The organism is Actinokineospora enzanensis DSM 44649, assembly GCF_000374445.1.
Lineage (GTDB): Bacteria > Actinomycetota > Actinomycetes > Mycobacteriales > Pseudonocardiaceae > Actinokineospora > Actinokineospora enzanensis.
Window position 1 is genome coordinate 82,903 of record NZ_KB894403.1, and the last position, 57,671, is coordinate 140,573.

Sequence of the window (57,671 nt, forward strand, 5' to 3'; positions counted from 1 at the left end):
GGTCACGGCATTGTCCACTCTGGACGGTGTGCGCGAGTCGGGGATGTGCTACTTCTCGATCATGTCGCCGGGCGCGCACGTGGCCCCGCACTGCGGGTTCGTCAACACCCGGTTGCGCTGCCACCTGGGGCTGGTGGTCCCCGAGGACGGTTGCCGGATGCGGGTCGCCGACGAGACCAGGACGTGGGCGGACGGGCGGGCGTTCGTGTTCGACGACTCGTTCGAGCACGAGGTGTGGAACGACAGCGGCGCCGGCCGGGCCGTGCTGCTGTTCGACGTCTGGCACCCGGAGCTGACCGAGATCGAGAAACGCGCCCTCGCGCACATGATGACCGTGTGGAAGACCTTCCTGTACCGGGACAACTGACCGTGACCACCGAACCGTGGCAGTGCGCGGGCTGGGCCATGGTGAAGTCCACCGGCTTCGGCTTCGAGCTGCTCGACGACCTGCGGGTGCGCACCGGGACCGACGAGGAGCGGATCGCCGAGTGCGTCCGCAGGCTGGCGCGCACCTGCGCCGACCCGCGCTTCCTGGAGGCGGTGCTGCTCTCCAGCCGCACCGCCCACGACCAGCTGCGCGGCGGCCTGGGTGCGGGGTGGCGCTCGAAGGACCGGCGCAAGGTGCTGGTCGCCGCGATGTACCTGCAACGGTTCTGCGCCAAGAACGAGAGCACCAGCTTCTTCGGCCCCGTCTACTGGGCCCCGGTGGGCGGGACCGAGGACGTCCGATTCGACCCGGGCGCGGGCGGCCCGCCGACCCTGGAGACCCAGTGGACGCACTGGGCGGCCCAGGCGGTGGCCGACGCGATGAGCGCCGACCCGGAGGTCCTGCCCCATATCAGGCCACGGATTCCGGCCAACCTCGTGCGGCGCGGTGACCGGCACCTGTCCGTCCGCTACGGGGACTGGCCCATCGAGGTGGTCGAGCTCGAAGGCCCGTGCACCGACCTGGGACGAAGGATCCTGGCGCACTGCGACGGGGTCGCCACCCCGGCCGGGATCGCGGAGTCGGTCGGCGCCGAACTGTCCACAGTGGTCGAATCACTCGCCGAGCTGGCCCGTCGCGGCCTGGTGACCTGTCACGTCCAGGTGCCGTACGGCCTGCTCGACCCGCTGCGTCCGCTGATCGACTTCGCGGCGGAACTCCCCGACGACACCTGGTCCACCGTCCTGACCGACCTGGACGCACACCGCCACGCCGTGCATGCCGCACATGCCACCCCCGACCGACCGGCCGTACTCGACGCCGCGGACGCCGCCTTCACCGCCCTGACGGGGAGCCCGGCACAGCGCAACGCGGGCCGCCACTACGCGGATCGCACCATCCTCATCGAGGACGGGCACTTCGCCTGGACCGACCTGACACTCGGGGGACCGGTGCACGGATATCTCCGAGACGAGGCTCCGATCGTCCTGGACCTGCTGTTCGAGCTGTCCCTGGAACGCCGCCGCCGCAGGGTGCGCGCCGTCACGGCCTGGTTCACCGACACCTTCGGCACCGCCGTGGTCCCGCTCGACCAGGTGATAGCCGCCGCCGACCTCCGCGAACAGCTGCGCGCCCTGGACGACACCTGCCGCGCCGACGGCCCCTCCGCGATCACCGATCTGCTCCTCGCCGACACCGACCGCGCGCGGGTCGAGGTGGACCTGGACCGGGCCAGGCACCACGCGGCCCGGATCGACTTCGACACCTGGTCCGTCGCGGGTGCCGACCTCTTCATCGACGCCCGTGGCGTGGCCGACCTCGACGCCGACGACTTCCGGGTGGTCGTCGGCGAGGTCCACGGTCTGCACGACCAACTGCTCCAGGGCCTCTGGCCCGCCCTGCACCCCTGCCGCGCCGACTTCGAGGCCGAGATCGGCAAGCTCGTCGCGGGCCTCGCCGACGGCCGGATCTGCGACCCGGTGCTCGCCCACGGCCGCAAGACTCTCGCCCGTGCCGAGGTGCTCCCCGAGGTCGAGTTCCTCGGCCGCAGCCCGCGTGGCCCCGGCGAGGTCTGCCGGGCCGCCGACCTCGTCGTCCGGCTCGACGGCGGCCTGCTCGTCCTGGAGAGCCCAACCCTGGGCCGGGTCCACCTGACCAGGCCCCCGACCTACTCCTGGGACGCCGAGGTCGAGTCGGTCTTCAGCCCGTTCTGCGGTGCCCGGCTGATCGGCGCCGAGGACATGTTCCGCACCCTCGACGGCCACGCGCACCTGCCGCGCCTCACGATCGGCCGCACGGTCGTGCACCGGGAGACCTGGCGCGTGCCACCGGAACCGCGGCCATGGACCAGCCTGTCGCCACGCAACCAGGCCGAGGTCCGTGCCCTGCGCGAGCGCCTCGGCCTGCCCGACCAGGTCTACGCCAGGTTCCAGGGCGAGCCGAAGCCGGTCTTCGTCGACTTCGACATCCCGGTCCTGGTCGACCTGTTCGCCCGGCACCATGCGCGCGCGACCGGCCCGACGGTGATCACCGAGATGCTGCCCGGCCCGACCGGTCTCTGGCTGCGCGACCACGACGGCAGGCACACCGGCGAGCTGCGGTTCGGCTACTACCGGCGACAGGGGCGCAGGTGAGCGCGGCGCACCGGCGACTGGCCGACGACCCGCCGGTCACCCGGACGCCGGTCGCGCGGTTCGACCTGCCGCTGCCGGACCGGACCTGCCGCCTCGTGCTGAAGCTGGAGGGTGCCAACGAGTTCGGCTCGATCAAGGCCCGCACCGCGTACGGGCTGGTGGCGGCGTTGGAGCGGCAGGGCGTGCTGCGTCCCGGCGGCGCCGTGGTGGAGTCGTCGTCCGGGAACCTCGGGGTGGCGTTGGCGGGCATCTGCCGCCGTCGCGGGTACCGGTGCACGATCGTCGCGGACACCGACACCCCCGAGGTCGTGCGGGACCTGATCGTGGGCGAGGGCGCGGAGCTGGTGGTCGTGCCGCGCAGGCCGGAGGGCAACGCAGTCGCCGACCGGCTGGCCACCGTGCGGCGGATCCTGGACGAACAGCCAGACACCGTGTGGACCAACCAGTACGGCAGCCTCGCCAACCCCGAGGTGCACCGCGACTCGACCGCGCCCGAACTGGCCGACGACTGCGCCGGGGACGGGCTGCGCGCGGTGGTGGCCGCCGTGTCCACCGGCGGGACCGCCGCCGGGCTGTCCGCCTACCTGCGCCGCCACCTGCCCGAGCTGACCATGATCGTGGTCGACGCCGTCGGCTCGGCGGCCACCGGAGGGGCGGCCGGGCCGCGCCCGCGCAAGATCCCCGGCTTCGGCTCAGGTCGCCGCTCGGACTTCCTCACCGACGTCGACTGGGACCTGCGGATCCTCGTCGCGGACGACCACGCCGCCCAGGCCTGCGCGGTCTTCCGCGACGCCACCGGCCTGGCGCTCGGTGGCTCGGCGGGCGGCGCGGTGCTCGGCGCGACCATCGCGGCCCTGCGCGACCCCGGCCTCACCGGCATCGGCGTCGTCTGTGCCGACCTCGGCCGGGCCTATCGGAACACGATCTACGCCGACGACCGCCGGTACCCCGACCCGCCCGACCCCGAGGTGCTCGCCGCGCTCCGGGTACTGGGCGACGCCAGGAGCGGCCGGTGACCACCCGACGGGAACAGGAGGTCAGGATGGACACCCCCACCTTCACGACGGTGAGCGGACGACAGGTGGCCGAGATCCTGCGCGGCAGGCACGCCGAGGTCGTCGGGCTCGTCCGCGACAGCTACCTCGCGCACGGCGAGGGCCGCACGGTCAACCCGCCCAGCGCCTTCCTTCGCTTCCCGGACCGGCCGCGCGACCGGGTGATCGCCCTGCCCGCCGCGCTGGAGACCGTCAACGGGGTCAAGTGGATCTCCAGCAGGCCCGGCAACCTCGACCTCGGCCTGCCCCGCGCCGCCGCCGTGCTGGTCCTCAACGACCCGGTCACCGGCTTCCCCTACGCCTGCCTGGAGGGCGCGGTGATCAGCGCGTCGAGGACCGCCGCCTCCGCCGCGCTGGCCGCCCGGGTGCTCACCGAGCAACGCGGGACACGTCCCACCCGGCTCGGGATCATCGGCGCCGGGTTGATCGCGCGGTACATCCACGAGTACCTGGACGCCACCGGCTGGCGGTTCGACCGGATCGCCGTGCACGACCTGCACGAGCAGTACGCGCACCGGTTCGCGGAGTATCTCGACGCCGACGTCTCGGTGCACACCGACCCCGGTGCGCTGATCGAGTCCTCGGACCTCGTGGTGTTCGCGACCACCGCCACCACCCCGCACATCGGTGAGCAGGCCTGGTTCCGGCACCACCCGCTGGTCCTGCACGTGTCCCTGCGCGACCTCACCCCGGAGCTGATCCTGGACTGTCACAACGTGCTCGACGACATCGACCACTGCCTGGCGGCAGACACCTCGGTGCATCTGGCGGAGCAACACTGCGGCGATCGGCGGTTCGTGCACGGCTCGATGTACGACGCGCTCACCACCGGGCTCGCCGTGCCCCGGGACCGGACCGTCGTGTTCTCCCCGTTCGGCATGGGTGTCCTCGACCTGGCCGTCGGTCGCTTCGTGCACCGGGAGGGGACCAGGCTCGGCCTGCTCGACCCGGTGCCCGACTTCTTCAGCACGCCCGCGATGTCCTGGACGGGGGCCCGGCCATGACCCCGACCCTGGTGTGCGTGCCATTCGCGGGCGCGGGCGCGTCGTTCTTCCGACCGTGGCGGGCTCTCGCACCCGACCTGGAGATCCTCGCCGCGCAGTTGCCCGGCCGGGAACGGCGGATCGACGACCCGCCGTACCGGGACGTGGCGGCCGCCGCCGACGGCCTGTACGCCGATCTGTTCGGTGGACTGGGCGGCGGGCAGCCGGTGGTGTTGTTCGGGCACAGCCTCGGTGCCGTGATCGCCTACGAGCTCGCGCACCGGCTGGCGGCCAAGGCCGAGGTCACCGTGGCCGGACTGCTGGTCAGCGGCTCGCCGGGCCCGTGGACGCAACGCGAGCGGCGCGCGACCGGCCTGCCGGACGACGAGTTCCTCGTCCGCGTCGCGCAGTTCGCCGGGTACACCCACGAGGCACTGGCCTACCCCGAGATGCGGGAGCTGATCCTGCCGGTGCTCCGCGCGGACGTGGAGATGCACGAGGCATACCGGTCGGAGAACCTCACCGCGCTGACCGTGCCGATCCACTCGATCCGGGGCGAGCGGGACGGCCTGGTCACCGCGGCGGAGGCAGGCGAATGGTCCGAGGCCACCACCGGCCCGTTCGACTACGTCGAGGTCGACGGCGGCCACATGTACCTGACCGAGAACGCGCGGCCGATCCTCCGCCTGGCCGCGACGTTGGCCGGGAAGGGGTGAACCGTGCGTCTGGCAGGCAAGACCGCGGTGGTCACCGGGGCGGCCCGGGGGATCGGCCGGGCCTGTGCGGCGGCGTTCGCCGAGGAGGGCGCGGACCTCGTGCTGGTGGACATCGCGGCCGATCTGCTCGGTGTGCCCTACCCGCTGGGCTCGGCGAGCCAGCTCGCGCACACCGCCGACCTGTGCCGTGCGCACGGGGTCGCCGTGCACACCGAGGTGGTCGACATCCGGGACATGGCCGCCGTGCGGGCCGTGGCCGACGCGGCGGAGGAGCGGTTCGGTCGGATCGACGTGCTGCTGAACAACGCGGGCATCGCCGCCCCGGCGGGCAGGCCGGTGCACGAGACGAGTGAGGCGGACTGGGCGCTGATGCTCGACGTGAACCTCTCCGGCGCCTGGCGGATGACCAACGCGGTCGCCGGGCGGATGAGCGCGCGCCGCGCGGGCAGCGTGATCAACGTGTCGTCCACGGCGGGGCTCGTGGGATACCGGCACTTCGCGGGCTACGTCGCGGCCAAGCACGGCCTGATCGGCCTGACCAAGGCGGCGGCCCTGGACTACGGGCCGTCCCGGGTCCGGGTCAACGCCATCTGCCCCGGTTCGGTGCGGGACACGCCGTGGGTGGAGGGTCGGATGCTGGCCGAGATCGCGCGGGCGCTGGACGTGCCGGTCGCCGAGCACGAGTCGACCTTCGTGCTGGCCCAGCCGATGAACGCCCTGGTCGAACCGGAGGACGTCGCCGCAGCCGCGCTCTGGCTCGCCGCCGACGAGTCCGCGCGGGTGACCGGGTCCGTGGTCACCGTCGACGGCGGGTTCACGGTCCGATGAACATCGCCGGGAGGACGACCGTGGATCACTGCCACGCAGTGCGCGTCCGGCTCACCGAGCCGGTCGATCTCGCCGGGATCACGAGAGTGTGGCGGGAACCGGTCCCGGCCGCCGCCGACGAGCCACTCGCGATCCGGCGCAGGCAGGCCGAGTTGCACCGGCCGGTGACGGCGGATCCCGGTGTGCGGGCCGTGCTGCTCACCTACTCCGATCACCGCGCCGATCTCATTCTGGTGGCGCACCGGGCCGCTTTCGATCAGGCGTCCCTGTTCAAGCTGGTGCACCGGGAGCCGCCCTGCTCCGACATAGCCGAATGGGATTCGGATCACGGGGCGGAGCGTCCCGACTGGGGCCTCGGTGATCCGGCGCGCGGTGACGAGATCGGAACACATGAACTGCCGATCGACACCGGCGACGAATCCCTGTGGTCCACCGCGCTGGATTCGGTGCTGGCCCGGTATGGGGAAGGCGACGCCGTCGGTCTCCTGACCCGACCCGAGGCCACGGAACAGTTCGAATACCTTCCTTGGCGCACGCCTCCGTTCCCGCTGACCCTCTCGCTTTCCCCGTCGACCCTGCGTTGCACCTACCGACTCGACACATTCGCCCCGACCATCGCGGAGCAGTTCTGCCGCCATTTGGTCAGGGTCCACCGACTGATCCGTGGCGCGCAGCCGACGACCGACTTGCTGGATCCCGGCGAACGGGCTCGCGTGATCGCCGACGGCGACGGCGGCGCCCTGCCCGAACCCGCCCACACCTCACTGTCGTCCGCCTTCACCGCGCAGGCCACCGCTCACCCCGACTCGATCGCGGTGTCCGACGGGGAACACCGCCTCACCTACGGAGAACTCGACCGGCGGTGCACCCGCCTGGCCCAAGGTCTGCGTGCGCTGGGCGTACGGACCGGTGATCGCGTCGGCGTCTGCCTGCCCCGCTCGGTCGACCTCGTGGCCCTGCTGGTCGCCGTGGTCCGCGCGGGCGCCGTCTCCGTGCCCTTGGACCCGCGACACCCCGCCGACCGACTGGCCTACCTCGCCGAGGACGCCGCCGTCACGATCATCGTGACGCCCCTCGAAGACCCACCGGTCAGCGGAGTCCCGGCGGTACACCCGGACGAACTCGACAAGCTCGGCACGGACACCCCGATGGATCCCCCGGCCGCTGGCGCAGGCTACGTCATCTACACGTCCGGATCCACCGGTCGCCCCAAGGGAGTCCTTGTCCCACAACACAATGTGCTGAGCCTCGTGGACGCCACCCGCGCTGACTACGACCTCGGCCCACGGGATGTCTGGACTCTGTTCCACTCCTGCTCGTTCGACTTCTCGGTGTGGGAGTTGTGGGGCTGCCTGCTCACCGGTGGACATCTGGTGATCGTCCCGCACTGGGTCGCCCGCGCCCCGGAGCGATTCCACCGGTTGCTTCGGGAACACCACGTGACGGTATTGAGCCAGACCCCTTCCGCTTTCCGCCAACTGTGCGACATAGACCGAGACCACCGCCCGGAACTCGCCGTGCGGCTGGTCGTGTTCGGCGGCGAGCCATTGGATCCGAGCGACCTGCTGCCCTGGTTCGACCGCTATCCGGAATCCCGCTGCCGCATGGTGAACATGTTCGGTATCACCGAGACCACCGTCCATGTCACTGCGCTGACAGTCGACCGCGGTGACGCGCTCCGACGATCCCGATCGGTCGGCCGGGCCCTTCCCGGTTGGCAGGTGTACGTACTGGACGCCGATGGCGACCTCGCCCCGACCGGCGTCCCCGGCGAAATACACGTCGCGGGTGTGGGCGTGGCACTCGGATACCTCAACCGACCCGGCCTGACCGCCGACCGATTCCGCCCCGACCCTTTCCGCGGCGGTCGGATGTACCGCTCGGGGGACAAGGGCCGAATGCTGCCCGACGGCACCCTGGAACACCTGGGCAGGCTCGACTCCCAGGTCAAGATCCGCGGCTTCCGCATCGAACCCGACGAGATCCGCGAGGTGCTCCGGGAGGAACCCGGGGTCCGCGCGGCCGCCGTGGTGGTGCGCAGGGCGGACCCGGACGACGCGGCCACCGCCCGCATCGACGCCTACGTCGTCCTCGACACGGCCACCGTCGCCGACGTCCGCCACCGCGCCACCCGCGTCCTGCCCGAGTACATGCGCCCGGCCACCATCACCGCCGTGGCTGCCTTTCCGTTGACCCTCAACGGAAAACTCGACGTCGACCGGCTTGCGGCCCCGGCGGTCGAGCCGGTGCGCCAGGACGGCGCGTGCGGCCTGCTGGACATCTGGCGCGACGTGTTGGGCGTGCCCGTCGCGGAGGACGACGACTTCTTCGAGCTGGGCGGCAACTCGCTGCTGGCGGTGCGGCTCGCCGCGCGGATGCGGGAACGCGGCTGGCCGCGGTTCGACCTGCGTGAGCTGTACCGCCGACCGACCGCGCGCCTGCTCGGCGAGGCGCTGGGCAGTCAGGGCGAGCCGTCGGAGGTGGACGGCTGACCGGCCGCGGTTCGAAGTCGGGTCGGGGGTAGGGCTGTGCGGTATTGATCAACAGGGCATGCTGCTGGGATGGAGTCAGAGGACGGGAGTGCCGCGCCGGGGCCGCTGCCCGCCGTGCGCGAGGTGTTGGCCGGGCGCTACCAGCTGGAGGACGTGATCGGGCTGGGTGGCATGGCCCAGGTGTACCGGGCCTGGGACCTGCGGCTGGACCGGTACGTCGCGATCAAGGTGCTGCGCTCGGACCCGGATCCGGAGGTCGGCGGCGAGTGGCGGTTCGCGGCCGAGGCGCGGATCCTGACCAGCCTGTCGCACCCCGGGCTGGTCACCATCCACGACGTCGGCAGCCATGGGCCGCACCCGTTCCTGGTGCTGCGCCTGATCGACGGGCCCACCCTGCGCCGGGAGATCGGCGACAGCGGGCCGATGCCGCTGGAGCGGGTCCGGCGGCTGGGGGCGCGGCTGGCCGAGGCGCTGGCCTACGTGCACGACAACGGTGTGGTGCACCGGGACGTGAAGCCGTCCAACATCCTGCTCGACCACGGTGACGGGGCCGTGCTGGCCGACTTCGGCCTGGCCCGGATCATGGACGGGCCGCGGCGGACCAGCAGCGGCCGGATGACCGGCACCGCCGCCTACCTGGCCCCCGAGCAGGTGACCGGCGCCGAGGTCGGCTACCCGGCCGATGTCTACGCGCTCGGTCTGGTGCTGCTGGAATGCGTCACCGGCAAGCAGGAGTACGAGGGCGGCGAGGTGGAGACCGCGGTGGCCCGGCTGCGCCGCCCGCCCGTCGTGCCCCGGCACTTACCCGACGAGGTCGTCCGGCTGCTGCTGTTGATGACCTCCCTGTCACCCCGCCGCCGTCCGACGGCGGAGCGCTGTGCCGACCTGCTGGGCGCGCCGCTGAAGCGGCCGGACGTCGTGTCGGTGGACGTGCCGCGTCGGTCCCGCAGGCGCGCGGTGATCCTCGCGGGCTCGGCGGCCGCGCTGGTCAGCGCGGGCACGTTGTGGTGGGCGCTGTCCGGGCCCGACAAGTCCACGCCATCGCCCGCGTTGCCGCCCGCACCCACCGGGACGACGACACCCGCGGCGCCCACTTCCTCGACCATCGACAGTCCGACCATCGTGACAGACACCACCGGCGCGCCGCCGGTCCGCACGTTGTCGAACACCGCCGTACCCGTCGCTCGGGTGCCGGATACGACGGTGGGCACCACGACAGCCGGGACGATCACCACGACGTCCGATCCGGAGACCATGTCGACCTCGACGACGACGGTCCGGCTGCCGCCCGGCCAGTCCCGGAAGAAGGACAAGACCACGACCGTCCACCCGACCGACTGACTCCACAATGGACGGACGGTCGTCGCAGGTGGCGGGCTAGCGCCCCAGGTGCACCGAGGCGTGCTGGTAGACCCTGGACCGGGTCGGGTCGGCCTCCGGCATGTTGACCTTGTAGCACAGGCCCGCGATGGTCTGCGGCTCCTCGCCCGAATGCCGGAACGGCAGCGGCTCGTGCCAGCGCCGCGGGTCGACCGCGGCTGTCGCTGTGATCAACGCCTCGCGCACGGTGCGGAAGCGCTCCTCGACCAGGTGCGCGGGCAGCAGCCTGCCCGCGCCGACCCCGCCGATGTTCAGCGCCCGGCCGCATTCCCTTGTCTCCCAACGGGAGTCCACGTACCAGTGGGCGCGGCCCGCGAGCGCCTCGGTGAGCACGCCCAGCACGATCTCGTCCCACATCGACACGTGGATCACCAGGTCGGTGACGCACATCGGGTCGTCGCCGAGCGGGTTGTGGTGGATGGCCGGGGGAGTGTCGGCGGTGATCGCGGCCAGCAGGTGGTCGCGGTCGGTCGCCAGCGCCCGGCAGGCGGTGTCCCGGTCCAGGTAGTCGGCCATCTCGTCAGCTCCCCGCCTGGGCCTCGGCCTCGCGCCGCAGCTCGCCGGAGAAGTCGAGCACGCCGCCCGGGTGCGCGAACGAGCGCGCCCGGCCCGCGCTGGTGCGGCGGACCACCGTCAGGCTGTTCTGCGTGATCTTGTGCGGCTCCAGCAGGTTGACCAGCTCCAGCTCGCCGGGGCGCTTGCGCTGGATCTTGCCGAGGTAGTCCAGGATGGCCTCGCCCTCGGGGTAGGTCATCAGGTAATGCATGATCAACAGGCCGCCGTCCGGGTTGATCAGGTCCCAGAAGTGGTCGAAGAAGTACAGGCATTCCCAGGCGTCGACCCAGGCCAGGTCGATCGGCGCGAAGTCGGCGGGCAGCAGCTCGCGGCAGTCCCGGATGTTGGCGTTGATCACCTGCACCCGGTCGGCCAGGCCGAGCTCGCCCAATACCTCAAGCACCCGCCCGGCGGACGAGTCGGGGATCGACAGGTCGTCCACCGCGATGAACCGCGGCCGGTACGGCTCCAGGTAGAAACCCGGTGCGCGCAGGGCAGGATCGCCGTACAGCCAGGACTCGTCCAGCTCGCGTCCGTTGCCCAGATGATCGGACGTCTTCGCGGCCAGCGCGGCCGACTCCGCCTCGACCTCGGCCGCCACGTCGGCCAGCGCCGCCGCGAGGTACGGAGTGGTATATCCCATACCGACCTCCAGCACCCGCCGCGGCCGGATCATCCGGACCACGGAGGACAGCAGCGGGGCCACCACATCGGTGCCCGCCGCGGGCACCCGCAGCTTGTCGACGGCCGTGTGGAACGCCGCGTCGAACATCGTTTCCCCCTTCTCGGGAAGGTCAGGCCGCGCGGACGACAGGCGTCCACGCCGGACGGAGCCGCGCGGGCGGACGTTCGTCGACATGGGACGGCGCCAAGCCGTCCCGGTCGGACCGGTGCGTCTCCGCCCGGTGCCGAATGATGATCATCGGAGGGCGGTCCCGCCTGCCATCAATCGAGGTCGCGGTCCCGCCGGGACGGTCGGGCCTGCCGCACACCGGGACGTGACCACACGTCCCCGGCCGACAAACGCGATCGCCATGGCCCGAACTGTACACATGGGCCGGTGTGGAAAGTGTGTCATTCGCAAGTTGAACCGTCGACTATCGGTTTGAGCCGAACGGAGTATTGAGACCGCTTGGCGCCGCCGCTACCTTGGGCACCGACACGGGGTGGTTTTCGGAATTCCGTCGGGGTCTCGAATTTCGTATGGCGGCGAATCCTTGCTATTCGTGGGCCGATGCCCGGCCGGTTCCCGGGCGCGGCGGCCTTGGCTATTCGTAAAGCATCCGGCGAGGTTCGGGCTCATTTGATTAATGCTTGGGACAAAAGGGGGAGATCGGTGCGTTCCGAGGAACACACTGTGCTGTCGCTCGTCCGGGACCAGGTGGCGCTGCGGCCCGGCGCGGTCGCCGCTGGCGACGCGACCGGCCGCGTGCTGACCTACCGGGAACTGTGGGACCTCGCCGGGACGCTGGCCGCCGGGCTGGCCGCGCACGGCGTCCGCCGCGGCGACCTGGTGGCGGTCGGCATGGACCCGTCCATCGACCTGGTCGTCGCCTTCCTCGGCATCCTCCGCGCGGGCGCCGCCTACCTGCCGCTGGACAACCGCGCCCCGGACGACCGGCTCGCCGCGGTGCTCGACGAGGCCGCTCCCGGCGTCGCCGTGTGCTCGGCCCAGGACGCCACCGAACCCCGCTGGGCCGCCCGCCTGCCCGCGGACCTTCCCCTGCTCACCGTGCCTACCGAGGTCGGCACCGCTACCGCCCCCGAGGTGGGGATCACCCCGGAGGACCCGGCCTACGTCGCCTACACCTCGGGTTCCACCGGCCGCGCGAAGGGCGTCATCGTCCCGCACCGCGCGGTCGTGCGGCTGGTCACCGGCGCGGACTACTGCCCGGTCGGCCCGGACGACCGGGTCGCGGGCCTGTCGAACCCGGCGTTCGACGCGACCACCTTCGAGGTGTGGGCGCCGCTGGCCGTGGGCGGCGCCGTCGTCGCGGTGCCCTCGCCGGTCCGGCTGCCCATCGACGAGTGGGTGGCCGCGCTCGCCGCGCTGTCGATCACCACCCTGTTCCTCACCACCTCGCTGTTCCACTCCATCGCCCGGGAGCGTCCCGCCGCGTTCCGGAACCTGCGCTTCCTGGTCGTCGGCGGCGAGCAGCTGGACGCCGAGATGGTGCGCCGGGTCCTGGACGCCGACCCGCCCGGTCGCATCGTCAACGGCTACGGCCCCACCGAGACCACCACGTTCGCCGCCGCGTTGGCGTGCTCGGCCGAGGTCATGCGGGACGTGCGGCGCACGCCGATCGGCTTCCCCCTGCAGAACACCACGCTGCACGTGCTCGACGACGAGCTGCGCCCGGTGCTCGACGGCGAGACCGGCGAGCTGTGCGTCGGCGGCCCCGCCGTCGCGCTGGGCTACCTGGCCAGGCCGGAGCTGACCGCCGAGCGGTTCGTCGACCTCCCGGACGGCGGCGAGCGCGTCTACCGGACCGGTGACCTGGCCAGACGGCTGCCGACCGGGGCCTACGAGGTGCTCGGCCGCAACGACCGGCAGGTCAAGCTGCGCGGGTTCCGCATCGAGCCGGCGGGCGTCGAGCAGGTGGTCGCCGGGACCGGCCTGGTGGACGCGGTGTTCGTCGAGAAGGTCGGCGATGGCGCGCTGGCGACCCTGGTCGGATTCGTCCTCCCGACCGCGGACACCGCCGGCGACACCGCCGATGACCTGCCCATTCGGCTGCGCGCGCGGCTCGCCGACGAGCTGCCCGACTACATGATTCCGGGCCGTTGGGTCGTCTTGTCCGAGGTGCCGCTCGGGCCGACCGGGAAAGCCGACCGAAACCGCCTGATAGCACAGTTGGCGACCGGAAATCCTCCGGTCGAGGATAGTGCCGTCGACGACCTTTGCCGTATTTGGCAGGAAGTTCTGCGGATACCAAGGGTTGACCCGCAGGACAACTTTCTCGATTTGGGCGGAAATTCGCTACTCGCCGTTCAAGTGGTGTCCAGGCTCAATCCGATGCTGGTGGACGGCGTGGAACCGTGGGAAATCCTGGTCGCCGAGTCGGCCGCCGAGCTCGGCGCGCGGCTGCGCTACTCGGGGGCCGAGCGATGACCGACCAACCCGCGCTACGCGCCCGCGGTGCCCGCGTCGCGCCGCTCTCCTTCGCCCAGGAACGGCTGTGGCTCGTCGACGCCGCCGCGCCCGGCTCCCCGCTGTACAACGTGCCGCTGTACTTCCGCTGGAACGGCACTGTGGACGTGGACGCGCTGCGCTTCGCGCTGTTGGCCGTGATGGCCAGGCACGAGGTGCTCCGGACGACGTACGCGGTCGTGGACGGTGACCGGGTCCAGGTGGTCGGCGAGCCGCGGATCCGGGTGGCGGTCGTCGATCACGACCCGGCTACCGAGGCGCGGCGGGCCTTCGACCTCGCCACCGAGCCCCCGGTCCGCTGCGCGGTCTGGCGTGGACTGTCGACCGACTCCACTGACTCCGCCGACTCCGCCGACTCCGCCGACTCCGCCGATGACACCGTCCTGCTCACCATCCACCACATCGCCGTGGACGGCTGGTCGCTGCCCACCCTGGTCGCCGACCTCGACGCCGCCTACGACGCGGTGCTCGCGGGCCGCGACTCGACCCTGCCCGCACCGTCCATCCAGTACGCCGACTTCGCCGCCTGGGACCGGGAGACGTTCGACCCGGACCTGCTCGCCGGGCGCGCGGCCGAGCTGGCGGACGTGCCCAGCGGCCTGCGTCTCGGCGGCGCCCGCACCGGCCCGGACGCCGCGCTCGGCACGAATACCGGTGCGTGGCACCAGTTCCCGATCGCGGCCGAGACCCGCGCGGCGGTCGACGAGCTGGCGCGGGCGGTGCGGGCCACGCCGTTCGTGGTGTTCCTCGCGGTCTACGCCGAGGTGCTGAGCCGGTGGTCCGGCCGGGAGGAGTTCCTCGTCGGCGCGGTCACCGCCAACCGCACCCGGGTGGAGACCGAGGACCTGGTCGGCTTCTTCGTCAACACCGTGCCGCTGCGCTGCGCGGCCAAGGGCAGGACCTTCGCCCAGCGCTGCGCCCAGCTGCGCGGCGAGGCGTTCCGCTCGATGACCTACCAGCGCGTCCCCTACGACCGGCTGGCCGCCGCGCTCCCCGGCCGCGGCCTGGTGGAGGTCGGGTTCGCGCTGCAGAACATGCCCGCGCCCAGCTCGACCCGGTGGTCCGCGCCCGAGGTGCTGCCGACCGGCACGGCGAAGTGGGACGTGCTGCTGGTCCTGGAGGACACCCCGGACGGTTCCGGCGCCATGTTCGGCACGCTGGAGTTCGACCTGGGCCGCTACCCCGCCGAACTGGGCGGACGACTGGCCGCGGACTACACCGCGCTGCTCGACCACGTCCTGTCCGCGCCGGAGGCCCCGCTGGCCGACTTCGCGCTGCCGTACGGCCCGCTCGCGTCGCCCGAACCGCTCGCCCGACCGGGGATCCCGGACACCGAGCCCGACACGCACGAGCTGACCGGCCACGAGAAGCGCGCGGCGGGCCTGTTCCGCGAGGTGCTCGCCGAGATCGGCGCGCGGGTGGCGGACCTGGGCCGGAACTCGAACTTCTTCATGCTCGGCGGCCACTCGCTGCTGGCCATGACGATGGTCGAACGCGCCGCCCGCCACCACGGCATCGCCGTGCGGCCCAGCGACTTCCTCGCCGAGCCGACCGTGGCCCGCCTGGGCGCGCTGCTCGCGGCAGGCGAACGCGGCCCGGACACCGGGCACACCACCACACAGTCGGAACCGACGGAACCCCGCCCGGCGACCTCCACGCAGCAGCGGTTCTGGTTCCTGGACAGGATTCCCGAGCTGCGCTCGGCGTACCTGGTGCCCACGATCGTGGACTTCCCCGCGGGTGTCGGCGTCGACCGGCTGCGCGCGGCGATCGACACCGTGCTCGCCCGGCACCCGATGCTGCGGGCCAGGTTCCGGTTGGACCGCAAGCTCCGGTGCGTCGTCTACACGACCGACGCCGAGCCCGCCCGCGCCACCGTCACCGACGCGCGCGGCTGGGATGCACCCAAGCTCGACGACCACATCGCCGAGCTGTGCTGGACGCCCTTCGACCTCGCCCGCGAGACACCCGTCCGGGCCGAGATCGTGCTGCTGCCGGACAGCGCGCGGCTCGTGCTGTGCGCGCACCACATGGTGGTCGACGGCGCGTCCGTGCGCGTCCTGCTCGACGAGATCGGCGCGGTCACCGAGGGTCGGGCACTTGCGGAACCGGTGCCAGCGGCCGAGTCCCGGCCGGAGGCGGACGCGGACGAGCTGGTCACGGCACTGCGTGGCGCCCCGACGGACGTGTGGCTGCCCCGGGACCATCCGCGCGGCGACGCGCAGGCGATCGAGGGCACCACCAGGTCGATCACTCTGTCCCCGGACACGTCGGCCACGCTGCGGGCCGTCGCCGCGGAGACCGGCGCGAGCACGTTCCTGGCCGCGGCCGCCGTGCTGGCGGTCACCCTGGCCCGGCGCGGCGATCAGCGCGACTTCCTGTTCGCGTTCCCCTGGTCCGGCCGGGACGACGCTTGTGCGGTCGGCATGTTCGTCAACACCCTGATCCTGCGGGTGGACCTGCGCGGCGACCCGACCTGGCGGCAGCTGCTCGACCGCGTGCGCGCGGCCGCCGCCGCCACCTACCGGGCGGCGGATGTGTCCTTCGACGCGGTCGTGGCCGCGCTGCACCCCGAACGCGACCTGAGCCGTCCGCCGATCACCCCGGTCTACGTCGCCGCGGGCGACGACACCTGGCGCCCGCCGCTGGGCGGCAGGCAGCTCCCGCTCGACCCGGTGGCGGTCAAGTACGAGCTGGAGCTGACCGCCACCGAGACCGCGGCTGGCCTGGACATATCCATCGCCTACCAGGTCGACCTGTTCGACGAGGCCACGATCACAAGCCTGCTGGCCGAGTTCGACGCCGCGACGACCGCCCTGGTGACAGACCCCGAAGCGCCTGCGGGTGAGGAGAAACCGAGTTGACCACGCTTGACCACGTGCGCGAGGCCTGGGCCGAGGCGCTCGACATCACGACCGACGACGTGCCGCTCGATGTCAGCTTCTTCGACGCGGGCGGGAACTCGCTGCTGTTGCTGCTGCTGTGGGAGCGGCTGACCGAGCACACCACGCGCGACCTGAAGGCAGCCGACCTGTTCCAGCACAGCACCGTGCTGGCGCAGAGCGAGTTCCTGGACGCCGACGACGAACCGGTGGCCGCCGCGGCGGCCCCGCAGGCCTCGCGCTCCGGGCTGCTCGGCCGCGCGCGGCGGGACGGATAACGCGGCATGAGCGCAGAGACTGATATCGCCGTCGTCGGAGTGGGCTGCCGCTTCCCCGACGCGTGGACGCCGGAGGAGTTCTGGCGCAACCTCGACGAGGGCCGGGTCTCGATCCGGGACCTGAGCGAGGACCAGCTGCGCGCGGGCGGCATCGACGCCGACGCCGCCGCGCGGCCCGGGTTCGTGGCCAAGGGCACCACCCTGCCCGGCGCCGCCGACTTCGCGGGCGAGTTCTTCGGCTACCCGCCCGCCGAGGTCGACACCATCGACCCGCAGCAGCGGATCTTCCTGGAGGTCTGCTGGGAGGCGCTGGAGGCGGCGGGCCACCCGCCGCTGGCGGACGGGCCGGTCACCGGCGTGTTCGCGGGCAGCGCCGCCGGGACGTACTCCGCGGCGGTGTTCGCCGCGAAGGCCCGGCGCGAGGGCCTGGCCGCGGCCATCGACGACCTCGACCTGACCCTGGGCGGCCAGGCCGACTTCCTGACCTCCCGGGTGGCCTACAAGCTCGGTCTGCGCGGACCGGCCGTGAGCGTGCAGACAGCGTGCTCGTCCTCCCTGTACGCGGTGCACTACGCGGTGCTGAGCCTGCTGTCCGGGGAGTGCGGCATCGCGCTCGCCGGTGGTGCCACGGTGCTGGAACCGTTGGCCGGCTACCATTATCAGCCCGGCGGACTGCTGTCGGAGGACGGTTTCTGCCGCTCCTTCGACGCGCGCTCCACCGGTACGTCGTTCAGCTCCGGTGTCGGTGTGGTCGCCTTGCGCCGCCTCTCCGACGCGCTCGCCGACGGCGACCCGGTGCTGGCGGTCATCAAGGGAAGCGCGGTCGGCAACGACGGCGCCGACCGCCCCGGCTACACCGCGCCCAGCCCGGCGGGTGTCGCCGCGGTCGTCGCGGCGGCGCTGCGCACGGCCGACGTGTCCGCCGACGACCTGCGCTACGTCGAGGCACACGGGTCCGGCACCCCGCTGGGCGACCACGTGGAGCTGCTCGGCCTCAAGCGCGGTCTCCAGGCCACCACGATCCGGTCCGGGTACTGCGGGCTCGGCTCGGTGAAGACCAACCTCGGGCACTGCGGCCCGGCCGCGGGCATCGCGGGCTTCATCAAGGGCGTGCACATCGCGCACACCGGCAGCCTGCCGCCGCACCCGTTCTTCGCCCGTGCCCGCGACGAGGGCGAGCTGACCGAGAGCCCGTTCTTCGTCTCGGACACCGCGGGCAGCGACACCGACCCGCGACGGCACGTGCTGGTCAACTCGATGGGCGTCGGCGGCACGAACGTGTCCGTCGTGCTCGCCGGGCCGCCGGAGCCGATCCGCGACAGCGCGCCGACGCGCGAGACCGTGCGGCTCGTGTTGTCCGCGCGGACCCGCGCCGAGCTGGACGCCCTGTCCAAGCGGGTGGCCGACGAGATCGACCGCGGCACCCACTCGGCCGAGGACATCGCGCACACCCTGCGCGTGGGCAGGCATTCCTTCGCCGAACGGCGAGTCGTCACCGCCGCGCCGGACAAGCTCGCCGCCGCGCTGCGTCTGCCCCGCCCGCCCGCCACGAAGACCATGCGCGGCACCGCCCGACGCGTGATCCTGGTCGCCGACAACCCGCCCGCGGAACTGCTGGCCGCGCTGCCCGGGAGCACGCTGGTCGTGGAGACCGCGCCCGAGGCGCCGCCGAAGAACACCGTCGTGGTCACCGTCGGTGGGGGAGTGGACGCGGTCTGGGAGGCGCTGACCACTGCCTGGCTGAACGGTGTGGACGTCCGGTGGGACGGTGTCTCCACGGGCAGGCGGGTCGCGCTGCCCACGTACCCGTTCCAGCGCAGGCGGTACTGGGCGCTGGACCGACTCGGCGCGATCATGACCGAGACCGACGCCGACCTCGCCCCCGCACCGACCACTGTGGACACTGCGCAACCCTCGGGTGGCGCGCCGGTGGGCGATGACATCGAGAACGAGGTCGCCGCGGTCTGGTCCGAGCTGTTCGGGGTCGAGGGCATCGGCCTGGACGACGAGTTCGGCACGCTCGGCGGCACCTCGCTGCTGTCCGTGCGGATGGCCTTCGAGCTGCAACAGCGACACGGTGTGCTGGTCAACGTGCACCGCGCGGGCGGCAGCCGGGCCACCGTGCGCCGGGTCGCGGAGATCGTGCGCGGCAAGCTCGCGGGTGCCGAACGCGGCTCGGCCGACATCGACCCGATCGCGGACGGCGACGGCGACCTGATGGACGCCGACATGCAGCTCACCCTCGGCCCGGTCGCCCCGACCAGGGACGGGAAGGACACGCTGCTCACCGGCGCCACCGGCTTCCTGGGCGCGTTCCTGCTGCACGAGTTGCAGCGGGCCACCGAGGGCCGGATCCACTGCGTGGTCCGTGCCCGGGACCAGGAGACCGCCTGGGCGCGGCTGTGCGAGGCCGCCGCCAAGTACGCCCTGCCCGCCCCGGACCCCCAGCGGGTGCGTGCGGTGCCCGGCGACCTGCGCGACATCGGCCAGGTGTGCCGCGACGATGCCGACGTGTCGGCGAATGTCGGACATGTGCTGCACTGCGCGGCGAAGGTCGTGTTCACCGAGCCCTACCGGGTGCTGCGCGATGACAACGTGCTGCCGATCATCGAGCTGCTGCGCTGGATGCGGGCAGGCGGCGTGGGCGACTTCTCCTTCGTCTCCACCGTCGCCGCCACCGCCCCCGCGCTCGGCGCCGACGAGCGGATCCTGGAGCAGCGCGCCCAGTCGCTGGACCCGCAGCAGGGCGGCTACGGCGCCAGCAAGTGGGTCGGCGAACGCCTGCTGGAGCGGGCCGAGGCGGACGGCATGCGGGTGCGGATCTTCCGGCCCGGCTTCATCCTGGCCGACCCGGACACCGGCGCCTGCAACGACCGCGACCTGATCTGGCACATCCTGGCCAGCGGTGTCGCCGTCGGCGCGCACCCGCTGGACGACCGGGCCATGCCGATGGCGCCGGTGCACGCGGTGTCCCGGGCGATCGCCGAGCTGTCGGTGGACGCCCGCGCGGTCGGCCGCGCCTACCACCTGGTGGACGAACGCTGCCACAGCCTGCGCGAGGTGTTCGAGGCGCTGGACCTGTCCACCAAGCCGATGCCGTCGAAGGAATGGCTGGACCTGGTCGGCGCGGAGGCGCTGGCCACCGGCAACGCGGTGCTGTCCAGCATGGCCCTCTACGAGCTGGAGGGCCACCAGATGGGCGCCGACGGCATGGAGGCGGTGGCCTGGCGGCCGTGGCTGCGGGACAGCGAGTTGAGCTCGGCACCGACCGGACCGGTGCTGCGCGCGGGACTGACCTTCTTGGCGGAGCGCAGCGCGGCCGTCCGCGACGCCCTGCCGGACCTCGGGAGTGAGCGATGATCGCGGTACTCGGAGCGGGCGTGATGGGCACGGGCATCGCCACGCTCGCCGTCGGGCACGGCCTCGCGGTGACGCTGGTGGACATCGACGCGGACAAGCTGGCCGCGGCCAAGGACGCGGTGCGCCACCAGCTGCGCGGCGCCAAGCTGATGGGCAGGATGCCCAGGAGCGGCCCCACCGGCGAGCTGACCTGCACCACCTCGCTGGCCGACGTGGCGGGCGCGACCTCGGTGATCGAGGCGGTCACCGAGCTGCCCGAGCTGAAGGCCAAGGTGCTCGCCGAGGTCTCCGCGCTGGTCGAGCCGGGCACGCTGATCCTGACCAACACCTCGGCCATCCCGGTCGACGAGCTGGCCTCGTCGACCGTGCGGCCCGAGGACGTGGCGGGCGCGCACTTCATGAACCCGCCGTACCTGATCCGCATGGTCGAGGTGATCCGCGGCCCGCGCACCGGCGACGCGGCCATGGACGCCGCCCGGTCGCTGCTCGACAGCCTCGACCACGACCACGTGACCGTCGGCGACGGGCCGGGGTTCGTGATCAACCGGATCCTGCAGCGGACCATCAACGAGGCCGCGCGGATCGTCGAGGAGGGCCTGGCGAGCCCGGCGGAGGTGGACGCGCTGTTCGAGGGCTGCCTCGGGCACCGCACCGGCCCGCTGGCCACCGCCGACCTGATCGGCTTGGACAACGTGGCGGACAGCCTGCGGGTGCTGCGCGACCGGACCGGCGACGCCGGGTACGCGCCGTGCGAGCTGCTGCTGGCCAAGGTCCGCGATGGCGATTTCGGCCGCAAGACCGGCCGCGGTTTCTACGAGCACGGAGGGCAGTCGTGAACATCTCCACCGGTCTGCTGGAGTTCCTGGCCAGTCGCACCAAGCGGACCTGGGAGCCGGACGAGGACCTGTTCGCCTCCGGCGTGGTCTCCTCGCTGTTCGCCCTGGAGCTGGTGGTGCACCTGGAGAAGGCCTACGGCGTGGAGGTCGAGGGCGAGTACCTGAGCCTGGAGAACTTCCGCACCGTCAACGCCATGGAGAAGATGGTGCTGGAGCTGCAGGCGGCCACCCCGTGACCGATGCCCTCGGCGCGGCGCGGGCGCTGCTGACCGACCGGATCGGCGACCTGGGCGACGAGTGGGACCGCGCGGGCGCCGTGCCGGTGGCACTGCTGCGCGAACTCGGCGCCGCGGGCGTGCTCTGCGCCCAACTGTCCGCCGAGGATGGTGGGTTGGGACTGTCCAGTGTGGAGAACGGCGAGCTGACCGCGCACCTGGGCACGTTGTGCGGGTCGACCCGGAGCGTGGCGACCTCGCACGGCATGGCCGCGTGGACGATCACCCGCATCGGCTCCCGCAAGCAACGCGCCGCGTTCCTGCCCAGGTTCACCAGTGGTGAGCTGGCGGCCGTCGCGTTCAGCGAGCGCGGGGCGGGCAGTGATCTGTCCGCCATGGACACCCGGATCCGGCGGGACGGCGACGATGTCGTCGTGTCCGGCGAGAAGGTGTGGATCACCGTCGCCGCCTACGCCGACCTGATCGTCGTGTTCGGCAACTACGACAACGGTTCCGGCGATGGCGCCGCGGCGGTCGTGGTCCCCACGGACACCCCCGGGGTGGAGATCGAGCGCGTCCCGGACCCGATGGGGTGCCGGGCCGCCGGTCACGCGACCGTGCGGTTCACCGATGTCCGGCTGCCCGCCGATCACCTGCTCGGTGCCGCCGGGGCGTCACTGAGCCTGCTCGTGTCCTCGGCGCTGGCCTACGGCAGGCTCTCCATAGCCTGGGGCTGCGTCGGCATCCTGCGTGGCTGCCGTCAGGAGGCCGCCGCGCACGCCCGGTCCCGCACCCAGTTCGGCAAGCCGCTGGCAGAACACCAGCTCGTCGCCGAGCACCTGGCCGAGCTGTACGTCGCCGAACAGGTCGCCACCCGCGTCAGCGAGCACGCCGCCCGGTGCTGGGACGACGGCTCGCCGGACCAGGTGACCGCCGTCGTGCTGGCCAAGCACGTGGCCGCCACCCAGGCCGCCGCCGGTGCCGCGCGCGCCGTGCAGGTGCTCGGGTCGGCGGGCGCGCGCGACGGCCATCCGGTGGCACGCGCCTACCGGGACGCGAAGCTGATGGAGATCATCGAGGGCAGCAGCGAGATCTGCCGGGTCCTGCTGGCGGGTGCGGCATGAGTATCGGCATCGGATCCATCCACTGTGTACTCCCGGACACCCTCGTCCCGGTCGCCGAGCTGCCGGAGATCGAGGCGCTCGGACACGAGGAGGTCGAGTTCGCCCGTTCCTGCGGGATCGAGACCATCTCGGAGTTCGACGGCCTCGCCTCCGGCGAGCTGGCCTCCCGGGCCTGCCTGGAACTGCTCGACCGCGAACCCGCCCAACCCGACCTGCTCCTGATGGTCGGCTCCCGCGCGCCGGACGTGCTGCTCGGTTCCGACGTCTGCCGCGTGCAGGCCGACACCAAGCTGACGAACACCTTCGCGTTCACCGTGGACGGCCTGGGCTGCACCGGTTCCAGCGCCGCCTGGGCCCTCGGCCGCGACCTGCTGCTGGCCGACCCGGCCAAGCAGTCCGTGCTGATCACCCACGCCAGCAGGCCGACCGGCGCCGACCGGGTGCGCTTCCCGGTCACCGTCATCGGCGACGGCGCCTGCGCGATGACCCTGGTGCGCGGCGGGCGGCCGGTGCTGCGCGCGCACCGGATGGCCACGGACGGCACCTTCCACGACCTGTTCGGCGTCGACTACAAGCAGACGCCCTGGTACGAGTGGCGTGAGGAGTGCGCCTCGCCCGACCGCTACCGCTTCGAACTGGCCCTGCACAGCCGGATGCGGCTGGGCAAGCTGGTCAAGCAGGTGCTCGCGGACGCGGGCGTCGAGCGCTCGGACGTCGCCGCCACGCTGATGCAGAACGTGACCGCGAGCGCGTACGACTTCTACTCGTCCCTGCTCGACCTGCCCATCCACCCCGTGTGCGGGGAGAACCTGAGCCGCTATGGCCACCTGGGCGCGATGGACGTGGTGCTCAACCTCGACCGCCTGCTCGCCACCGGCGGGCTTGCCAAGGGAGATCTCGTGTTGGTGCTGAACAACAGTCCGGTCGCGGCCTGGGCGGTGACCCTGTGGGAACTGTGAAGTGCCTGGTCTGGGACCTCGACAACACGCTGTGGCCGGTCACCCTGCTGGAGGGTGGCGAGCCGACGCTGTCCGCGGAGATCCGCGCGGTGATCGTCGGGCTCGACGCCAGGGGCATCCTGCAGTCGGTGGCCAGCCGCAACGACCACGACCACGCCTGGGAGTGGCTGGAGAAGCTGGGCGTGGCCGAGTACTTCGTGCTCCCGCACATCGGCTGGGGCCCGAAGTCCGAGTCCGTGCGCGCCATCGCCGACCAGCTCAACTTCGCGCCCGGCACGATCGCCTTCATCGACGACCAGCCGACCGAGCGGGCCGAGGTGGCCTACCACCTGCCCGAGGTGCGCTGCTACGACGCCACCCAGGTCACCGAGCTGCTCGGGCTGCCGGACTTCACGCCCACCACCGTCACCGCCGACTCGGCGCGGCGCCGCGAGATGTACCAGGCGGGATTCAAACGCGACGAGGCCCGCGCGTCCTACTCGGGCGCCGACGAGGAGTTCCTCCGGTCGCTGGAGCTGGTCATGACCATCGGCCGGGCCACCGAGTACGAGCTGGCCCGGGTCGAGGAGCTGACCCTGCGGACCAGCCAGATGAACGCCACCGGCGTGCACTACTCCGACGAGACGCTGCGCGGCCTGCTCACCGACTCCACCCACGAGGTCCTGGTCGTCAGCCTGGACGACCGGTTCGGCACACACGGCGCGGTCGGCGTGCTGCTGCTGGAGAAGCACGCGGACGTGTGGAACCTGAAGCTGCTGGCCACTTCCTGCCGCGTGGTCGCGTTCGGCGCGGGCACGGTGCTGCTGCACTGGCTGGCCGACCAGGCCGCCGCCGCGGGCGTGCACCTGGTCGCGGACTTCCGCAAGACCGACCGCAACCGGATGATGGAGCTGGCCTACCGGTTCGCCGGGTTCGGCTCGCAGGACTGCGCCTGCATCGCCTCGGTGAGCACCGCCGACGTCCAGCACCTGCACCTGGTGCCCGAACGGCACGATGCGCCGACCACGATGCGGCTGGACGCGGTGAGCCTGGGATGACCACCGAGATCCCCGCCGCCCCCGGCCTCCCGGCGCTGACCGTCGCTCCCCTCGACGAGAGCCCCTTGGCCGTGCGGAACACGCTGTACGAGTGGTTCTCCCGGTCGTGCGACCGCCTACCGGACGCCGTGGCGCTGGAGGTGGACGACTCCCGGGTGACCTACCGGGAGCTGCGGGAGCTCTCGGACGCCCTGGCCTCGGCGCTCGTGCAGGAGCACGGCGCCGCCCCGGGCCGCGTCGCGCTGCCCGCCACCCGCGAGCTGGCCACCTATGTCGGCTATCTCGCCGCGTTGCGGCTGGGCGCGGTGGTCACGCCGCTGAACCCGGCCCACCCCAAGGTCCGCAACGACGCGATCATGGCGCTGGCCCGCCCGGACGTCACCCTGGACGGCACGCTCCGCGTCGGGACCGCGCCGCTGCCGCCGTACACGGCGGAGCTGGACGACGTCGCGTACGTGCTGTTCACCTCGGGCTCGACCGGCCGTCCCAAGGGCGTGCCGATCACGCACGCGAACCTGGCGCCCTACATCGCGCACAACATCCGCCGGTTCGAGGTCGAGCCCGGCCACCGGATGTCGCACACCTTCGACCTGACCTTCGACCCGTCGGTGTTCGACCTGTTCGTCACCTGGGGCGCCGGGGCGACGCTGGTCGTGCCGGGCCGGGTGGAGCTGTTGGAGCCGGTGCGGTACCTCGCCGAGCGGGGCATCACGCACTGGTTCTCGGTGCCGTCGGTGGTCTCGGTGAGCGCGGGCCTGGGCAACCTGCCGACCGACGTGCCCACCTCGTTGCGGCACAGCGTGTTCATCGGCGAACAGCTCACCTACGCGCAGGCGCGCGCCTGGCACGAGGTGGCCCCGGACGCGGAGATCACCAACGTCTACGGGCCGACCGAGCTGACCGTCGCCTGCTCGGAGTACACGCTGCCGTACGACCCCGCCGACTGGCCCGCCACCTCCAACGACACGGTGCCGATCGGGCCGGTCTACGACTTCCTGGACTCGCTCGTGCTCGACGACGGCGAGCTGTGCGTGCGCGGCGCCCAGCGGTTCGGCGGCTATCTCGACCCGGCCGACAACGCCGGACGCTTCCTGCCCGACGAGCCGGAGCTGACCGCCGAGCACTACTACCGCACCGGCGACCGCGTGCGGCAGGAGGACGGCAACTGGGTCCACCTGGGCAGGCTGGACAACCAGGTGAAGGTCCGTGGCTACCGGATGGAGCTCGGCGAGGTCGAGGCCGCCCTGCGCGGCCACGACGCCGTGCGCGACGCGATCGTGCTTGCCGTCGCGGACCGGGGCGAGAACGAGCTGATCGCCTTCTTCACCGGCGACCCGGTGCCGACCACCGACCTGGTCCGCTGGCTGCGCGGGCGGCTGCCCATCCACATGGTGCCGCGCCGCTGCCACCATCTGGCCGAGATCCCGCTCAACGTCAACGGCAAGGCCGACCGCGCCCGGCTGCGAGAGCTGGTGACCTCGTGAAAGCCATGGTGACGAACCTCGTCCGGCAGGTCTACCCGCCGCCCGGCCCGATCCGGGTGCTGGTCGCGGCCAACCTCGCGCACGGCGTCGGCAACGGCATGCTGCTCACCGTCGTGCTGTTGTTCTTCACCAAGTCGGTGGGCATCGCGGGCACCTCGGTCGGCATCGGCCTGACCATCGCCGCCGCGCTGAAGATGCTGATCAGCGTGCCCGCCGGGCACCTGACCGACGTCCTGGGCGCGCGCAACGCGGCCATCGGGTTCCACGTCGTGCAGGGCGTGCTCATCGGCGGCTACGTGCTGGTCGACGAGCCGGTCGGGTTCACCATCGTGGCCAGCCTGGTGTACATGGCCGAGTCCGGCGCGCACTCCTCGGAGGCCGCGCTGGTCGCCGCCGCGCTGCCGCACGACCAGCGGATCACCGCGCGCGCCTACACCCGCTCGTCCAACAACATCGGGTTCTCCCTCGGCGCGCTGCTCGGCGGTCTCGCGCTCACCTTCAACACCCGGCCGGTCTACGTCGGGCTGCTGCTCGGCTGCGCGGTGCTGTACGCGGCCAGCGCGTTCGTCTACCTCAAGCTGCCCAAGGTCGAGCGGGTGGAGCGGCCGGAGGGCGTGCACCGCTGGGAAGTGCTGCGGGACAAGCCGTTCGCCGTGTTCGGACTGCTCAACACCGTGCTGGTGATGAACGTCGGCATCCTGCTCGTGGCGCTGCCGATCTGGATCTCGGAGAAGACCAACGCCCCGCCGGTCGTCTACTCGGGCGTCCTCATCCTCAACACCGCCATGGTGGTGGCCCTGCAGGTGCGGGCGAGCAAGGGTGCGGAGACCATCGAGGGCGGCGCGCGGGCGCTGCAACGGTGCGGGCTGTCGCTCGCGGTGTGCTGCGCGCTGTTCGCGCTCGCCGCCGGTCAGCCCGCGTGGCTGGCGGTGGTGTTCCTCGGTCTGGGCGCCGTCGTGCACACCATCGGCGAGCTGCTCTACAGCGCGGGCTCCTGGGCGCTGGCCTACGAGCTGGCCCCGGAGCACGCGCACGGGCAGTACCAGGGCTTTTTCGGCATGACCTCCAACCTGGGCAACATGGTGACCCCGATCGTGGTGACCTGGCTGATCGTCGGCGTCGGCTGGCCCGGCTGGCTGGTGCTCGGCGCGCTGCTGGCGGTCGCCGGTCTGCTCGCCCCCTCCGTCGCCAGGGTGGCGGCCCGTTCCAAGATCGCGGAAAAGGCGGTGACCAGCTGATGGACTTCGGCCTGTTCTACTTCGCCAACGACAACTGCGCGCTCGACACGGCCAGGTACGACCTGCTGCTGTCCGGCGCGCGCTTCGCCGACGAGCACGACTTCAGCGCGGTGTGGACGCCCGAGCGGCACTTCCACCCGTTCGGCGGGATCTACCCGAACCCGGCCGTGACCGGCGCCGCCGTCGCGGCGGTGACCGAGCGGGTCGCCATCCGGGCGGGCAGCGTGGTGGCGCCGTTGCACCACCCGCTGCGGATCGCCGAGGAGTGGTCGGTGGTCGACAACATCTCCGGCGGCCGCGCGGGCATCTCGCTCGCCTCCGGCTGGCACGCCACCGACTACGTGCTGCGCCCGGAGAACTACCCCGACCGCCGCAAGCTGGTCATCGACTACGCCGAACAGCTGCGCGGCCTGTGGCGCGGCGACTCGATGTCCGCTGTGGACGGTGTGGGCAATACCAGCGAGGTGCGGATCTTCCCGCCGCCGGTGCAGCGCGAGCTGCCGATCTGGATCACCAGCGCGGGCGGCGTGGACACCTTCCGCGCCGCAGGCCGCATCGGCGCCGGCCTGCTCACCCACCTGCTCGGCCAGGACCTCGACGAACTGGCGAACAAGATCGCCGAATACCGCGCGGCCGCCGCCGAGCACGGCAGCCCCGGCCATGTGGTCCTGATGGTGCACACCTTCCTGGGCGACGACGAGGACCAGGTCCGCGAGACCGTCCGCGAACCGCTGTCGAACTACCTGCGCGGCTCGATCAACCTCCTGCTCGGCTCGCAGCTGCCCGGCGCGAAGAAGATCGACCCGGCGAAGCTGCGCGACTCGGAGATCGACTTCCTGGTGAGCCGGTCCTTCGACCGCTACTACGAGGACGGCGGCCTCCTCGGCACCGTCCCCAAGGCCCTGCGCGTCGTCGACCGCGCCCGCGACCTTGGCGTCGACGAGCTCGCCTGCCTGATCGACTTCGGCGTCGACCCCAAGCACGTCCTGGCGGGCCTGCACCACCTGAACGAACTCCGACTCCTCGCGAAGAAGGCCTGATGAACGTCCACGCCCTGTCCGACCGCTACATCGCGGAGTTCGCCGCGCTGGACCCGCTGACCGGCAGCTACCTCGGCATCCCCGGCCACGACGAGGACATGACCGACTTCTCGCCGGAGGGCTATCAGGCCAGGGGCGAACTGCGCGCCCGCACCCTGCGTGAGATCGCCGACGCCCCCGCCGCCGACGACGCGGAGGAGCTGGCCCGCGAGGTCCTCCAGGAGCGCGTCGGCACCGAGCTGGACATGCACGCGGCCGGGCTGGACGAGGCGTGCGTGAACACCATCAACAGCCCGATCCAGGAAATCCGGATCACCTTCGACCTGATGTCCTCGGACACCGCCGAGGACTGGGCCAGGATCGCCAAACGGATGGCCAAGGTCCCGTTCGCGCTGGCGGGCCTGGGCGCCTCGCTCAGCCGCGCGGTGGACCGGGGTACCTCCACGTCGGCCCGGCAACTCCGCAAGATCGCGGGCCAGTGCGACACCTGGGCGGGCCGCACCGGCGGCGAGGGCTTCTTCCCCAAGTTCATCCGAGGCGCGACGGACCTGGTGAGCCCGGCCCTGGCCGCCGAGCTGGAGGTCAACGCCAAGGCCGCAGGCGAGGCCTTCGCCGACTTCGCCGAACACCTGCGCGCCAACGTGGCCCCGGGCGCCCCGGACCGCGACGGTGTCGGCGCGGACACCTACGCCCTGTGGTCCCGCCAGTTCCTCGGCGCGCGGATCGACCTGACCGAGGCTTACGAGTGGGCCTGGGACGAGTTCGCGCGCATCGAGAAGGAGATGCTCGCCCTGGCCGGTCGGATCAAGCCGGGCGCTTCCCTGACCGAGGCCGCCGCCGTCCTGGACGCCGACCCCCGGTACCTGATCGAGGGCCGCGCGGAGTACGGCCGCTGGTGGCAGGCAGCGAACGACCAGGCGCTCCAGGACCTGCGCGGTGTCCACTTCGACATCCCGGACGAGCTGATGCGCTTCGAGGTCCGCGAAGCACCTCCGGGTGGCTCCATCGGGCAGTACTACGCGGCCCCGACCGATGACTTCTCGCGGCCGGGGAGCACGTGGTGGATCGCGCCTGCCGGTCAGACCGTGTTTCCGACCTGGCGGCAGATCTCGCAGGTGTATCACGAGGGGGTGCCTGGGCATCACCTTCAGCTGGGCACCGCTGTGTACCAGGCGGAACGACTCAACAAGTACCAGCGGCTGTTGGCGTTCGCGTATGGGCATGGTGAGGGATGGGCTCTCTATGCGGAGAAGCTCATGCGCGAGTTGGGCTATGTGTCCTCGGATGGGGATGTGTTCGGGTCGCTGAATGATGAGCTGTACCGGGCTACCCGGGTGATCCTGGACATCGGGATGCATCTGGAGTTGGCGATCCCCGCCGGGACCGGGTTCCACGAGGGGGAGAAGTGGACTCCGGCGTTGGCGTTGGAGTTCTTCCTGACGCGGACCACGGTGCCGGAGCCGTTGGCCCGGGACGAGGTGGATCGGTACCTGGGATGGCCCGCACAGGGGACGTCCTACAAGTTGGGGGAGCGGCTGTGGTTGGCCGCTATCGAGGATGCCCGGGTGCGGCATGGGGAAGCGTTCGACCTGAAGGACTTCCACATGCGAGCGCTGGAGATGGGCTCCATGGGCTTGGACACCCTGCGGGTCCGACTCGCCGCCATCTGAGTTCCAGCTCCGCCACCTTCTGACAGGAACGGGATCCCATCTCCGCGTACGGAGGTGGGATCCCGTTCCTGTCGGCAGAGTTCTGAATGCGCCGCTTTGGCCTCAGGCAGGCTGCATGGCCTGGTCGATCTGAGTGGCCAGCCCGCCGAGGATCTTCCGAGCAGTCTCCTCGCCCCACGCATCACCGCTGACATGCGCCGACAACGCGCCATCGTTGTTCTCCCGCGCGCGGATGACGAACCCGCTCGCGTCCCCGAGATCCTTGGGCCCCGCCGCGTTCACCACACAGGCCATCGCCTCGCCGAACCGCACGGTACTCGGCCACCGGTCCGGCACGTACTCGAAGAACGGCATCCCGTTCATCGGCTCGAACTCGGTCATCCCCCTGACTTCCCCCATATCGAACCGGCAGTGCCGCTGACAGCCGAGTAATGTGTCCCGCACCCGTTGTCCATACTCGACATCCAACACCGAGGGCGGCGCGGGCAACGGGACCAAAGCGGGCAGGATGCATGGCCCGAACACGTTCCTCCACTCAGGACGATCGCGTTTTCTGAACACCGTCGTGAACATGATCCGACTATCCCCGACATACGACCGCATCGCGCATCCCAACGCCGCGAACAACGTGGTCGAGATCGTCCCCCGATGTCCCCGAGCCACCCGATGCGCCGCCGACAGCTCCCCAGGACTCAACAACACATCCCGATACGCATACGGCGCACCCCCGAGTCGGACCGCCCCGAACTCGTGCCCCACGATCGCCTCGGTCCACCACCGTCGAGCGGCCTCCACCCCGGACCGACTCTGTTCCTCCTCGAACTCCGCATACTCCCCGTACTGAGCCGCAGGCCCATCCGGCAACACGCCACCACTCACATACGCTGTATACAACGCGCCCAACTCGTTCAGCACACTCCATACGGTCTCCGGATCGGCGATCATGTGGTGCAGGTGCAGGTACAGCAGATGTTCGCCTGCCCCGACCCGGACCAACCGCACCACCACCGGTGACCCGGCGTCGACCGGGGCATGCAGCGAACCGTCCCCATCCTGCACAACGGCCTTGATCTTGCCCGACACCACCTGCACGGCCCCGCCGTCATCCTCGACGACCCGGGTTCGCAACACCTCATGCCGCCGCAGCAATTCCGCCAGTGCGGTCTCAAGAACGCGACGATCGAACGGTCCGGTCACCGAGACCACCGCGTTCATCGTGAACCACGGTCCCGACAGCCACGATATCTCTCGCGCCGCCTCCAGCATCCACCGCTGGAAGATCGAGACCGGCCGAACCAGCTCCCCGGCCATCATGCCACCGCCAAAGTCCGTGAGTAGTCGGGGATGTCCGGCAGCGCTCGCATCAGGTTCTCGTGCAGGCGCCGCAGGACATCGACGGAATGGTCGGTCGCTCGCCAGTCCGCATAGGACACGCCGAAACCGAGTTCCTGCCACAGTCCGGCGTTGCATGCCTCGGCCTCGCCCAGCGGTTCGAGCAGGACGACCGGGGTGGCCGACCAGAGGGAGTCCAGGAGGGTACCGCCGCCGGGCTTGCTGACCATGGCCATCGCGGAGCGGGTCAGTTCGAACGAACCGGGAGATCCCGAACCGCGCGTGTACTGGATCGCGCCGTCGCGGACTTCGCCGAACGGGGGATAGCCGTTGTCGAACCACGGGTGCCAGTCGGGATCCATCATGAAGTATCGCGCGTCAGGCAGTTCGCCGATGTCGCCCGGCTCGTAGGCGAGGATGTCGAGGGCGAACCCGTGCGCGGCCAGATCGGCGATCGGTTCGCGGTAGGTGCCCATGCCCCAGCCGCCGCCGTGGGCGTACAACCGCTCGCGGTCGGGCCAGGGGAGTGGGGGGCGCGGGCTGACCGGGACGCTGCACGGGATGGAGCGGTGGGTGCCGTCGATCATGAAGACGTGGTCGGCTTCGATGTCTCCGCCTCGGCGGAAGGACGGGGAGACCATCGAGTCGATGTGGCAGATGTCGACGTGCACCGAACTGTCGTAGGTGGACACGTACCGGCGGACGATCGGCAGCCAGAAGCCGGACCAGACGACGATTCTGGTGACGCCGTCGCGCTGCCACCTCTCCAGCAGCGTCCGCACCGCCTGCTCGTCGGCGGCAGCGGCCGGGTCGGTGGCGAGGCGGTGGCCCGCCTTGGCCAACCGGAAGTCCCGGTGGAATGCCCATTTCATGTCGGCGGTGGTGGCGAGCTTGCCTGCGGGCAGGAGCCGCTCGATGACGCTGACCTCGGCCCGACAGCCCTGTTCGCGCAGGCGGTCGGCGAGCAGGAGGCCGGGTACGTGGACGCCGAGTGCCACGCCCGAGGTGAGAATCTGGATCATCACACCGTCCTCGGTTCGAGGGCCGCCATGGCCCGGACCAGGTGCCTGCCGATGAGGGTGGTCATCGGCCGGTGCTCGGGGCCGACGTGCCCACGGGGCGCGGTCTCCACGAGCATGATCAGGTAGAGGTGGCAGCGGTACATCGCGAGCCGCCGGGTGGCGGCCTGGTCGGTGCGGAGGGTGCCGCCTGCGTCGAGGTAGCCGGTGCGGAAAGGCTCGTCGATGTGGTCCCTGAACAGCGTCAGGGAGGCCAGGTCGGCCAGTGGGTCACCCCAGAAGGCGCGTTCGGCGTCGATGAGACCGGTGATGCCGTGCGGGCCCAGCAGGATGTTGCCGTTCCACAGGTCGAAGTGCACCAGGACCGGTGTGGTCACCTCGTCGAGCGCGTGGGCGTGGTCGATGAGAAGGCCCCGGATCCGGTCGGCCGGTCGGGGCAATGTGACGGCGAACCGGTCGGCGTCGCGCAGGATGCTCTCGACCATCGCGAGGAACGCGGAGCGCCAGGTGCTGGATTGCTCTCCGTGGGGGTAGCCGAACGTCGTGCCGGTGGATCGGTGCACTCCGGCGACGATGCCGCCCAGCTGGTGTCGGAGGTGGTCGTGGTCGGGGCGGGTCCCGAGGTCGTGCCAGCTGTCGCCAGGGAGTTCGGTCATGACCAGGAAATCCCGGTCGATGACGCGGCGGGAGAAGTCGGCGGTCAGGACGCGGGGGACCGGGGCGGTGACGGTCCGGTAGAACAGGGCCTCGGTGCGGAGCAGGTCGTGCTCGTAGGCCATGGTCGGCGTGTCGGGGCCGGGGGCGATCTTGACCAGCAGGCCCGAGCCGTCGGTGAGCCGGACGCGGTAGGCGGTGTTGAAGGTGGTGTTGCCGAGGCGGGTGGCGGATTTCACCAGGTCGGGGGCGATCCGGGCGGCGGCCAGGATGGCTGCCCGGCGGTCGAGCACGGAGTCAGGCTGCATCGGCGGTACCTCGCACGCTCATGCCGGTGGCCACCACCGCACTGAGCAGCCGGTGCCGCAATGCTCCGACGTCCGCGGGCGCGCACATCAGCGCGCAGTACACCCGGCCGCCGGGTGCGGCCAGGGCGCTGCCGCTGAGCAGGCAGACTCCAGGTCGGGCACCGCCCTCGTACCGGATCCCGCGCCGCCGTAGGACCTCGGCCAGGGTGTCGATGCCCAGGCCGCGCGGGACCTGCAGGGTCAGCTGGGCGAGGTGGCAGCGCAGCCCGTGTGCGCGCACCCGCTCGTCGAGCGTCAGGGTGAGCAGGCCCAGTGACTGCCGGGCGTTGATCTCCAGGACCGGTACCAGGCTGCCGTCGCGGAGCAACATGGAGTCCACCCCGACCGGGCCCCAATAGCCTGCCCGAGCCAGTCGCTCCGAGACCTTCTCCAGAACGTCGAAATAACCTCGCTCGCGCAGTGCGGCGATCAGCGCAGGCTCGGCCGGGGCGGAGCCGATGTGCCGGAACCCCTCGTTCGTCATGGTCTGTGCGCCGAGCAGTCGGGAGTCGCCGTCCCGGGCGATGATCAGGTGTGCGGAGAAGTCGAGGTGCTTGTCGAACTTCGGTTGGACGATCAGCTCCACCCGCCTGCCCCGGACGACCTGCGCGCGCAATGTGCGGACGATGGCTCGGAGTACTCCGTCGGTCGGCACCGCCAGCATCGCCCGCCCGGACACCCCGAACGGGTCCTTGACCACCGCGACACCCGGGATGCCCGCGACGGCGGCGGCCAGCTCGTCCGGCGAACGCACGGCCTGCCCGGCGCCGAGCAGGCCGAGTTCGCGCACGAGTTCGTTGGACCACGACTTGGAGTTGACCTCGGCGACGACGTCCGCCGCCGGGAACGAGCGATCCCACCCGAAGCGGGCGGCGAGCGCGACCGTGTCGTCCAGCACCGAGTAGGGCGACAGGCCGGAGCAGCCGCCGACCAGGTCGAGTGCCCCCGGGTCGGCCAGCACGAGCCGTTCCAGCGTGTCCGCCTGGTCGCCGGGCACCACGCGGTGGTCGAACTCGATCCCGCAGGCCGCGAGGCTCTCCCGGACCCCGGCGGCGACCGGCCGCCGGGTGAGCAGCAGGTCGCCGGGCGCGCAGAATGCTCCGAGCAGCTCGGTCATGCCGATCGGGGCGGTCTGCTCGGAGCGCGCCGAGGGGAGCTCGGCCAGATCGGCCGGGCGCCACCACCGCTCGGTGTCGAAGGTGCCCAGGTGCGCGGTCCGGCGGGCGGTCAACTCGACGTCACCGCCGTCAGCCGCTCGACGTATCCGGCGAACTGGCCGATCGCGCGCAGGTCGTCCAGCTCCAGGTTCTCGTAGTCCAGCTCAAGGCCGAACTCGTCCTCGATGCCGAGCAGGAACGCGATCATCTGCAGCGAGTCCAGCCCGAACTCCTCGACGAGATCCGCGCCGGACCCGACCTCGGCCACCGTCGTCCCGTTCGCCAGCACGCCGACCAGCACCCGCTTGACCCGGGATTCCACATCGGACACTGCTCACACTCCGTTGAGGTAGAGGAGGATGCACTTGGAGCAGACCGGCATCATGCCGGTGGCGGACAGGATCCGGCGGACCTCCCGGAACGACCGGCTCTGCCAGAGCTCCCCGACCTCGGTGTGATAGAGGTTGCCGACCACGAACTCGGGGAAGAACTTGCACGAGCTGACATTGCCATCGGCGTGCACCTCCAGGCGGTTCGACACCGCGAGGCACTTGCTCCGACGCTGCGCGGGCCGCGAGGTACCGAGGATGAAGTCGTCGATCTCGTCGTCGTCCAGCTGCGGCTGATACCGGATCCGGACCCGCCAGGCCCGGCTCGCCAGTCGGCGCATGGACTCGCGCAGCACCGGCAGGCACTCCTCGGGCAGCCGGTAGGTGTAGGAGTGCCAGGTCGGCTTGGCCGTCCCGGTGTCCGGCCGCAGCCAGGCGAAGGACTCGGCGTAGACGCGGTCCATCGCGGCCGCGACCTCGGGGCTGATGTACCAGGGGAACTGGAAGTAGACCGTGTTGACGCCCAGCTCCTCGGCCCACTCCATGAACTCGTACATCTTGTCCACGGTCATGTGCGAGACCATGCAGTTGAGCGACAGCTCGCCGAGGAAACCGCCGTCGCGTTTGAGGTCGAGCATCCGCCGGATGTTGTCCTCGGTGCGCCGGAACGTCCCCTTCCCGCGCAGCGCCTCGTGGTCCGCGCCGAGCCCGTCCAGGCTGACCAGCAGGTTGAGATGCTCGCCGATCCGCAGCAGATCGTCGAGATGGCGTTTGAACAGCAATCCGTTCGTGCACATGGTGACCGTCCGTGGATACCGCACGAGCAAATCGGCGATATCCCGGAAACGGCTGTGCATCATCGGTTCGCCGCCCCAGAGGAACAGCTTCGCCCGCGTCGTCGACAGCAGGCTCTCGACGATCTCCACGCCGAGTTCGGTCCGCTGCCGCTGTGGACTGAAGTCCCGGAAGAACCCCTGCTCGTTCCACTGGTAACAGTGGCTGCACCGCAGGTTGCACCGATACGTGAGTTGCAGGCACATCTCCTGCGGCAACGGCGTCGCGTACTCCGGATCGACCAGCACGTTCTTCCGCGCCCCGGATCGGATCGCCACCGTGTGCTTGATGTCCGCGAATTCCTTGGCGTTGAGCTTCCGCGTCGTAATCGGCCGCATGGATTCCCACCCGTCGCCGGACGATGGATTTCGTCCTCACGGTAGGTCCGCCCCCGGAATCCCGGCACCCCTTGTCCGGTATAGGGGTGGACGCCGCCGGAATGTCCCGCAGGGGCGCGGATGTCCGGTCGCGGGCCCGCGAATGGACCGGGCCGGACGTCGCATGTGGTCTGCTGTCCGGCCGATCGTCCGGTGCCGAACGTTCTCCGCGTTCGGTGGCGACAATCGCGATCATCGGCGCTACCATCACATCCTGCTCCTGTCACATTGCCATGTCCGCATGTGGCCGAAAACGGCGGCCGCTTGTGGGCGGCGACCGATCCGCGCGGCCGGTGGTGTCGGACATCGCCGGACGCCGGATGGGGTAACCGGCCCGATTGGGCCGGTCGGGTCGCCTCGATACCGCGTTCGCTCACCGGGTCGGACGACCTTCGGCCACCGGACAGCGCAGTCCGACGTACTCTCGGTAGGTCCGGGAAGGTTTTTCGGGAATATACCTCGGCTGACCTGCATATTGCACCGAGCAGGTTGTTGCGCATTGGTCACGGTGGTAGCGGTTATTGGACTTTGCGCCGAATGGGTGGATTGCCTGGTGTCCCGGAACGGGTGAGCCGCGCGCGGCGACGTGGTCTGTGATCCACACCCGGTGGAGTTCTTCGGTGCAGGGGGAAATGTGGCTACGCTGAGCCAGCGGTTGAAGCAGAAGCTGAACAACCCGGACGACACCAGATCGGTGTCCGGGCGGGCCAGGGCCAAGCGGTGGGACCGGTTGCTGCTCAGCTTCCCCGACCTGGCCGAGATGCGCGTGCTCGACCTCGGCGGACTGCCCGGCTTCTGGCTCAACGCCTCGGTCCGCCCGGCCGAGGTGACCACGGTGAACCTGGTCGAGGCCGAGTCGCCGGGCCCCTGGCTGCGCCACCTGGTCGACGACGCCTGCGGCCCGACCGGCCTCGGCGCGGAGACCTTCGACCTGGTCGTCTCCAACAGCCTCATCGAACACGTCGGCGGCTACACCGCGCGAAGACGCCTGGCCGACGTGATTCGCTCGTCCGCGCCCCGGCACTGGGTGCAGACCCCCTACCGGTACTTCCCGGTCGAGCCGCACTGGGTGTTCCCCGGCCTGCAGTTCCTGCCGCCGCACCTGCGCGCGAAGGTCATCCCGCACTGGCCCTTCGGCCACTCGAACCTCGACTACCACGGCGCCCTGGACGCGGCCCTGGCCTGCGAGCTGCTCTCCCTGTCCGAGATGCGCCTGCTCTTCCCCGACTCCTTCATCTGGCACGAGAAGGTCGCAGGCCTGACCAAGTCCCTGGTGGCCATCCGCCAACTGGAGCGATAACCTGCCGCGTCGGCTTGTCCGTCGGTCGGGAGCTACCCGAAAACCGTTCCGCCCCGGGCGGGGTCGTTGCCTATCCTGGTCCCGACCGGGGGAGGACTGGCGTGCGACTGTTCACAGTGGACTCATGGGTGGCGGGTGCCGCGAAACCGTTGGCGTGGCTGTTGTTGGAGCTGGGCCCGGAGGTGGCGGCCCTGCGGTGGCGGAACTCCTTTGTGGAGTTCGACGGCGCCGGTGACGAGGATGTCGTCGAGGCGGCCGACGGGGTGAGCACCTGGGAGCTGCTCCGGCACACCACGCCCGATGTGCAGGTGGTCGACGGCCGGTTCGACGGCTATTCGGGCGACGCTCTGGTGGTGCGGCTGGAAGCGGTCGGGGGTGAATCCTGGGAGGTGAACATCGCCCGGGAATCCATGGCCGACCACTTCCTGGCCGCCCGCCCGGACGCCGTCGAGGTGTTCGATGTCGTGCCCGGCGCGGCCTGACGTCCGCGCCGGGTGACCGCCACGAGGGTCAGGATCGCGAAGGCGGCGATGGCGGCGCGGTGCAGGCGGGTCGTGCGGCGTTGACGGTGGGTCGACGCGGTGAGGAAGGTCTGGATGCGGTCGCCGGGCGGTGGGTTCTCCTCGACGTGGTCGCGGGCGGCGGTCAGGCGGTTGCCCCGGTAGAGCAGGCTGGGGTCACGGTCGGCGTGCTCCCAGGCGGCGGCCGCGTCGGAGAGTTCCCGGCGGGTCCGCAGTCCCGCGCGGTCCTCGTCGATCCAGCCGCGCAGGCGTGGCCAGGCAGGCAGCAGCGACTCGTGGGTGATCTCGGCCGTGTCCGCGTCGAGGGCGACCAGGCGCGCGCTCACCAACGTCTCAAGATCACCGCAGGCGAGTTCGCCACGGGAGACTCGCAGGCGAGCGGGCTCGTCGTTCGCGTCGACCGTGACCAGCGACAGCAGGGTGTTCCGCATGAGCCGCTGCTGCTCGCCCGGCAACGCGCTGTACAAGGACTCGGCGGTCCGGGCCAACGCGTGCCGGATGCCGCCCGCCGCCTCGTATCCGGCCAGGGTCAGCGTGTTGCCCCGCCGTCGCCGCCAGGTTTCCTGCAACGCCCGTGACACCAGCGGCAGAACGTTCGCCTGCCCGCACACGTCCGCCATCACCCGTGCCAGCAACGCGCCCTCCACCGTGCACCCCGCGCGGACCGCGGGCTGGGTGATCGCCTGCCACAGCTCGTCGGCGGTCATCGGCGCGACCACGACCTGACCACCCCGCATCGCGGCCACGAGTTCCGGGTGTTCGGCGCAGCGCTCACGGGAATCGGCGCGCATGCCCACCACGACCCGCGTGCGGCTGTTCGGTGCCGACGCCGCCGTCACCAACGCGGCGATGAACGACGCCCGCTCGCCGGGGTCCGCGCACCGCGTGAAAATCTCCTCGAACTGGTCCACCACCAGCACGAGTTCCACGTCCGCAGGCTGATCGGCCAACACCTGCAGCACGCTCAGGTGCAGCGCCCGCGGATCCCGCCGCAACTCCGCGGCCAGCTCGACCGCCGACCGACGCCCCGCCGCCGCGATCCGGGTGGCGCATTCCTCGATCGGATGCGGACCGGTCGTCATCAGCACTGACGGCCGTACATCGGCCAGTCGCGGTGACACTCCGGCCCGCAAAAGCGAGGACTTTCCCGATCCGGACGCGCCGAGAACGGCGACGAACCGGCGCGTCCGCACCTGCCTCAGCACATTCTCGACAAGCCGTTCCCGGCCGAAGAACCATTCGGCGTCTGCGGCCTGGAATGCCGCCGATCCCGCATACGGCCCCCGCCATCCGGCGGGCTCATTGCCCGCCGGGGAATCAGGCGCCATCTCGGCCGTCGCGGCCCGCCAGCGGGTCTCCCAGTCAGCCGTATCCCCGTCACACGCCCGCACGTACGCCAGGGTGACGGCCAGGCTCGGCAACCGACGGCCCGCGGCCGCGTCGGCCAGCGTCGAGGACGAGTAGTGCGCCCGTCTGGCCAGCAGTCGGTACGGCGGCCTGCCCGCCCGCTCCCGCAGTCTCCGCAGGTCGGCGGCGAAGTCGTGGACCATGTCGTCGCCCTCCAGCGGCCGCTCGGCACGAGGCACGGCCTGGCCCCCCTTCCAGGTCAGTCGAGCACCCTCATTGTCCGAACACCGTTGTCCGGCGTCCACCGACCGACACCGGACAACCCACTTGGAGTAGACCGGAACATGGATCGCGACCACGGAGCGAACACAGGACCGAACCGGTCCGTGCGTGTACCGCAGGTGAACTCCGTGTTATGAGGATCATTCAGCAATCGCCCGTTCGGGCACTAAGACGACAAGCGGAAGCAGGTGGGCATGCGCCTATCCCCGGCCATGGACCGATGCCGGAAGACGAGGGCAAACCGCGCGAAAGACCCGCACGAACATCGGGGGACAAGGTAATGCGAGGCCATTTGGGCGTGCTGGCCACCGGCAGCTATGTGCCCGACCGAGTAGTCACCAACGAGGAACTGGCGCACCCGTTGGACATCGGCCCGGAATGGGTCATGGAACGCACCGGCGTGCACGAACGCCGCCGGGCCGCGCCGGACGAGGCCACCTCCGATCTCGCCACCCGGGCGGCGGACCGGGCACTCGCCGCCGCGGGTGTCCGGGCGGCCGAGGTGGACCTGATCATCGTGGCGACCTCGACCCCGGACCTGCCGTTGCCCGCGACCGCCTGCCAGGTGCAAGCGAACCTGGGCGTGACCGGCGGCTGCGCGATGGACCTCGACGCCGTGTGCACCGGCTTCGTCTACGCGCTCGACGTGGCGCACAAGATGATGCGCTGCGACCCGGCCGTCCGGCACGCCCTGGTCATCGGCGCGGACACCTACTCGCGCATCCTGGACTACCGCGACCGCCGCACCTGCGTGCTGTTCGGCGACGGCGCGGGCGCGGTCGTCCTGGGCAGGTCCGAGCACGCCGCCCGGATCGACCACACCCGGCTCGGCAGCGACGGCACCAAGAACGACTACGTGCACATCCCCAGCGGCGGCAGCCGTGCCCCGGCCAGCGCGGCCGCCGTCGCGGCCGGGGACCACTTCTTCAAGATGAACGGCAGGCTGGTGCGCGAGTTCGTCGGCGAGCGCCTGCCCGCGATGGTCGCCGAGGCGCTGGCCGACCGCGACCTCACCGTCTCCGACATCGACCTGTTCGTGCCGCACCAGGCGAACGCCCGGGTGCTCGCCGACGTGTGCAAGGAGATCGGCTTCCTGCCCGAGCAGCTGGCCGTCACCGTCGACCGGTTCGGCAACACCGGCGCCGCGTCCATCCCGATCACCCTCGACCACGCCGTCGCCGCAGGCCGCCCCCGGCCCGGCGGCCGGATCCTGCTCGCCGGGTTCGGCGGCGGGATGACCTGGGGTACCGCACTGCTGACCTGGGGAGGAAACCCGTCATGACCGTCATCGCCGACTACGAGAAGCGCACCGCGCGCTCCCGCGAACACTTCGTCGCCGCGGGCGCGATGATCCCGGCGGGCGCGACCCGCAGCCTCAACTCCTGGCCGCCGCACCCGGTCTACCTGGAGTCCGGCGCGGGCATGCTGGTCACCGACGTCGACGGCAACACCTACCGCGACTTCCTGGCCAACTACACGGCCCTGCCCCTCGGCTACGCCGACCAGGACGTGACCCGCGCACTGGCCGAGCAGCTCACCTCCGGCACCGCGCACTCGTTCTCCCGCACCCAGGAGAAGGCGCTCGCGGAGCTGATCGTGGCGCGCGTGCCGTCGATCGAGCGGATCCGGTTCACCGGTTCCGGCACCGAGTCGGTGATGTTCGCGCTGCGCCTGGCCAAGGCGTTCACCGGCCGCCCGGCCGTGGCCAAGGCGGAGGGCGGCTACCACGGCACCACCGACGAGGTGATGATCAGCGTCCGGCCGCCCGCGGACAAGGCGGGGGCGGCGCACGCGCCGAACTCGGTGGCCGAGATGGCGGGCATCCCCGAGTCCCGCCTGCACGACACGATCGTGCTGCCGTTCAACGACATCGACGCCTCGACCGCCGTCCTGCGCGCCAACGCCGACCGCCTCGCCGCGCTCGTCCTCGAACCCGTGCTGGGCGTCGGCGGCATGATCCCCGCCGACCGCGCCTACCTCGCCGCGATGCGCGCGGTGTGCGACGAGCTGGGCATCGTGCTGGTCTTCGACGAGGTGATCACCCTGCGCCTGGCGCCGGGCGGCGGCCAGGAGCACTACGGCGTCACCCCCGACCTGACCACCATGGGCAAGATCGTCGGCGGTGGCCTGCCGATCGGTGCCTACGGCGGCCGCGCGGACATCATGTCGCTGCTGGAACCGCGCGGCGGCACCGATGTCTACGACGCCCGCTCCGGCGGCCCCGCGCTCTACCAGGGCGGGACCTTCACCGGCAACGCCCTCAGCCTCGCCGCGGGCCTGACCACCATGCGCAAGCTCGACGCCGCCGCGATCGCGGACCTCAACGCGCACGGCGAACTGCTGCGCACCCGGGTCGCCAAGGCCGCGTCCGGCTCGCTGGTCCCGTTGACCGTGACCGGCGTCGGCTCGCTGTTCAACCTGCACGTCGGTGTAACCGACGTCCGCGTGTTCCGCGACGTCCGCGGGGTCGACGCGGCCAAGCAACACCGGCTGTTCCTCGCGCTGCTCAACCGCGGCGCCATCATCGCGCCGCGCGGCATGGGCTGCGTGTCCACCTGCACCACCGAGACCGACATCGACTTCTTCGCGGCCGCCGTCGCGGAGTCCCTCGACGCCATCACCGCGGAGGACTGACCATGCGGATCACCTGGACGGACGAGCAGCGGGACCGGCGCGAGCACTTCCGGCGCTTCGGCGTCGAACGCGTCACCCCGGGCACGGCCGAGCGCGACCGCTCCGGCACGTTCCACCGCGACTCGTGGAAGCGGCTTGCGGCCGAGGGCTTCTGGACCGCGCACCTGCCCCGCGAACACGGCGGCGACGGCGGCACGCTCTGGGACTTCCTGGCGGGTCTCGAAGGTCTGGCGGCCGGGGCCGATGACTCCGGCTTCACCCTGTCCGCGGTCGCGCACGCCGGTCTGGTGCATGTGCTGCTCGAACACGGCACGACCGAGCAGAAACGCCGACTCCTGCCGCAGCTTGCCTCCGGCGCGCTCGGCGCCACCGCGGCGACCGAACCCACCGGCGGCTCCCACGTCGCCGCCGTGCACACCCGCGCCCGCGAGGACGGCGCCGACACCTGGCTGTTGACCGGGGAGAAGGTGCACATCACCAACGCCCCCGAGGCCGACGTCGCCCTCGTCGTCGGCAGGCTCGATGGCATCGGCAAGCGCGACATCACGCTGTTCGTCCTGGAACGCGGCAGGCGCGGGTTCAGCACCGGCGAGCACGAGGACCTCCTGGGGCAGCGGACCAGCCCCACCGGCCCGATCCACCTCGCGGACGTGCCGGTGACCCGCGACGACATGGTCGGCGCCCCGGGCGACGGGCTGGCCACGCTGTACTCGTTCCTCGCCTTCGACCGCCTGATGTACGGCATCGTGGTCGCCGCCCAGCTGGAGGCGCGGCTGCCCGCGACGATCGCGCGGACCTCGACCCGGCAGGCGTTCGGCACCGTGCTCGGCAACCACGAGTACATCCAGGACAAGATCGTCACCATGCGGACCACCATCGAGTCCGCCCGCCACCTCGCCTACGCCGCCGCCGACGCCCTCCTGCGTGACGACGACAGCTACGGCGCGCTGGCCTCCTGCGCCAAGCTCGCCGCCTCGGAGGGCATGGTCGAGTCCGCGGTCGAGATGGTGCAGATCTTCGGCCACCTGGGCTACGACCGGGCGTTCGGCGTGGAGCGGCTGCTGCGCGACGCGGTCGCCATCCGCATCGCGGGCGGCACCACCGAGATGCAGAAGAAGAACATCTACAAGGACGTCGTCGCCCGCTACGCGCCTACCGCCGAACGGGGGGCGTGAGGTGGGGGAGATCATCACCGGCCGTGTCGACAAGGTCGTCGAGGAAGGCGACTGCGCGGTCGGATGGGGGAACGAGGGCCTGTACGTGCTCTCCACCCCGGCGATCCTGGGCAATATGGAACGGGTGTGCGTCGACCTGATGACCCCGCGCCTGGCCCCCGGTGAGATGACCGTGGGGGTGGACGTCCACCTCGCCCACCTGGCGCCGACCCCGATGGGCGACCTGGTGACGTTCGAGGTCGTCCTGGACCGCGACGGCCGCGACATCGCCGTGCGGTTCACCGCCACGGACTCGCGCGGCACGGTCGTCAGCCGGGGGACGCACAAGCGGGCCGTGATCGACCGCGACCGCTTCCTCGCCAGACTGGCCGCGACCTGACGACGGCGCGCCTGCCGGTCACCGGACCGGCAGGCGCGCCCGTCGCGTCATGCCAGACCCGGTGAACCGAGGGAACCCGCCATCACCACCGCACCCGATCTCACCCGCACCTACCGCCACATCGCCACCACGCCCGGCTGGCCGTCCTGGGCGGTCGCCACCATCGGTGCCCGGCTGCCGGTCGCCATGGCCCCGCTCGCGCTCGTCCTGGTCGGCCACGAGGCCACCGGCGACTACGTGTTCGGTGGCCTGCTGGTCGCCGCGCACACCCTCGGCGAGGCCGTCGCGGCCCCGGTGGCCGGGAATCTGATGGACCGGTGGCCGCCGCGTCGCACGATCACGCCCTGCCTGGCCGCCGAGGCGGTGCTGTTCGGTCTGTTGGCGCTGCTGGTCGGCACGCACGGCTCGAACGCGCTGCTGCCGGCCGTCGCCGCGCTGGCAGGCGCGATCCCGGCGGGTGCCCCCGGCGGACTCCGGTCCACACTCACCCAGGTCGTCGGACTGGCCGCCCTGCCCCGCGCGCTGTCCCTCGACACCGTCCTCAACCAGTCCTGTTGGGCCCTCGCCCCGATCCTCGTCAGCGCCTGCGCCGCGCTGACCTCGCCGACCACCGCCGTCGCCCTCGTCGCGGCGTTCCCCCTGATCGGCGCGATGGCGGCGCTGCGACTACCATATTCGGCCGGACCCGCAACACGGCACGCGCGAACCGGACTGTGGACACTCACCCGAATCCTGCACCGCACCCTGCTGCTCACCGCCGCCCTACGCCTCATGCTCGGCGCGATGACGGTGGTGGCCCCGCCGCTGTTCGATTCCACCTCCGCCGCGCCACTCTCCGGCGTCGCCCTCGGCGCCTACGCGCTGGGCACTGCCTTGGGTGGCCTGCTCTACGGCATCCGACGAACCTGGCCCGGCACACACCAACAACAGGCGGACGCGTGCCTCCTGCTGCTCGGTGCCGTGGTCGCGGGCGGGTTCGTGCTGCACAGCAGTGTGTTGTTCGTGTTGCTCTATCTGCTGGCGGGCCTGCTTGAGGGCCCGGTGGTACTCGCCCGGTCGCTACACCTGGAAACGATCCTCCCACCGGACCGCCGGGCGATGGGTTTCAGCCTGCAGTACGCGGCCATCGGCTGGGGCTTCGCGGCGGGCGGCTTCATCCTCGCCCAAACCATCACCACGACCACGCCTCAAGCCGCGTTGACGGTCGTCGGTGCCATCGTGGCCGCGATCGCGCTGATCTCCCTCCTGCTGCCCGCGCGTAGGTGATCAGACCCGGATCCGGTGGCCGTTGTGGAGGCGACGGTCACCGGATCTCGTGGCAGTCCGCACCCACCTCGGAGGCCCGCGGTGCCGTCCTGAGCACGCAGACACCGGTGTACTCCGGCACGCTGGGCCCGGCGGACGACCGCGTCTGGCGGGTCGCGCTGACCCCGGACGGTGCCGTGGCGGCGATCGGCACCTACTCGGGCATCGTCACCTTGTGGGACACCGCGAGCCACCAGGAGATCGCCCGGCTCACCGGCCCCGACGGGACGCTCTCCGCGCTCGCGTTCAGCCCCGACGGTCGCACCCTCGCCACCGCGCACGAGCCGTACCCGGTGGGCAGGCTCGCGTTCGCGCCGGACGGGGCGGTGCTCGCCGTGCCGATGACCACGGGCGACATCGAACTGCGGCAGATCGGGACGGGCGACCTGGTGGGCAGCCTGCCCGCGCGACTGACCGGGCAGGAGGGACAGGCGATCACCGACCTGGCGTTCACCCGGGACGGCACCGTGCTGGCCGCGGGCAGCAGCGACCACACCATCCGACTGTGGAACGTCGCGGACCGCACCCCGGTCGGCGGACCGCTCGCAGGCCACAACGGCCCGGTCATCTCGCTCGCGTTCCTGCCGGACGGCACCCTCGCCTCAGCCGCCATGGACGACACCTACCTGCGCGTATGGGACGTCACCGCGCACACCCCGCTCGCCGCCGTGCAGACGAACACCAACGGCTATCAGTGGATCGCCGCCCACCCGACGAACGGCAGGGTCGTCTCGACCACCAGCGGCGGCTCGGTGCACTTCTGGAAGACCGACCCGACCGCCGTCGAGGCCGACATCTGCGCGTCCCTGCGCGCCTCGCGTCCCATCGCCGACCAGTGGCAGGACATCGGCGGCGACCCCGATTCGGTCCCGAACTGCCCGAACTGACCCACCGCGCGGGCACCCGACGTGCATCCCGGCCGACCCGTGAACCGGTGTCGCGGATCGCACACCGGATGCATGGTGGATCGGACGGCCATCCTCGGAGCCTGAAGGTGGGATCGCGATGCACGACCGCGCCACGTCCGACACCGAGCCCCGGAGCCGCCCCAAGCGGCCCGGACCGGCCCCGGCACAGGCCACCGGTGCCGCGGGCCGGGTGCTGGGGCTGCAACGGACCCTGGGCAACACCGTCACCGCGGACATCCTGGCGGCCCACCCCGTGCAGAGAATGGTGTCCGAGGTCCAGGGCGCGTTCGGTACGTGGACCATGCACCAGACCGGCCCCACGCACCCCACCGGCAACGCGTTCCTGGACAACCACGTCTACGTGCACCGCCAGACCCGCGCCAACATCAACAACCCGTGGCAGAGCAACTTCGCCGTCCTGGAGTACATCGACCTCGACACCGGCCAGACCCACCACCTGGACTCGTTCAACGCCGGTTCCCGGGCCCACCACTCCGAGGAGGTCATCTTCTGGACCCTCAACGAACGCGGCACCAACTACCGCCCGGTCGCCCTGTTCAGCGACCGAAAACCGTGCGGCGGCTGCATGGGACCCACCATCGGCCCGGCCATCTCGGCCAAGGCCCGCGGCTTCGACGTGCCGATCTACTACGCGACCGACTACCCACCGGGCAGCCAGGCCGAGATCAGCGCGTGGTGGCAGTGAACCCTGGTACGCGTGGAGGTGGTGACATCTTCGTCGCGGACACCGAAGTCGTGTCCGAAGTGGACTTTCCAAGGTCCTGACCTGCTCGAAGATCTTTCGGTGTGCCCCGGCCAGGCCGGACACGTCGCGCAGGCAGCGGGCGGGATCGGCACTCACCGGTTTCACGAACATCCCGTGCCGTACCCGGACAGGAAGGCCGATCCCGCACACCGCACAGGCACCGGGGGACTGGAGGCCCGGTTGGCGGCGTTCGAGGAAGGCCGGGCCGCTCACCTCCGACGTCATCGCAAGTGCTGCGGCGTGCCCATCGTGGACGAATGGGGTTCACGCGTCCACGAGACTAGTGGTGCGACCCAGAACGTCGGCCGTGTATCGGCGGGTCCACGGCGTGGCTGGCGGTGCCGCCGGGACGGCCTCGTACTGGATGTACTTGGTCGTTTCCGGCGGTGCCGCCAGACACGTCGTGGGCGGGTCGAGACATGGTCGACGTTCTGGGTCGCACTACTAGGTCGGCAGGCTGTCCGCTCCCGCTGGTAGGAATAGAAAGTTCCCGGGTACACATCGCCCCGATCACCTTGCCCCCGTCCACCGACAGGTGCACCGATGGCAGTGCGAGCACTCGTTCGAACGCGGTCAGATCCAGCCGCGCGGGCGCCGATATGTCCACTGTGGTCAGTGGGCGCCGCCGGAGCCGTTCCACCAACTGCCTGCTGGGCACGATCCCGTCACCCTGGGTCATGCACCACTTCGTAGCGGACGGGCCCGCCCACCGTTCGGCGGGCGGGCCCCGGCGGGTTCAGGACCCGACCGCGTGCCGCTTGATGATCGAGAGGTGCTCCGGCCGGTTGACCCCGATGAGGTTCAACAGGACCTTCTTGTCGTCGAGCTTGGCGAGCTCGTCCTGGGTCGTGAACCGCACGCTGTTGCGGGGCTCGTCGATCAGGAAGACGTGCTGGTAGGTGTCGAACACGATGTCGCGCATCTCCGACGGCTCGAACCCGCAGTTGCGCATCAGCGCGGGCGCGTACTCCACCAGCAGCGTCGGGCTGTCCGCCTGCAGCGTCTTGCTCATCCCGCGCAGTGCGGCCACGTCGAAGCCCTCGACGTCGATCTTGACCACGTCGATCGGGCCGACGCCCTGTTCGGTCAGGTAGTCGTCCACCCTGACCATCGGCACGACGACCGAGCCGCGGGCGGTGCCGACTGTCTCGGCCGAGACGGAGTGTGCCCCGGTCAGTCCCTCGGCCAGGTGCAGCGTGATCTCGCCTGCCTCCGCGCCGACCGCCGTGGCGGCCACCGTGACCTTGTCCTGGAGGTCGTTCTGTTCCAGGTTCTGGCGCAGCCGGGTCAGGTTGTCCGGCACCGGCTCGAAGGACACGACGCGGCCGTCCGCGGGCAGGTGGCGGGCGCCCACGCAGGCGTAGATGCCGATGTTGCCGCCGATGTCGACGATGGTCTTGCTGACCTTGGCCAGGTCCTCGTAGATCGACAGTTCCTGCTGCTCGTAGTAGCCGTTGAGCAGGCCGGGGGCGATGCCGACGTCCACCGTGGGGAAGGTGAGCCGCACGCCGTGGAAGTCGGCGGTCTCGTCGCTGCCGTCCGCGACCACGCGGAAGACCCGCCGGTAGAGGTAGGCGGTCACCGGCCAGGAGTGCACACGCGTGTGGCTGAACATCCTCCTCGCCAGCTTGATCGTTCCCATTGCAAGGTCTTCTCGTTTCACTGAGCCCCCACTGAGCCGGACAAACGGTGCTAGGACAGTACAAGCGACGGTGCGGCGGACGGCGGCGTGCCGGGTGCGCGTAAGGGTGACGTGGCCGCGTCCCGCGAGGGGACGGACCGGGAGGAGCCGGTGCGCGGCGGCCGGACGGCGTCAGCCCGCGTCGAGCGGCGCACTGAGCCATTCTGCGGCTTCGGCACGGCAGCCCTTCGACGTCGGATCGGATCCGGCGACACAATACAGACTCGGTGACGGAGCAAACCTGCGACCACCCGCTCCGTGTGCGCACGGTTTCACCAGGTCATGCCCATCGCAGTTGTGGTCGCCGTCGTGGTTGTGCACGATCCGTGGTCACGCCGGGCAGTCGAGCGGCCCCCGTTCGTGGCCGCCGCCGACCACGGTGACGGGCGAGTGCACCGCCGCCGTGCAGACGATCTGGACCAAGGCGAGGTCGGACAATTCGCTCGCCGGGACGGAGACGGTGACCGTGGATCCGGTGAGGGTTATCGGCGCCGCCCCGGAGGGGATCTCCGACTTCAGGACATGACCTCGCTCGGTCGGCGTCGGCCCGTCGGTGAGCAGGGCGAGCGCCTCGTCGCCGCTGGTCGGGTTCCTGGTCGGCCGCAGGACCGGCACCACGGTGTCGCCCTGGACGAGGTAGATCACGGCGCCGGTCGCGGGGGTGCCGACGATCGGATCGGTGGGCTGGACCCCGCAGCCCGCGGCGAGCAGGAGGGTCACCAGGATGAGCCGCCTCATGACGGCAGCCGCAGGGTGAACAGGGCGCCGCCGCCGGGGCGGTTCGCCGCGTGCAGGTCGCCGCCGTGCAGCAGGGCGTTCTCCCGGGCGATCGCCAGGCCAAGGCCGCTGCCCGCGGAGCGGGTGCGGGCGGTGTCGGCCTTGTAGAAGCGGTCGAACACGTGCGGCAGGACGGCCGGGTCGAGCCCGGGACCGCGGTCGGCGACGGTGATGATCACTCGGCCGGGTTCGTCACGCAGGGTGAGTGTCACCGGGGGAGCGCCATGTCGTAGCGCGTTGCCGACGAGGTTGGCCACGATGACGTCCAGCCTGCGTGGGTCGACCCGGGCGGTGACCGGGGCCAGGTCGGTCTCCAGGCCGGACCAGCCGCGCACCCGCAGGGTCGCGCTCACCGCCGCAGCGACGTCGACCTCGTCCAGGGTGAGCACGGCACTGCCCGCGTCGAACCGGCTGATCTCCACCAGGTCGTCGACCAGCCGCGTCAGGTTGTGCGTCTCCCGACTGACCAGCCGCGCCGCCCGGCCCGCGTCCTCGGTCAATGCCGCCGCCTCCTCGTCCAGCACGTCGGCGACCGCGGTCATCGCCGCGAGCGGGGTCCGCAGCTCGTGCGACACATCGGCCACGAACCGGCGCGCGTCGGCAACCTGCTTGGCCAGCTTGTCGGCCATGGCGTTGAACGTCTCGGCGACCGCCGCCAGCTCGTCGGCACCCCGGACCTCGACCCGCGAGCCCAGGTCACCGTCACCGAGCCGCCCGGCCGCACCACGCAGCTCGCGCACCGGACGCAACACCGCCCGCGCCGCGACCAGCGCCAACGCGGCGGCCGGGAGCAGCGAACAGCCCCCGATCAGCCAGGCGAGCAGGGCCAGCTGCCGGATACCGTCCTCTTCGGCGCCCAGGTCGCGGGACGTGTAGAACTCCACGTCGGACACTCGCATCCCGATGACCAGCACCGGCTGTCCACCGTCGATCACCCGCTGCCACGCCACCACCCCGCCGAGTACCCGGGTGCGCAGGTCGGCAGGCACATCGAGGCCCAACGACCCATCCGGCGGCCGCCCCACCCGCAGGATCATCCCGGCGCTGTCCCGATCGGACAGCTCGTCGGGATCGAGCACGGTCATCCGCCCGACCTTCTCCGTGAACGCCGCCACCGCCGCACTCTGCGCCTTCTCCAGCACGATGTTGCGCGCCCGTACGTACATCGTCCCGGCGACCGCCGCCGCGGTCAGTCCACCGAGGAGGGCGAACGCCAGGATCAGCCGGGCCCGCAGACTCCTCACAACGGCCCGAACCGGTACCCGAACCCGCGCACGGTCTGGATGTACCGCGGCGGATCACTGTCGATCTTGGACCGCAGCCGCTGCACACACGCGTCGACCAGCCGCGAGTCGCCGAGGAACCCGTGGTCCCACACCGCCTCCAACAACTGCTGCCTGCTCCGCACCCGCCCCGGCGCGCCGGACAGTTCCAACAGCAGCCTCAGCTCGGTGGGGGAGAGCGCGACCGGCTCACCCGCCCGCCGCACGACCAGCGCGCCCCGATCGATCTCCAGCTCACCATGCCGCTCGACGTCGGTGGCCCCGGTGCTCTCCGCGCTTCGACGCAACACCGCCCGAATCCGCGCCTCCAACACCCTCGGTTGCACCGGCTTCACCACATAGTCGTCGGCTCCGGCCTCCAAGCCCGCCACCACGTCCATGTCATCGCCACGCGCCGTGACCATGATGATCGGCAACGTCCCGGTCGCCCGGATCCGCCTGCACACCTCGAACCCGTCCATTCCCGGCAACATCAGGTCCAACACCACCACGTCGACCCCGTCCAGCGCCGCCAGCCCCTGCTCGCCGGTCTCCACCGCGCGCACCCCGTGCCCCTGCCGGGTCAACGCCAGGTGCAACCCCTCCCGAACTGCGGGGTCGTCCTCGATGAGCAACACCTGTGACATGGCGCCCACCATCGCAGGTGCCGCCCCGATACGCGCTTCCACCCACCCGATGATGCCGCCCCGCGCCCCCTCGGACCGCCACCCGGGCCGGACCAGTACAGACCTGTGACACGACGTGGTCACGCCCGTCGAATACCTGCCCGATCGTGGACACCATGACTCGACGTGACGATCTCTACGCGCTGGCCGCCAAGACCCTCGCCCGACTCCTCTACCCGGTCGCACACCTGAGCGCCCCCGGTCGCGCCCGACACGTCGCCTGCCAGTGGGCCCTCGCCGTCAGGTATCCACGGGAGTCGCTCGCCGGACTCACCCCGGCCGCCCACCACGCGTTCACCACCGCGCGTACCGAGGCGTTCTGGCGTGACGGGGTGCTGATCGGGTTGACCTCCGGGTACCGGGACGCGGCCGAACAACACCGGATCTACGTCGCGGACCAGGACAAGCCCGGCCTGCCCCGCGCCCTGCCGCCCGCCGAGTCACCGCACGTGCGCGGGCTCGCCATGGATGTGCGGCCGCGGGAAGGGGCGCGGTGGCTGGAGGAACACGGCTCGCGCCATCACCTCTACCGGACCTACGACAACGAGTGGTGGCATTTCGAACTCCACCCCACCCGCCCGATCCGCCTGCCCTACCCGGGAGCCCGAATCGCGTCGACCGTGCGAACCCGAGGCGGCACGTCCTGATCGGCTTCCGAGGATCAGTCGTTGTCGAACCCCGGCCCAGCACGGTGTCGCGGACCACGACCGCCTGTCCGTCGCGGGTGGTGAATCGGTGGCGCACCGAGGACTGCGGGGTGACCGTCAGCTTCACCGTTCCGCCTGGCGTGTGGAGAATGGTCGCGTCCTGGGCACAGATCTGGCGGGTATCGACCGTCGTGGAATCACACTCGGGTATTCGACCGGCCCGGACATGTGGAACGCCTGGTGGTGGATCGGTCCGATCCACCACCAGGCGCGGCAATGCTTTCCCGATCCGACCCTCACGCGCTCCCGGTGCCGCAGCGGGCAGGGGCGGGCGGCAGGGTGACCGTGGCGTCGATGGTCTCGCCGGTGTCGTGCCGCGTGGCCTGGGCCCGCATGTGCTCCACGGTGTTGTGCACGGCCGGGTTCATGTGGACCTCGCGGATCCCGGTGGCCGTGGAGACATCGTCCGGGTTGGTGAAGAAGACCTGGCCGTTGTCGGAGAAGGTGACCGTCCAATGTTGACCGGCGCCCTGCGTCGCGATCTCGAACTCCTCGCCGACGACCAGGGCGCCCGGTATCGGGCCGTCGTCGTCGTACATGGACTTCAGCGTCCATGCGGTGCCATTGGTGCCCACACCCTGTGCCGTCACCGGCTCACCACACCGGCGCTTGGCGTCGGCGGTGGTGGTGCTCACCGCGACCCCGGCCAGGGCGAGCGCGCTCACGACGAGTGCGGTCGCGGGAATACGCATGCGCATCACGGAACCTCCCTGCGTGTACGGAAAACCTTACGGTGATCAATACGCGGGAGAGTTACAGCGGCTGCCGAACGGGGTGCCTGCCGGGCGGATCCGGTACCCGGCAGGCGGTGCCGTCAGGCGCAGATGCTGCCGCGGCTGCTTGAGGTGAGCAGGTTGTGGCAGGCCAGCTCGTCCTCCTGGGACACTTCAGCCTGCAGGACCAGGGCTTCCTCCATGTCGATCACTCCTCTCCGGTGTCGGGTGACGCGTCCAGGGCGGTGTCGCCGCTGGTCAGGGGGCCGGTGATGGCGTGCAGGGCGAGCAGGACGCCCGCCGACCCGGACCACAGGTCGGCGGCGAACCGCTGGCCGGGCTCGCCGAGCCAGCGGACGCCGGTCGCGTGCGGGATCGCGTACCGGAACAGGCCGCGCGCGCTGGTGACGGCGGCGTCGACGAGATCGGGGCGGTCGAGTCGGCGGCCCGCGTCCGCCAGGGTCCACGCCAGTCCGGTGAGGCCGGGGAACAGGCCGGGGAACACCGCGAACCGGATCGTGCACGCCCGTAGACACTGCTCCAGGACATCACGGGCACCGGCGAAACCCGCGTCCGGTCGACACGCGAGGTATCGGGCCAACACCGTGGCGTATCCGGCGCTGCCCGCGAACAGGTACGGATAGACGCGGCGCGCCTTCGTGGAGGTCTTGAAGCCCAACGCGTCGACCGGGAGTGGCTCGGCGAAGGCGAGTTCTTCGTACAGTAAAGCCATCCCACGGTCGAAGTGAGTCGGATCGCCGGTGGCCTTGTACAGCTCGTACCAGGCGAGCGCCACGCCCGCCCGGCCGTCGACCAATCCGGACTGGTGGGTGGCGCTGAGCCGGGGTTCGCCGTCGAGCAGACGACAGGCCCTGTCCAGCCAGTACTGTTCCTTGGTCACCCGGTGATGGGCCAACAGGCCGAGCACGGTTCCGGCGGCCCCGCCGCCCAGGGTCGACGACGTGGTGTTCAACGGATGGTCGGCGGCGACGGTCAACAGCTTCTCGGCCGCGTCGACCTCGCCCAGCTCGTCCAGCACGGTCGCGATTCCGGCTGAGCCGGACAGGTAGCCGGGCGCGCTCGTGGCCGCGGCCGCCAACGCCTCGTCGCGCAATCTCCGTACGATCACGGGATCGCATTCCCGACCCGCGCGGTGCAGAGCGTGCAACACACCGGCCGTTCCCGCCGCCAGCGCCCGGGTGTCGGTCTCGTAGCCCAACGGGATCGTCGGGTACACCCGGTCCGGATGATCCGGGTCGGCCATCGCCTCCAGGGCATCCGCTGTGCGTTCGGCCAACCAGCGCAATGAACCGACGGTGTCCGCACGCACGGCCTCGGGTGAGGGGAGACAGGGTTCCACATCGGCGTATTGCCGAGTGCCCAGCTCCCATAGCCGTTCGGGGATCGGGGTGAGTTCGGCCAGGTCGGCACGCACGTGGTCCAGTACGCGGGAGTGTCGTTCCACCGTTTCGTGTATGGGGAACAACAGCAGCAGGGCCAACGCCGAGAGGCCGTAGCGGTCGAGCTCCCGTGGGTCCGCGACCGATTTCGGGTCCGGGTGCAGGTAGCCGGGCGTGCCGAGGATCCGTGTCAGGTCGTCGATTCGTTGCACGGCCTCGAAATCGACCAGCCGCACACCGTCATCGTCGTCCACGAGCACGTTCGTCGGGCTGAGGTCGACGAAAACGTAGCCCAGGTCGTGCAACCGTCGCAGCTGGGAGTCAAGGTTGTCGAGCAGGGCGAGGCAACGGCGGTGGTAGTCGCCGAAATCCGACTCGGTCGGGGCGACGCGGACGGCCGGGTTGTTCGTCACCATCCACCGGTAGATCGGCATGCCGGGGACCAGTTCCGTGACGAGGTAGCTGTGCTCCCAATGGTGGAAGAACTCCACCGGCCGCGGACAAAGGCCGGGATCACCTGCGTGGATTGCCCGCAGCACCAGGTATTCGGCGGTCAGCCGGGACTTCGCATCGGCGCCATCGCCGGTGTAGCCGTTGTGGGACTTGGCTTCCTTGAGGAACACCGGTTCGTCCGATTCCGCACGGAACCGGTACGCGCCCCCGGCGTTGCTGTGCTGGATCACCGTCTCGAACCGGTAGCCGTTCAACGTGACCGGGCCCGCGGCCTTCTTGGCGGGCTCGACCTCCCGGAACGGATCCACGACGCCGGGCGGCAGATGGAACACCGGCTTCCGTTCGTCGTCGACCTCGGCGCCGTCCGGGGCGAGCATGGTATCCACGTGTCGGCCCTCGGTGTCAACTCGCGTACGACCGAGGAAAGCCCCGTAGCGGTAGGAAACACACTCGCTCTTTCCGAACCGCCGATCGGTGAGGATGAACGGACCGCTGACACCGGCCAGATCCGTCGTCAACCGGCGCAACACCCGTTCCGTGCATTCCTCGCTCGGCGGGTACACGGTGCAGAACTTCCCACTCTGGACCCTGGCCGCGTGCTTGTCGTGCGCCAGCAGGAAAACTCGCTCACCGGCGAGGTGTTTGAACGGCACGCCGAGTTCCACGCACACCGCCGACACCACGCTCAACACCGACTGCGCGTTATCGAACGAACTGGACACGTGCACCTTCCAGCCTTGCTCCGGCAGCATCGAACCGGTTGGCCCCCAATGGGTCCACGGTCCGCGTTCGTGCCGCCGCCATTCGTCCGGCAGCCGACCGGCGGTATAACGTTTACCCGGATCGGAGCTGTCCCACGGCTGGTAGAACTCCCCATCGGCGATCAGGAACGACATGTCCACGGCCATCCAGTCACGCCTTCCGTCGACCCGCGTCGTGTCGGCACGGAGCCGCGGGGGAAACGCCAGAACCAGGACGCGATGCCCAGTGAGACAGAACGCGCGGCGCTCGTCAAGACATCGTTTCGTGATCCGTCAGCAACCGACGACCGTTGGACCATCGCGCTTGGGCGAAACGGTCGAACGCGACCTCCGACGACCGACCGAGTGCCCGGCCCGGCGGTCGGCCGCCCGTCAGCCCCGTCGACAAATGGGTTTGACGTCGACCTCGGCGGCCGAAGACGATGTGCGCAGACCGAAACGAGGCCGGGAGGGCACGATGGCCAGCACGTGGAAGCGGGGCGAGTGGCGCGGGTATCGCGGCACCGCGGTCGCGGGCACGCGCAGTGGTCGTGTCGGTGGTCGCGTCAATGGTGTCAATGGTCAGGGATACAAGCAGCAGCGCAGCACGGGCTCCCCACCGTGACGTCGACGACGTCATGACCGGGAGCTGCCCATCGGGACACCGATTCGGGCGGCTTCTGCTTTTTCGACCGAGTCGGTGAGCTTCGGAAGCCGAGCGGCCTCCAAAACCGCGACGCGAGGGTTCGACTCCTTCCACCGGCGCCAGGCGCCCGTTTCCGCGCGTTCATTCCTTTCTAATTCGACAGTGGAGCACTGCGCGGAAACCCCGGTGGGGCTGGGCACTTGGTGAGCCCACCCGGCTGTAAACCGGACGCCTCCGGCTGTGACGGTTCGACCCCGTCCCCCACCACCATGCCCAGCAGGCCAGACGACCAGAGCAAGAGTCGCATCCCTCCCGAAGGGCGCCCCACCCAACCCCACTCTCCCACCCCAACTCGGCCACCCCTGACTGGCCCACCACGCGGGATCGCGCCGGTCTCTTCCCACCCGATCCCAGGAGGCCCCCAGGGCCGAGTGGGATCGGGTGGGAAGAGACCGGCTGAAGGCGATCCCGCCGCGAGGCGAAGCCGAGCCAACAAACACCGCGGCGTAACCGGCGGTGAACTGGGCCCGGCTAGGTTCCGGTCGCAGGCGTCGGACCAAGAGGGGGCAGGGTGTTCCAGTCGTCGTTGGCGCAGCAGCGGTTGTGGTTCTTGAGCCGGCTTGACGGAGCGGGCGCGGTGTACAACGTGCCGGTCGCCGTGCGGTTGCGGGGCGCGGTGGACCGGGTCGCGCTGCGGCGGGCGGTGCACGACACCGTGCTGCGGCAGGAGAGCCTGCGAACCGTGATCGTCGGGGACGGGGACGTGCCCTGGCTGCGAGTGTTGGACGACGTCGACATCCCGATCACCGAGGCGCACACCACCGAGGCCGGGCTGGCCGCAGAGCTGACGCGAGCCGCGAACCGGGGATTCGACCTGGCCATGGATCCGCCGTTGCGGGTGTGGCTGTTCGAGCTGGGGGAGCAGGACCACGTCCTACTACTGGTCATGCACCACATCGCGACTGACGGATGGTCGCTGGAGCCGCTGTCACGCGACCTGTCGACCGCCTACCGGGCACGGATCCAGGGCCATGCCCCCGACTGGACACCCCTGCCCGCCCGGTACACCGACTTCGCCGTCTGGCAGCGGGAGATGCTCGGCGAAGGCCCCGACAGCCTCCTGGGCACCCAGCTCGCCTACTGGACCGATGTCCTGGCCGACCTCCCCGACGAACTGCCCCTGCCCTACGACCACCCGCGCCCGGCCGTCAGCACACACGCGGGCGACCAGGTGCCCATCGTCATCGGCGCCGACCTGCACCAGGCCCTCGCCGAGATCGCGCACGACACGGGCGCGAGCCTGTTCATGGTCCTGCAAGCGGCCCTGGCGATGCTGCTCACCAGGCACGGCGCAGGCCACGACATCCCCATCGGCGCACCGGCCGCAGGTCGCGGAGACGAGGCCCTGGACGATCTCGTCGGGTTCTTCGTCAACACCCTGGTCCTGCGCGCCAACACCGCAGGAAACCCCACGTTCGCGGAGCTGCTCGCCCGCGTCCGCGAGGTCGACTTGGACGCGTTCAGCCACCAGGACGTCCCGTTCGACCGCCTGGTCGAGCAGCTCAATCCACACCGGACACTCTCCCGGAACGCCCTCTTCCAGGTCATGCTCTCGCTGGAGGAAAACACCGTCCGGCTGGACCTACCGGGCGTGGAGTGCGCGGAACTGACCGTGCACGTGCCGATCGCCAAGTGGGACCTCAACTTCACTCTCGCCCACGGCGCCCGCGAGCACAGTGTCCATAGTGGCCTGACAGGGTACCTGGAGTACGCCACCGACCTCTTCGACCGTCCCACCGCGCAGGCCCTCGCCGACCGGCTGGTGCGGATCCTCGAAGTGGTCGCCGCCGACCCGACCCGCAGGCTCGGGGACATCGACCTGCTCACCCCGTCCGAACGTCACGAGATCCTGCGGAACTGGAACGACACGACCCGCCCGATCCCGGCCACGACAGTCCCGGCCCTGTTCGCCGCCCAGGTCGCCCGTACCCCGGATGCAGTCGCGCTGGTGGATGACGACGTCTGGTGGACCTACCGCGATCTCGACGCGCGCGCGGAACTGCTGGCCCGCTGCCTCGTCGAGTACGGTGTCGGTCCG

46 protein-coding genes and 1 tRNA gene (2 of these 47 only partly in view) are annotated in these 57,671 nt (G+C 70.9%); 32 read left to right on the forward strand and 15 right to left on the reverse strand.

Annotation, left to right across the window (positions count from 1 at the left end; translation table 11 throughout):
- The 8 genes from C503_RS37135 to C503_RS42850 all read left to right on the forward strand — a co-directional run.
- Window positions 1–367, forward strand: the end of a protein-coding gene (locus tag C503_RS37135) for an aspartyl/asparaginyl beta-hydroxylase domain-containing protein (RefSeq protein ID WP_169514470.1). Its footprint begins 386 nt before the window's first position; only the last 367 of its 753 coding nucleotides appear in the window; the start codon falls outside the window, past its left edge; it ends in the stop codon at window positions 365–367.
- 2 nt (window positions 368–369) lie between these two features.
- The gene (locus tag C503_RS0100295) at window positions 370–2,559 is read left to right on the forward strand and encodes a lantibiotic dehydratase (protein WP_018680190.1); all 2,190 of its coding nucleotides are present in this window, start codon (window positions 370–372) and stop codon (window positions 2,557–2,559) included.
- Window positions 2,556–3,575 carry a pyridoxal-phosphate dependent enzyme gene (locus C503_RS37140; RefSeq protein ID WP_018680191.1) on the forward strand — a complete coding sequence of 340 codons (1,020 nt, stop codon included), beginning with the start codon at window positions 2,556–2,558 and terminating at the stop codon, window positions 3,573–3,575. Before C503_RS0100295 ends, C503_RS37140 begins: the two co-directional genes overlap by 4 nt.
- A gap of 26 nt (window positions 3,576–3,601) precedes the next feature.
- Entirely contained in the window at window positions 3,602–4,618 is a 1,017-nt protein-coding gene (gene sbnB, locus C503_RS0100305) for a 2,3-diaminopropionate biosynthesis protein SbnB (RefSeq protein WP_033400060.1), read from the forward strand.
- On the forward strand, window positions 4,615–5,313 hold the full coding sequence (locus tag C503_RS0100310; RefSeq protein WP_018680193.1) for a thioesterase II family protein: 699 nt from the start codon (window positions 4,615–4,617) through the stop codon (window positions 5,311–5,313). Before sbnB ends, C503_RS0100310 begins: the two co-directional genes overlap by 4 nt.
- A 3-nt stretch (window positions 5,314–5,316) precedes the next feature.
- Complete coding sequence (locus C503_RS0100315; RefSeq protein WP_020608200.1) at window positions 5,317–6,141, forward strand: SDR family oxidoreductase; 825 nt, start codon at window positions 5,317–5,319, stop codon at window positions 6,139–6,141.
- A 20-nt stretch (window positions 6,142–6,161) separates the two neighbouring features.
- A complete protein-coding gene (locus C503_RS0100320; RefSeq protein ID WP_245572372.1) occupies window positions 6,162–8,633 on the forward strand; it encodes a non-ribosomal peptide synthetase in 2,472 nt (823 codons plus the stop codon).
- Window positions 8,634–8,702: 69 nt separating this feature from the next.
- Window positions 8,703–9,974, forward strand: coding sequence for a serine/threonine-protein kinase (locus C503_RS42850; RefSeq protein WP_084476642.1), 1,272 nt, complete (start codon window positions 8,703–8,705; stop codon window positions 9,972–9,974).
- Between the two features lie 36 nt (window positions 9,975–10,010).
- Here C503_RS42850 and C503_RS0100330 read toward each other — a convergent pair whose 3' ends face one another.
- Window positions 10,011–10,529 carry a maleylpyruvate isomerase N-terminal domain-containing protein gene (locus C503_RS0100330; protein WP_018680198.1) on the reverse strand — a complete coding sequence of 173 codons (519 nt, stop codon included), beginning with the start codon at window positions 10,527–10,529 and terminating at the stop codon, window positions 10,011–10,013.
- Between the two features lie 4 nt (window positions 10,530–10,533).
- Entirely contained in the window at window positions 10,534–11,340 is an 807-nt protein-coding gene (locus tag C503_RS0100335; protein WP_018680199.1) for an O-methyltransferase, read from the reverse strand.
- Window positions 11,341–11,925: 585 nt separating this feature from the next.
- Here C503_RS0100335 and C503_RS0100340 point away from each other — a divergent pair.
- From C503_RS0100340 to C503_RS0100400, 13 genes are read left to right on the forward strand one after another with little or no spacing between them, the layout of a single operon-like run.
- Window positions 11,926–13,680 (forward strand): non-ribosomal peptide synthetase, encoded by a 1,755-nt coding sequence (locus C503_RS0100340; protein WP_018680200.1) that lies wholly within the window; start codon window positions 11,926–11,928, stop codon window positions 13,678–13,680.
- Window positions 13,677–16,583 carry a condensation domain-containing protein gene (locus C503_RS0100345; protein ID WP_018680201.1) on the forward strand — a complete coding sequence of 969 codons (2,907 nt, stop codon included), beginning with the start codon at window positions 13,677–13,679 and terminating at the stop codon, window positions 16,581–16,583. The genes C503_RS0100340 and C503_RS0100345 overlap by 4 nt, the downstream gene beginning before the upstream one ends.
- A complete protein-coding gene (locus C503_RS37150) occupies window positions 16,580–16,879 on the forward strand; it encodes an acyl carrier protein (RefSeq protein WP_018680202.1) in 300 nt (99 codons plus the stop codon). The genes C503_RS0100345 and C503_RS37150 overlap by 4 nt, the downstream gene beginning before the upstream one ends.
- A 6-nt stretch (window positions 16,880–16,885) precedes the next feature.
- Window positions 16,886–20,239, forward strand: coding sequence for a thioester reductase domain-containing protein (locus tag C503_RS0100355; protein WP_018680203.1), 3,354 nt, complete (start codon window positions 16,886–16,888; stop codon window positions 20,237–20,239).
- Complete coding sequence (locus tag C503_RS0100360) at window positions 20,236–21,075, forward strand: 3-hydroxyacyl-CoA dehydrogenase family protein (RefSeq protein WP_018680204.1); 840 nt, start codon at window positions 20,236–20,238, stop codon at window positions 21,073–21,075. Before C503_RS0100355 ends, C503_RS0100360 begins: the two co-directional genes overlap by 4 nt.
- Entirely contained in the window at window positions 21,072–21,311 is a 240-nt protein-coding gene (locus tag C503_RS0100365) for a phosphopantetheine-binding protein (RefSeq protein ID WP_018680205.1), read from the forward strand. Before C503_RS0100360 ends, C503_RS0100365 begins: the two co-directional genes overlap by 4 nt.
- Window positions 21,308–22,414, forward strand: a complete 1,107-nt coding sequence (locus tag C503_RS0100370) for an acyl-CoA dehydrogenase family protein (RefSeq protein ID WP_018680206.1) — start codon at window positions 21,308–21,310, stop codon at window positions 22,412–22,414. The genes C503_RS0100365 and C503_RS0100370 overlap by 4 nt, the downstream gene beginning before the upstream one ends.
- Window positions 22,411–23,373: a 3-oxoacyl-[acyl-carrier-protein] synthase III C-terminal domain-containing protein gene (locus C503_RS0100375; protein WP_018680207.1), complete on the forward strand. Its 963-nt coding sequence runs from the start codon at window positions 22,411–22,413 to the stop codon at window positions 23,371–23,373. The genes C503_RS0100370 and C503_RS0100375 overlap by 4 nt, the downstream gene beginning before the upstream one ends.
- Complete coding sequence (locus tag C503_RS0100380) at window positions 23,370–24,410, forward strand: HAD-IIIC family phosphatase (protein ID WP_018680208.1); 1,041 nt, start codon at window positions 23,370–23,372, stop codon at window positions 24,408–24,410. Before C503_RS0100375 ends, C503_RS0100380 begins: the two co-directional genes overlap by 4 nt.
- A complete protein-coding gene (locus C503_RS0100385) occupies window positions 24,407–25,894 on the forward strand; it encodes an AMP-binding protein (protein WP_018680209.1) in 1,488 nt (495 codons plus the stop codon). Before C503_RS0100380 ends, C503_RS0100385 begins: the two co-directional genes overlap by 4 nt.
- Window positions 25,895–25,899: 5 nt before the next feature.
- Window positions 25,900–27,132, forward strand: a complete 1,233-nt coding sequence (locus C503_RS0100390; RefSeq protein WP_033400022.1) for an MFS transporter — start codon at window positions 25,900–25,902, stop codon at window positions 27,130–27,132.
- On the forward strand, window positions 27,132–28,172 hold the full coding sequence (locus C503_RS0100395; RefSeq protein ID WP_018680211.1) for a MupA/Atu3671 family FMN-dependent luciferase-like monooxygenase: 1,041 nt from the start codon (window positions 27,132–27,134) through the stop codon (window positions 28,170–28,172). Before C503_RS0100390 ends, C503_RS0100395 begins: the two co-directional genes overlap by 1 nt.
- Entirely contained in the window at window positions 28,172–29,842 is a 1,671-nt protein-coding gene (locus tag C503_RS0100400) for a DUF885 domain-containing protein (protein ID WP_018680212.1), read from the forward strand. Before C503_RS0100395 ends, C503_RS0100400 begins: the two co-directional genes overlap by 1 nt.
- A gap of 102 nt (window positions 29,843–29,944) precedes the next feature.
- Here the strand turns inward: C503_RS0100400 and C503_RS0100405 are convergent, their stop codons facing one another.
- From C503_RS0100405 to C503_RS0100430, 6 genes are read right to left on the reverse strand one after another with little or no spacing between them, the layout of a single operon-like run.
- Window positions 29,945–31,153 carry a condensation domain-containing protein gene (locus tag C503_RS0100405; RefSeq protein ID WP_169514471.1) on the reverse strand — a complete coding sequence of 403 codons (1,209 nt, stop codon included), beginning with the start codon at window positions 31,151–31,153 and terminating at the stop codon, window positions 29,945–29,947.
- On the reverse strand, window positions 31,153–32,196 hold the full coding sequence (locus tag C503_RS0100410) for a glycosyltransferase family protein (RefSeq protein WP_018680214.1): 1,044 nt from the start codon (window positions 32,194–32,196) through the stop codon (window positions 31,153–31,155). Before C503_RS0100410 ends, C503_RS0100405 begins: the two co-directional genes overlap by 1 nt.
- Entirely contained in the window at window positions 32,196–33,155 is a 960-nt protein-coding gene (locus C503_RS0100415) for a phosphotransferase family protein (RefSeq protein WP_018680215.1), read from the reverse strand. Before C503_RS0100415 ends, C503_RS0100410 begins: the two co-directional genes overlap by 1 nt.
- Window positions 33,145–34,425 (reverse strand): hypothetical protein, encoded by a 1,281-nt coding sequence (locus tag C503_RS0100420; RefSeq protein WP_018680216.1) that lies wholly within the window; start codon window positions 34,423–34,425, stop codon window positions 33,145–33,147. The genes C503_RS0100415 and C503_RS0100420 overlap by 11 nt, the downstream gene beginning before the upstream one ends.
- Window positions 34,422–34,682: an acyl carrier protein gene (locus C503_RS0100425; RefSeq protein WP_018680217.1), complete on the reverse strand. Its 261-nt coding sequence runs from the start codon at window positions 34,680–34,682 to the stop codon at window positions 34,422–34,424. Before C503_RS0100425 ends, C503_RS0100420 begins: the two co-directional genes overlap by 4 nt.
- A gap of 3 nt (window positions 34,683–34,685) precedes the next feature.
- Entirely contained in the window at window positions 34,686–35,852 is a 1,167-nt protein-coding gene (locus tag C503_RS0100430) for a radical SAM protein (protein ID WP_018680218.1), read from the reverse strand.
- A 673-nt stretch (window positions 35,853–36,525) separates the two neighbouring features.
- On the opposite strand from C503_RS0100430, the gene C503_RS0100435 reads away from it, so the two are divergent.
- Window positions 36,526–37,191 carry a class I SAM-dependent methyltransferase gene (locus C503_RS0100435; protein WP_211222289.1) on the forward strand — a complete coding sequence of 222 codons (666 nt, stop codon included), beginning with the start codon at window positions 36,526–36,528 and terminating at the stop codon, window positions 37,189–37,191.
- Between the two features lie 331 nt (window positions 37,192–37,522).
- On the opposite strand, the gene C503_RS37155 is transcribed toward C503_RS0100435, so the two are convergent.
- Window positions 37,523–39,298, reverse strand: a complete 1,776-nt coding sequence (locus C503_RS37155; protein WP_018680220.1) for an nSTAND1 domain-containing NTPase — start codon at window positions 39,296–39,298, stop codon at window positions 37,523–37,525.
- A 323-nt stretch (window positions 39,299–39,621) separates the two neighbouring features.
- Between C503_RS37155 and C503_RS0100450 the strand changes: the two genes are divergently transcribed.
- The 7 genes from C503_RS0100450 (at window position 39,622) to C503_RS0100480 (ending at window position 46,448) form a co-directional block, all read left to right on the forward strand.
- Window positions 39,622–40,623: a beta-ketoacyl-ACP synthase III gene (locus C503_RS0100450; RefSeq protein WP_026315850.1), complete on the forward strand. Its 1,002-nt coding sequence runs from the start codon at window positions 39,622–39,624 to the stop codon at window positions 40,621–40,623.
- Entirely contained in the window at window positions 40,620–41,975 is a 1,356-nt protein-coding gene (locus C503_RS0100455) for an aspartate aminotransferase family protein (protein WP_018680222.1), read from the forward strand. Before C503_RS0100450 ends, C503_RS0100455 begins: the two co-directional genes overlap by 4 nt.
- A gap of 2 nt (window positions 41,976–41,977) precedes the next feature.
- A complete protein-coding gene (locus C503_RS0100460) occupies window positions 41,978–43,150 on the forward strand; it encodes an acyl-CoA dehydrogenase family protein (RefSeq protein ID WP_018680223.1) in 1,173 nt (390 codons plus the stop codon).
- A gap of 1 nt (window position 43,151) precedes the next feature.
- Window positions 43,152–43,529 (forward strand): thioesterase family protein, encoded by a 378-nt coding sequence (locus C503_RS37160; RefSeq protein WP_018680224.1) that lies wholly within the window; start codon window positions 43,152–43,154, stop codon window positions 43,527–43,529.
- A gap of 162 nt (window positions 43,530–43,691) precedes the next feature.
- Entirely contained in the window at window positions 43,692–44,795 is a 1,104-nt protein-coding gene (locus tag C503_RS0100470) for an MFS transporter (RefSeq protein WP_342663364.1), read from the forward strand.
- Window positions 44,792–45,721: a WD40 repeat domain-containing protein gene (locus C503_RS47555; RefSeq protein WP_245572374.1), complete on the forward strand. Its 930-nt coding sequence runs from the start codon at window positions 44,792–44,794 to the stop codon at window positions 45,719–45,721. Before C503_RS0100470 ends, C503_RS47555 begins: the two co-directional genes overlap by 4 nt.
- Window positions 45,722–45,839: 118 nt before the next feature.
- Window positions 45,840–46,448 (forward strand): hypothetical protein, encoded by a 609-nt coding sequence (locus C503_RS0100480; RefSeq protein ID WP_018680227.1) that lies wholly within the window; start codon window positions 45,840–45,842, stop codon window positions 46,446–46,448.
- A 796-nt stretch (window positions 46,449–47,244) separates the two neighbouring features.
- Here the strand turns inward: C503_RS0100480 and C503_RS42855 are convergent.
- From C503_RS42855 to C503_RS0100500, 4 genes are all read right to left on the reverse strand, one after another.
- Window positions 47,245–48,150 carry an FkbM family methyltransferase gene (locus C503_RS42855; protein ID WP_084476645.1) on the reverse strand — a complete coding sequence of 302 codons (906 nt, stop codon included), beginning with the start codon at window positions 48,148–48,150 and terminating at the stop codon, window positions 47,245–47,247.
- Window positions 48,151–48,519: 369 nt separating this feature from the next.
- Window positions 48,520–48,927 (reverse strand): hypothetical protein, encoded by a 408-nt coding sequence (locus tag C503_RS0100490; RefSeq protein WP_018680229.1) that lies wholly within the window; start codon window positions 48,925–48,927, stop codon window positions 48,520–48,522.
- Complete coding sequence (locus C503_RS0100495; protein WP_018680230.1) at window positions 48,924–50,210, reverse strand: sensor histidine kinase; 1,287 nt, start codon at window positions 50,208–50,210, stop codon at window positions 48,924–48,926. Before C503_RS0100495 ends, C503_RS0100490 begins: the two co-directional genes overlap by 4 nt.
- The gene (locus tag C503_RS0100500; protein ID WP_026315852.1) at window positions 50,207–50,875 is read right to left on the reverse strand and encodes a response regulator transcription factor; all 669 of its coding nucleotides are present in this window, start codon (window positions 50,873–50,875) and stop codon (window positions 50,207–50,209) included. The genes C503_RS0100495 and C503_RS0100500 overlap by 4 nt, the downstream gene beginning before the upstream one ends.
- Before the next feature lie 155 nt (window positions 50,876–51,030).
- On the opposite strand from C503_RS0100500, the gene C503_RS0100505 reads away from it, so the two are divergent.
- On the forward strand, window positions 51,031–51,561 hold the full coding sequence (locus C503_RS0100505) for a D-alanyl-D-alanine carboxypeptidase family protein (protein ID WP_033400068.1): 531 nt from the start codon (window positions 51,031–51,033) through the stop codon (window positions 51,559–51,561).
- Between the two features lie 296 nt (window positions 51,562–51,857).
- On the opposite strand, the gene C503_RS0100510 is transcribed toward C503_RS0100505, so the two are convergent.
- On the reverse strand, window positions 51,858–52,313 hold the full coding sequence (locus C503_RS0100510; protein ID WP_156892876.1) for a hypothetical protein: 456 nt from the start codon (window positions 52,311–52,313) through the stop codon (window positions 51,858–51,860).
- 229 nt (window positions 52,314–52,542) lie between these two features.
- Window positions 52,543–55,095: a class III lanthionine synthetase LanKC gene (gene lanKC / locus C503_RS0100520; protein ID WP_018680235.1), complete on the reverse strand. Its 2,553-nt coding sequence runs from the start codon at window positions 55,093–55,095 to the stop codon at window positions 52,543–52,545.
- Window positions 55,096–55,758: 663 nt separating this feature from the next.
- On the opposite strand from lanKC, the gene C503_RS0100530 reads away from it, so the two are divergent.
- Window positions 55,759–55,843: transfer RNA gene (locus tag C503_RS0100530), tRNA-Tyr, on the forward strand.
- 301 nt (window positions 55,844–56,144) lie between these two features.
- A protein-coding gene (locus C503_RS0100535) for a non-ribosomal peptide synthetase (protein ID WP_018680236.1) crosses the window boundary here: on the forward strand, window positions 56,145–57,671 show its 5' end (the start). Its footprint extends 3,003 nt past the window's final position; the window shows 1,527 of its 4,530 coding nt (coding positions 1–1,527); its start codon is at window positions 56,145–56,147; its stop codon lies off the right edge, out of view.

Bases quoted from the DNA above. Each gene is read 5' to 3' on its own strand.
- C503_RS0100360 (WP_018680204.1), top strand. From the start codon at position 20,236: ATGATCGCGGTACTCGGAGCGGGCGTGATGGGCACGGGCATCGCCACG.
- C503_RS0100395 (WP_018680211.1), top strand. From the start codon at position 27,132: ATGGACTTCGGCCTGTTCTACTTCGCCAACGACAACTGCGCGCTCGAC.
- C503_RS0100510 (WP_156892876.1), bottom strand. From the start codon at position 52,313: ATGCGTATTCCCGCGACCGCACTCGTCGTGAGCGCGCTCGCCCTGGCC.
- C503_RS0100400 (WP_018680212.1), top strand. From the start codon at position 28,172: ATGAACGTCCACGCCCTGTCCGACCGCTACATCGCGGAGTTCGCCGCG.
- C503_RS42855 (WP_084476645.1), bottom strand. From the start codon at position 48,150: ATGGGAACGATCAAGCTGGCGAGGAGGATGTTCAGCCACACGCGTGTG.
- C503_RS0100500 (WP_026315852.1), bottom strand. From the start codon at position 50,875: ATGTCACAGGTGTTGCTCATCGAGGACGACCCCGCAGTTCGGGAGGGG.
- C503_RS0100385 (WP_018680209.1), top strand. From the start codon at position 24,407: ATGACCACCGAGATCCCCGCCGCCCCCGGCCTCCCGGCGCTGACCGTC.
- C503_RS0100480 (WP_018680227.1), top strand. From the start codon at position 45,840: ATGCACGACCGCGCCACGTCCGACACCGAGCCCCGGAGCCGCCCCAAG.
- C503_RS0100335 (WP_018680199.1), bottom strand. From the start codon at position 11,340: ATGTTCGACGCGGCGTTCCACACGGCCGTCGACAAGCTGCGGGTGCCC.
- C503_RS0100330 (WP_018680198.1), bottom strand. From the start codon at position 10,529: ATGGCCGACTACCTGGACCGGGACACCGCCTGCCGGGCGCTGGCGACC.
- C503_RS0100455 (WP_018680222.1), top strand. From the start codon at position 40,620: ATGACCGTCATCGCCGACTACGAGAAGCGCACCGCGCGCTCCCGCGAA.
- C503_RS0100310 (WP_018680193.1), top strand. From the start codon at position 4,615: ATGACCCCGACCCTGGTGTGCGTGCCATTCGCGGGCGCGGGCGCGTCG.
- C503_RS0100355 (WP_018680203.1), top strand. From the start codon at position 16,886: ATGAGCGCAGAGACTGATATCGCCGTCGTCGGAGTGGGCTGCCGCTTC.
- C503_RS0100390 (WP_033400022.1), top strand. From the start codon at position 25,900: ATGGTGACGAACCTCGTCCGGCAGGTCTACCCGCCGCCCGGCCCGATC.
- C503_RS0100430 (WP_018680218.1), bottom strand. From the start codon at position 35,852: ATGCGGCCGATTACGACGCGGAAGCTCAACGCCAAGGAATTCGCGGAC.
- C503_RS0100490 (WP_018680229.1), bottom strand. From the start codon at position 48,927: ATGAGGCGGCTCATCCTGGTGACCCTCCTGCTCGCCGCGGGCTGCGGG.
- C503_RS0100405 (WP_169514471.1), bottom strand. From the start codon at position 31,153: ATGGCCGGGGAGCTGGTTCGGCCGGTCTCGATCTTCCAGCGGTGGATG.
- C503_RS0100415 (WP_018680215.1), bottom strand. From the start codon at position 33,155: ATGCAGCCTGACTCCGTGCTCGACCGCCGGGCAGCCATCCTGGCCGCC.
- C503_RS42850 (WP_084476642.1), top strand. From the start codon at position 8,703: ATGGAGTCAGAGGACGGGAGTGCCGCGCCGGGGCCGCTGCCCGCCGTG.
- sbnB (WP_033400060.1), top strand. From the start codon at position 3,602: ATGGACACCCCCACCTTCACGACGGTGAGCGGACGACAGGTGGCCGAG.
- C503_RS0100375 (WP_018680207.1), top strand. From the start codon at position 22,411: ATGAGTATCGGCATCGGATCCATCCACTGTGTACTCCCGGACACCCTC.
- C503_RS0100505 (WP_033400068.1), top strand. From the start codon at position 51,031: ATGACTCGACGTGACGATCTCTACGCGCTGGCCGCCAAGACCCTCGCC.
- C503_RS0100460 (WP_018680223.1), top strand. From the start codon at position 41,978: ATGCGGATCACCTGGACGGACGAGCAGCGGGACCGGCGCGAGCACTTC.
- lanKC (WP_018680235.1), bottom strand. From the start codon at position 55,095: ATGGCCGTGGACATGTCGTTCCTGATCGCCGATGGGGAGTTCTACCAG.
- C503_RS0100450 (WP_026315850.1), top strand. From the start codon at position 39,622: ATGCGAGGCCATTTGGGCGTGCTGGCCACCGGCAGCTATGTGCCCGAC.
- C503_RS0100345 (WP_018680201.1), top strand. From the start codon at position 13,677: ATGACCGACCAACCCGCGCTACGCGCCCGCGGTGCCCGCGTCGCGCCG.
- C503_RS0100410 (WP_018680214.1), bottom strand. From the start codon at position 32,196: ATGATCCAGATTCTCACCTCGGGCGTGGCACTCGGCGTCCACGTACCC.